Source organism: Citrobacter sp. RHBSTW-00887 (genome assembly GCF_013728095.1).
GTDB classification, from domain to species: domain Bacteria; phylum Pseudomonadota; class Gammaproteobacteria; order Enterobacterales; family Enterobacteriaceae; genus Citrobacter; species Citrobacter braakii.
In genome coordinates this window covers 228,999-280,955 of the sequence record NZ_CP056268.1, presented here as the reverse complement: position 1 = coordinate 280,955, position 51,957 = coordinate 228,999, and the positions used below count along the sequence as shown (strand labels likewise).

81 protein-coding genes (2 of these 81 running past the window's edge) are annotated in these 51,957 nt (G+C 48.2%); 4 read left to right on the top strand and 77 right to left on the bottom strand.

Annotated features, from left to right (window positions below; all coding sequences use genetic code 11):
• The 23 genes from HV314_RS27080 to HV314_RS26970 form a co-directional block, all read right to left on the bottom strand.
• A protein-coding gene (locus tag HV314_RS27080; RefSeq protein WP_007372324.1) for a phosphoadenosine phosphosulfate reductase domain-containing protein crosses the window boundary here: on the bottom strand, positions 1-842 show its 5' end (the start). Its footprint begins 1,594 nt before the window's first position; only the first 842 of its 2,436 coding nucleotides appear in the window; the start codon lies at positions 840-842; its stop codon lies off the left edge, out of view.
• 89 nt (positions 843-931) lie between these two features.
• Complete coding sequence (locus HV314_RS27075; RefSeq protein WP_008786579.1) at positions 932-1,297, bottom strand: hypothetical protein; 366 nt, start codon at positions 1,295-1,297, stop codon at positions 932-934.
• A 126-nt stretch (positions 1,298-1,423) separates the two neighbouring features.
• A complete protein-coding gene (locus HV314_RS27070; protein ID WP_007372322.1) occupies positions 1,424-1,624 on the bottom strand; it encodes a hypothetical protein in 201 nt (66 codons plus the stop codon).
• Positions 1,625-1,746: 122 nt separating this feature from the next.
• Entirely contained in the window at positions 1,747-3,159 is a 1,413-nt protein-coding gene (gene dnaB, locus HV314_RS27065) for a replicative DNA helicase (RefSeq protein ID WP_007372321.1), read from the bottom strand.
• A 14-nt stretch (positions 3,160-3,173) separates the two neighbouring features.
• Positions 3,174-3,542, bottom strand: coding sequence for a hypothetical protein (locus tag HV314_RS27060; RefSeq protein ID WP_007372320.1), 369 nt, complete (start codon positions 3,540-3,542; stop codon positions 3,174-3,176).
• The gene (locus HV314_RS27055) at positions 3,539-4,048 is read right to left on the bottom strand and encodes a hypothetical protein (RefSeq protein ID WP_223307977.1); all 510 of its coding nucleotides are present in this window, start codon (positions 4,046-4,048) and stop codon (positions 3,539-3,541) included. The genes HV314_RS27060 and HV314_RS27055 overlap by 4 nt, the downstream gene beginning before the upstream one ends.
• 185 nt (positions 4,049-4,233) lie before the next feature.
• Positions 4,234-5,409, bottom strand: a complete 1,176-nt coding sequence (locus HV314_RS27050; protein WP_007372318.1) for a ParB/RepB/Spo0J family partition protein — start codon at positions 5,407-5,409, stop codon at positions 4,234-4,236.
• Positions 5,410-5,567: 158 nt separating this feature from the next.
• Positions 5,568-6,254 carry a hypothetical protein gene (locus HV314_RS27045; RefSeq protein WP_016241554.1) on the bottom strand — a complete coding sequence of 229 codons (687 nt, stop codon included), beginning with the start codon at positions 6,252-6,254 and terminating at the stop codon, positions 5,568-5,570.
• A 20-nt stretch (positions 6,255-6,274) separates the two neighbouring features.
• Positions 6,275-7,024 carry a hypothetical protein gene (locus HV314_RS27040; protein WP_045269635.1) on the bottom strand — a complete coding sequence of 250 codons (750 nt, stop codon included), beginning with the start codon at positions 7,022-7,024 and terminating at the stop codon, positions 6,275-6,277.
• A gap of 1 nt (position 7,025) precedes the next feature.
• Positions 7,026-7,343 carry a hypothetical protein gene (locus HV314_RS27035; RefSeq protein WP_007372316.1) on the bottom strand — a complete coding sequence of 106 codons (318 nt, stop codon included), beginning with the start codon at positions 7,341-7,343 and terminating at the stop codon, positions 7,026-7,028.
• 279 nt (positions 7,344-7,622) lie between these two features.
• Positions 7,623-7,847 carry a hypothetical protein gene (locus tag HV314_RS27030; RefSeq protein WP_009653090.1) on the bottom strand — a complete coding sequence of 75 codons (225 nt, stop codon included), beginning with the start codon at positions 7,845-7,847 and terminating at the stop codon, positions 7,623-7,625.
• Positions 7,848-7,984: 137 nt separating this feature from the next.
• Complete coding sequence (locus HV314_RS27025; protein WP_224771500.1) at positions 7,985-9,616, bottom strand: AAA family ATPase; 1,632 nt, start codon at positions 9,614-9,616, stop codon at positions 7,985-7,987.
• 40 nt (positions 9,617-9,656) lie between these two features.
• Positions 9,657-10,142, bottom strand: coding sequence for a hypothetical protein (locus HV314_RS27020; protein WP_172745723.1), 486 nt, complete (start codon positions 10,140-10,142; stop codon positions 9,657-9,659).
• A 39-nt stretch (positions 10,143-10,181) separates the two neighbouring features.
• A complete protein-coding gene (locus HV314_RS27015) occupies positions 10,182-11,186 on the bottom strand; it encodes a ParB family protein (RefSeq protein WP_007372313.1) in 1,005 nt (334 codons plus the stop codon).
• Complete coding sequence (locus HV314_RS27010; RefSeq protein WP_007372312.1) at positions 11,183-12,436, bottom strand: ParA family protein; 1,254 nt, start codon at positions 12,434-12,436, stop codon at positions 11,183-11,185. The genes HV314_RS27015 and HV314_RS27010 overlap by 4 nt, the downstream gene beginning before the upstream one ends.
• Before the next feature lie 663 nt (positions 12,437-13,099).
• Positions 13,100-13,369, bottom strand: coding sequence for a hypothetical protein (locus HV314_RS27005; protein WP_008786584.1), 270 nt, complete (start codon positions 13,367-13,369; stop codon positions 13,100-13,102).
• A 46-nt stretch (positions 13,370-13,415) separates the two neighbouring features.
• Positions 13,416-13,937 (bottom strand): hypothetical protein, encoded by a 522-nt coding sequence (locus tag HV314_RS27000; protein WP_007372310.1) that lies wholly within the window; start codon positions 13,935-13,937, stop codon positions 13,416-13,418.
• Positions 13,938-15,065: 1,128 nt separating this feature from the next.
• Positions 15,066-15,908: an HNH endonuclease signature motif containing protein gene (locus HV314_RS26995; protein ID WP_007372307.1), complete on the bottom strand. Its 843-nt coding sequence runs from the start codon at positions 15,906-15,908 to the stop codon at positions 15,066-15,068.
• A gap of 567 nt (positions 15,909-16,475) precedes the next feature.
• Complete coding sequence (locus HV314_RS26990) at positions 16,476-16,640, bottom strand: hypothetical protein (RefSeq protein ID WP_007372306.1); 165 nt, start codon at positions 16,638-16,640, stop codon at positions 16,476-16,478.
• Between the two features lie 286 nt (positions 16,641-16,926).
• Positions 16,927-17,370 (bottom strand): hypothetical protein, encoded by a 444-nt coding sequence (locus HV314_RS26985; protein ID WP_007372305.1) that lies wholly within the window; start codon positions 17,368-17,370, stop codon positions 16,927-16,929.
• Positions 17,371-17,429: 59 nt separating this feature from the next.
• The gene (locus HV314_RS26980) at positions 17,430-17,708 is read right to left on the bottom strand and encodes a hypothetical protein (protein ID WP_007372304.1); all 279 of its coding nucleotides are present in this window, start codon (positions 17,706-17,708) and stop codon (positions 17,430-17,432) included.
• Positions 17,680-18,522 (bottom strand): hypothetical protein, encoded by an 843-nt coding sequence (locus tag HV314_RS26975; protein ID WP_007372303.1) that lies wholly within the window; start codon positions 18,520-18,522, stop codon positions 17,680-17,682. The genes HV314_RS26980 and HV314_RS26975 overlap by 29 nt, the downstream gene beginning before the upstream one ends.
• Positions 18,523-18,563: 41 nt before the next feature.
• Positions 18,564-18,881 (bottom strand): hypothetical protein, encoded by a 318-nt coding sequence (locus HV314_RS26970; protein ID WP_016241555.1) that lies wholly within the window; start codon positions 18,879-18,881, stop codon positions 18,564-18,566.
• A gap of 154 nt (positions 18,882-19,035) precedes the next feature.
• Here HV314_RS26970 and parS point away from each other — a divergent pair, with 154 nt between their 5' ends.
• Genes parS through HV314_RS26955 form a run of 3 tightly spaced genes read left to right on the top strand, consistent with a single transcriptional unit; the run spans position 19,036 to position 20,205 of the window.
• Complete coding sequence (gene parS / locus HV314_RS26965; RefSeq protein WP_007372301.1) at positions 19,036-19,476, top strand: type II RES/Xre toxin-antitoxin system antitoxin; 441 nt, start codon at positions 19,036-19,038, stop codon at positions 19,474-19,476.
• Complete coding sequence (locus HV314_RS26960; protein WP_008786589.1) at positions 19,473-19,931, top strand: RES family NAD+ phosphorylase; 459 nt, start codon at positions 19,473-19,475, stop codon at positions 19,929-19,931. The genes parS and HV314_RS26960 overlap by 4 nt, the downstream gene beginning before the upstream one ends.
• Before the next feature lie 43 nt (positions 19,932-19,974).
• Positions 19,975-20,205: a hypothetical protein gene (locus HV314_RS26955; RefSeq protein WP_007372299.1), complete on the top strand. Its 231-nt coding sequence runs from the start codon at positions 19,975-19,977 to the stop codon at positions 20,203-20,205.
• A 67-nt stretch (positions 20,206-20,272) separates the two neighbouring features.
• Here HV314_RS26955 and HV314_RS26950 read toward each other — a convergent pair whose 3' ends face one another.
• The 4 genes from HV314_RS26950 to HV314_RS26935 form a co-directional block, all read right to left on the bottom strand.
• A complete protein-coding gene (locus HV314_RS26950) occupies positions 20,273-20,539 on the bottom strand; it encodes a hypothetical protein (RefSeq protein WP_007372298.1) in 267 nt (88 codons plus the stop codon).
• Positions 20,540-20,588: 49 nt separating this feature from the next.
• Entirely contained in the window at positions 20,589-21,143 is a 555-nt protein-coding gene (locus HV314_RS26945) for a hypothetical protein (RefSeq protein WP_007372297.1), read from the bottom strand.
• 158 nt (positions 21,144-21,301) lie between these two features.
• Positions 21,302-21,643 (bottom strand): hypothetical protein, encoded by a 342-nt coding sequence (locus HV314_RS26940; protein ID WP_007372296.1) that lies wholly within the window; start codon positions 21,641-21,643, stop codon positions 21,302-21,304.
• Positions 21,644-21,761: 118 nt separating this feature from the next.
• Positions 21,762-22,205 (bottom strand): hypothetical protein, encoded by a 444-nt coding sequence (locus tag HV314_RS26935; protein ID WP_007372295.1) that lies wholly within the window; start codon positions 22,203-22,205, stop codon positions 21,762-21,764.
• 237 nt (positions 22,206-22,442) lie between these two features.
• On the opposite strand from HV314_RS26935, the gene HV314_RS26930 reads away from it, so the two are divergent.
• Positions 22,443-22,781 carry a hypothetical protein gene (locus HV314_RS26930; protein ID WP_007372294.1) on the top strand — a complete coding sequence of 113 codons (339 nt, stop codon included), beginning with the start codon at positions 22,443-22,445 and terminating at the stop codon, positions 22,779-22,781.
• A gap of 362 nt (positions 22,782-23,143) precedes the next feature.
• Here the strand turns inward: HV314_RS26930 and HV314_RS26925 are convergent, their stop codons facing one another.
• From HV314_RS26925 to HV314_RS26680, 50 genes are all read right to left on the bottom strand, one after another.
• Positions 23,144-23,470 carry a hypothetical protein gene (locus tag HV314_RS26925; RefSeq protein WP_007372293.1) on the bottom strand — a complete coding sequence of 109 codons (327 nt, stop codon included), beginning with the start codon at positions 23,468-23,470 and terminating at the stop codon, positions 23,144-23,146.
• A gap of 83 nt (positions 23,471-23,553) precedes the next feature.
• Entirely contained in the window at positions 23,554-23,952 is a 399-nt protein-coding gene (locus HV314_RS26920; RefSeq protein ID WP_007372292.1) for a hypothetical protein, read from the bottom strand.
• A gap of 10 nt (positions 23,953-23,962) precedes the next feature.
• Entirely contained in the window at positions 23,963-24,250 is a 288-nt protein-coding gene (locus HV314_RS26915) for a glutaredoxin family protein (RefSeq protein WP_016241556.1), read from the bottom strand.
• Between the two features lie 301 nt (positions 24,251-24,551).
• The gene (locus tag HV314_RS26910) at positions 24,552-25,022 is read right to left on the bottom strand and encodes an HAD domain-containing protein (protein ID WP_007372290.1); all 471 of its coding nucleotides are present in this window, start codon (positions 25,020-25,022) and stop codon (positions 24,552-24,554) included.
• Positions 25,023-25,104: 82 nt separating this feature from the next.
• Positions 25,105-25,722: a hypothetical protein gene (locus HV314_RS26905; RefSeq protein ID WP_007372289.1), complete on the bottom strand. Its 618-nt coding sequence runs from the start codon at positions 25,720-25,722 to the stop codon at positions 25,105-25,107.
• Positions 25,723-25,791: 69 nt separating this feature from the next.
• On the bottom strand, positions 25,792-26,346 hold the full coding sequence (locus HV314_RS26900) for a hypothetical protein (RefSeq protein ID WP_007372288.1): 555 nt from the start codon (positions 26,344-26,346) through the stop codon (positions 25,792-25,794).
• 154 nt (positions 26,347-26,500) lie between these two features.
• A complete protein-coding gene (locus HV314_RS26895) occupies positions 26,501-26,659 on the bottom strand; it encodes a hypothetical protein (protein WP_016241558.1) in 159 nt (52 codons plus the stop codon).
• Between the two features lie 20 nt (positions 26,660-26,679).
• The gene (locus HV314_RS26890) at positions 26,680-26,988 is read right to left on the bottom strand and encodes a CcdB family protein (protein WP_007372286.1); all 309 of its coding nucleotides are present in this window, start codon (positions 26,986-26,988) and stop codon (positions 26,680-26,682) included.
• Positions 26,989-26,990: 2 nt separating this feature from the next.
• Positions 26,991-27,230, bottom strand: coding sequence for a type II toxin-antitoxin system CcdA family antitoxin (locus HV314_RS26885; RefSeq protein WP_007372285.1), 240 nt, complete (start codon positions 27,228-27,230; stop codon positions 26,991-26,993).
• Positions 27,231-27,368: 138 nt separating this feature from the next.
• The gene (locus HV314_RS26880) at positions 27,369-27,833 is read right to left on the bottom strand and encodes a hypothetical protein (protein WP_008786596.1); all 465 of its coding nucleotides are present in this window, start codon (positions 27,831-27,833) and stop codon (positions 27,369-27,371) included.
• The gene (locus HV314_RS26875) at positions 27,830-28,504 is read right to left on the bottom strand and encodes a hypothetical protein (protein WP_008786597.1); all 675 of its coding nucleotides are present in this window, start codon (positions 28,502-28,504) and stop codon (positions 27,830-27,832) included. The genes HV314_RS26880 and HV314_RS26875 overlap by 4 nt, the downstream gene beginning before the upstream one ends.
• Positions 28,505-28,961: 457 nt before the next feature.
• Positions 28,962-29,594, bottom strand: coding sequence for a hypothetical protein (locus HV314_RS26870; protein ID WP_007372282.1), 633 nt, complete (start codon positions 29,592-29,594; stop codon positions 28,962-28,964).
• A gap of 15 nt (positions 29,595-29,609) precedes the next feature.
• Entirely contained in the window at positions 29,610-29,750 is a 141-nt protein-coding gene (locus tag HV314_RS26865) for a hypothetical protein (RefSeq protein WP_007372281.1), read from the bottom strand.
• Positions 29,751-29,897: 147 nt separating this feature from the next.
• The gene (locus tag HV314_RS26860; protein ID WP_008786599.1) at positions 29,898-30,356 is read right to left on the bottom strand and encodes a hypothetical protein; all 459 of its coding nucleotides are present in this window, start codon (positions 30,354-30,356) and stop codon (positions 29,898-29,900) included.
• Between the two features lie 52 nt (positions 30,357-30,408).
• Positions 30,409-30,606, bottom strand: coding sequence for a Lar family restriction alleviation protein (locus HV314_RS26855; RefSeq protein ID WP_032155220.1), 198 nt, complete (start codon positions 30,604-30,606; stop codon positions 30,409-30,411).
• Between the two features lie 22 nt (positions 30,607-30,628).
• A complete protein-coding gene (locus tag HV314_RS26850; protein ID WP_007372278.1) occupies positions 30,629-31,324 on the bottom strand; it encodes a hypothetical protein in 696 nt (231 codons plus the stop codon).
• A gap of 130 nt (positions 31,325-31,454) precedes the next feature.
• Positions 31,455-31,646 (bottom strand): hypothetical protein, encoded by a 192-nt coding sequence (locus HV314_RS26845; RefSeq protein WP_016241560.1) that lies wholly within the window; start codon positions 31,644-31,646, stop codon positions 31,455-31,457.
• Between the two features lie 181 nt (positions 31,647-31,827).
• Positions 31,828-32,223, bottom strand: a complete 396-nt coding sequence (locus HV314_RS26840) for a hypothetical protein (protein WP_024196081.1) — start codon at positions 32,221-32,223, stop codon at positions 31,828-31,830.
• A gap of 26 nt (positions 32,224-32,249) precedes the next feature.
• The gene (locus HV314_RS26835; protein ID WP_007372277.1) at positions 32,250-32,414 is read right to left on the bottom strand and encodes a hypothetical protein; all 165 of its coding nucleotides are present in this window, start codon (positions 32,412-32,414) and stop codon (positions 32,250-32,252) included.
• Positions 32,415-32,495: 81 nt separating this feature from the next.
• Positions 32,496-32,918, bottom strand: a complete 423-nt coding sequence (locus tag HV314_RS26830; protein WP_024196082.1) for a hypothetical protein — start codon at positions 32,916-32,918, stop codon at positions 32,496-32,498.
• Positions 32,919-33,005: 87 nt separating this feature from the next.
• Positions 33,006-33,326: a hypothetical protein gene (locus tag HV314_RS26825; protein WP_016241561.1), complete on the bottom strand. Its 321-nt coding sequence runs from the start codon at positions 33,324-33,326 to the stop codon at positions 33,006-33,008.
• A 20-nt stretch (positions 33,327-33,346) separates the two neighbouring features.
• Positions 33,347-35,419, bottom strand: coding sequence for an ATP-dependent DNA helicase DinG (gene dinG, locus HV314_RS26820; protein WP_016241562.1), 2,073 nt, complete (start codon positions 35,417-35,419; stop codon positions 33,347-33,349).
• 94 nt (positions 35,420-35,513) lie between these two features.
• On the bottom strand, positions 35,514-35,807 hold the full coding sequence (locus HV314_RS26815) for a hypothetical protein (RefSeq protein WP_007372274.1): 294 nt from the start codon (positions 35,805-35,807) through the stop codon (positions 35,514-35,516).
• Positions 35,808-35,819: 12 nt separating this feature from the next.
• On the bottom strand, positions 35,820-36,125 hold the full coding sequence (locus tag HV314_RS26810; RefSeq protein ID WP_016241563.1) for a hypothetical protein: 306 nt from the start codon (positions 36,123-36,125) through the stop codon (positions 35,820-35,822).
• A 154-nt stretch (positions 36,126-36,279) separates the two neighbouring features.
• Positions 36,280-36,552, bottom strand: a complete 273-nt coding sequence (locus tag HV314_RS26805) for a hypothetical protein (protein ID WP_007372272.1) — start codon at positions 36,550-36,552, stop codon at positions 36,280-36,282.
• A 114-nt stretch (positions 36,553-36,666) separates the two neighbouring features.
• Entirely contained in the window at positions 36,667-36,942 is a 276-nt protein-coding gene (locus tag HV314_RS26800; RefSeq protein ID WP_007372271.1) for a hypothetical protein, read from the bottom strand.
• A 74-nt stretch (positions 36,943-37,016) separates the two neighbouring features.
• Complete coding sequence (locus tag HV314_RS26795; RefSeq protein ID WP_007372270.1) at positions 37,017-37,493, bottom strand: hypothetical protein; 477 nt, start codon at positions 37,491-37,493, stop codon at positions 37,017-37,019.
• A 35-nt stretch (positions 37,494-37,528) separates the two neighbouring features.
• Positions 37,529-37,987: a hypothetical protein gene (locus HV314_RS26790; RefSeq protein ID WP_007372269.1), complete on the bottom strand. Its 459-nt coding sequence runs from the start codon at positions 37,985-37,987 to the stop codon at positions 37,529-37,531.
• A 108-nt stretch (positions 37,988-38,095) separates the two neighbouring features.
• Entirely contained in the window at positions 38,096-38,362 is a 267-nt protein-coding gene (locus tag HV314_RS26785) for a hypothetical protein (RefSeq protein ID WP_007372268.1), read from the bottom strand.
• Positions 38,363-38,454: 92 nt separating this feature from the next.
• Positions 38,455-39,048, bottom strand: a complete 594-nt coding sequence (locus HV314_RS26780) for a hypothetical protein (protein ID WP_007372267.1) — start codon at positions 39,046-39,048, stop codon at positions 38,455-38,457.
• Positions 39,049-39,195: 147 nt separating this feature from the next.
• Positions 39,196-39,531 carry a hypothetical protein gene (locus HV314_RS26775; RefSeq protein WP_007372266.1) on the bottom strand — a complete coding sequence of 112 codons (336 nt, stop codon included), beginning with the start codon at positions 39,529-39,531 and terminating at the stop codon, positions 39,196-39,198.
• Between the two features lie 792 nt (positions 39,532-40,323).
• Positions 40,324-41,496 carry a hypothetical protein gene (locus HV314_RS26770; protein WP_048213837.1) on the bottom strand — a complete coding sequence of 391 codons (1,173 nt, stop codon included), beginning with the start codon at positions 41,494-41,496 and terminating at the stop codon, positions 40,324-40,326.
• Positions 41,497-41,664: 168 nt separating this feature from the next.
• Positions 41,665-42,369, bottom strand: coding sequence for a hypothetical protein (locus HV314_RS26765; RefSeq protein ID WP_007372263.1), 705 nt, complete (start codon positions 42,367-42,369; stop codon positions 41,665-41,667).
• Positions 42,370-42,431: 62 nt separating this feature from the next.
• A complete protein-coding gene (locus HV314_RS26760; protein ID WP_007372262.1) occupies positions 42,432-42,815 on the bottom strand; it encodes a hypothetical protein in 384 nt (127 codons plus the stop codon).
• A 13-nt stretch (positions 42,816-42,828) separates the two neighbouring features.
• Complete coding sequence (locus HV314_RS26755; protein ID WP_016241565.1) at positions 42,829-43,101, bottom strand: hypothetical protein; 273 nt, start codon at positions 43,099-43,101, stop codon at positions 42,829-42,831.
• A 15-nt stretch (positions 43,102-43,116) separates the two neighbouring features.
• Positions 43,117-43,368, bottom strand: coding sequence for a hypothetical protein (locus HV314_RS26750; RefSeq protein WP_007372261.1), 252 nt, complete (start codon positions 43,366-43,368; stop codon positions 43,117-43,119).
• A 121-nt stretch (positions 43,369-43,489) separates the two neighbouring features.
• Positions 43,490-43,906 (bottom strand): hypothetical protein, encoded by a 417-nt coding sequence (locus tag HV314_RS26745; protein WP_016241566.1) that lies wholly within the window; start codon positions 43,904-43,906, stop codon positions 43,490-43,492.
• 12 nt (positions 43,907-43,918) lie between these two features.
• On the bottom strand, positions 43,919-44,482 hold the full coding sequence (locus HV314_RS26740; protein ID WP_007372259.1) for a hypothetical protein: 564 nt from the start codon (positions 44,480-44,482) through the stop codon (positions 43,919-43,921).
• A 251-nt stretch (positions 44,483-44,733) separates the two neighbouring features.
• Positions 44,734-45,702 carry an IS5-like element IS903B family transposase gene (locus HV314_RS26735; protein WP_000654812.1) on the bottom strand — a complete coding sequence of 323 codons (969 nt, stop codon included), beginning with the start codon at positions 45,700-45,702 and terminating at the stop codon, positions 44,734-44,736.
• A 1-nt stretch (position 45,703) separates the two neighbouring features.
• Positions 45,704-46,696, bottom strand: a complete 993-nt coding sequence (locus HV314_RS26730) for a conjugal transfer protein TraG N-terminal domain-containing protein (RefSeq protein ID WP_326928860.1) — start codon at positions 46,694-46,696, stop codon at positions 45,704-45,706.
• 14 nt (positions 46,697-46,710) lie between these two features.
• On the bottom strand, positions 46,711-48,153 hold the full coding sequence (locus HV314_RS26725; RefSeq protein WP_009653894.1) for a conjugal transfer protein TraH: 1,443 nt from the start codon (positions 48,151-48,153) through the stop codon (positions 46,711-46,713).
• Complete coding sequence (traF, locus tag HV314_RS26720) at positions 48,150-49,250, bottom strand: conjugal transfer protein TraF (protein WP_007372246.1); 1,101 nt, start codon at positions 49,248-49,250, stop codon at positions 48,150-48,152. Before traF ends, HV314_RS26725 begins: the two co-directional genes overlap by 4 nt.
• The gene (locus HV314_RS26715) at positions 49,228-49,566 is read right to left on the bottom strand and encodes a hypothetical protein (RefSeq protein WP_024196083.1); all 339 of its coding nucleotides are present in this window, start codon (positions 49,564-49,566) and stop codon (positions 49,228-49,230) included. The genes traF and HV314_RS26715 overlap by 23 nt, the downstream gene beginning before the upstream one ends.
• A gap of 216 nt (positions 49,567-49,782) precedes the next feature.
• Positions 49,783-50,304, bottom strand: coding sequence for a hypothetical protein (locus HV314_RS26710; protein ID WP_007372245.1), 522 nt, complete (start codon positions 50,302-50,304; stop codon positions 49,783-49,785).
• 21 nt (positions 50,305-50,325) lie between these two features.
• Positions 50,326-50,715, bottom strand: coding sequence for a hypothetical protein (locus HV314_RS26705; protein ID WP_016241575.1), 390 nt, complete (start codon positions 50,713-50,715; stop codon positions 50,326-50,328).
• Between the two features lie 24 nt (positions 50,716-50,739).
• On the bottom strand, positions 50,740-51,000 hold the full coding sequence (locus HV314_RS26700) for a hypothetical protein (RefSeq protein WP_016241576.1): 261 nt from the start codon (positions 50,998-51,000) through the stop codon (positions 50,740-50,742).
• Between the two features lie 27 nt (positions 51,001-51,027).
• The gene (locus HV314_RS26695) at positions 51,028-51,249 is read right to left on the bottom strand and encodes a hypothetical protein (protein ID WP_007372244.1); all 222 of its coding nucleotides are present in this window, start codon (positions 51,247-51,249) and stop codon (positions 51,028-51,030) included.
• Between the two features lie 33 nt (positions 51,250-51,282).
• Positions 51,283-51,510 carry a hypothetical protein gene (locus HV314_RS26690; RefSeq protein ID WP_016241577.1) on the bottom strand — a complete coding sequence of 76 codons (228 nt, stop codon included), beginning with the start codon at positions 51,508-51,510 and terminating at the stop codon, positions 51,283-51,285.
• 10 nt (positions 51,511-51,520) lie between these two features.
• Positions 51,521-51,829: a hypothetical protein gene (locus HV314_RS26685; RefSeq protein WP_016241578.1), complete on the bottom strand. Its 309-nt coding sequence runs from the start codon at positions 51,827-51,829 to the stop codon at positions 51,521-51,523.
• Positions 51,830-51,884: 55 nt separating this feature from the next.
• A protein-coding gene (locus HV314_RS26680; protein WP_016241579.1) for a hypothetical protein crosses the window boundary here: on the bottom strand, positions 51,885-51,957 show its final stretch. The gene runs 428 nt beyond the window's last position; only the last 73 of its 501 coding nucleotides appear in the window; the start codon falls outside the window, past its right edge; the stop codon is at positions 51,885-51,887.

Here is a 51,957-nt window from a genome sequence, read left to right as displayed (position 1 = left end):
GCCTCTTTGTAGAGCTCAGCAGTTTCATTATTGTTAGGCAGGTAACTGGGTAACGCAAAACGAGCCTCATCCCCGGACGATAGCAGGAATTCCCATACGTTCCCCTGATGCCAGTGACGGATCGGATAGAGCTCACCGCCCTCTTTTGTCTGTTTAACGTCTTCAGCGCTCCCGCCTTTTTTTTCGATGTTCATGGCACGGGTTGTGCTCTCTGCATCACGGGAACCCAGCAGCAGACAAACGCGCTGACGAACGGCTTTAGGCAGTCCTCGCATGTACTCGGCACGGGCCCGACGTGCAGGATCGACCTTCAAGTCGATCGAGCACTGTCTGGCGGAACTATTTGAAAATGTTGGCAATCCTCGCCCTGAAAGGATGCGGCCAGTCCACCCAGATGTCAGTCCAGGCTTACCAATTACAATGCTCAGCGGTAACTGGTGCTTTTCAACGAATGCCTCAAGTTCGGCGAGTTTTGTGTCTGCCAGCCAGCGGACGGCTGGATTCTCGATGCCCGTGTCGGTGTGGATCACATAGTGATGCTGGCTGATGTTTGTGCCATTGCGGGTAGCCCTTACCAGCGCCATCAGGAAGAGGTGCAGAACGCACTCAGAGTCCTTTCCTGATGAATACGCCAGGCTCATAGTCCAGCCGTCAGTAAGCGCTTTATAAATGGCGTTTGTGCCGGTGGTGATAAGATTGGCCATGCTCGTGCCAGTGCTGGCATCGACATAATTCAGGTCTTCGTCATTAGCCAGTGTTTGCCAAACCGTATCCCATTTATCCCCGGTAAGGATTGGGGCAAGGGTCGGTTCTGATGTGCCAAAGTCGATTACCTGTTGCATGGTTCACCTGTTTATTTATTCGTTTTGTATATTTATTTAAACACGGGCGTACCAGCTGACGAATAAGGCCAGCGGTATTATTTAATGATTTATTTAGTAATCGGGGATGGAAATAATTGATCAAGACAACTCATTGGTTTGCCAATGGCATTTGTGAGCTTTAGAATTTCTCCCGGCGTAACTGCCTTAAGCATTTCAGAGCGCCCTTCACGGATATATTCATCTACAGACATATTCCGCCATCCTGCTTTTGGTCGATTACTGCAACCTTGCCAGTTTGAATCAGCATTATCCCGACGAAGAACATATACATCGATAGAGCGAGTTAACCCTGCACCGAACGCAGCCTGAGCAGTAATTTTCACTTCAGATCCATCCTTGCGTTTAATGACCTGCGATATACGCGTGATTAACTCTTCAGGTGCGGATGCGTTGTTCTGAGTTTCATTTGTCATAAAACACCTCGTGAATATTGTCCGGTTTGTTTACTTATTAAATCACGAGGCATTCGGGTGACGAAGTGATGTTCAGAAAGATACTTTTCTTTGCTGGAGCAGGCTTAACCGTTGGTTGTCTGGATGCTACCATTCATAAGAAATGACGGTTAGCGTATCACTCACCTGTTCTTTGGTGATCTTTGGTTTTACCGGTTCGGGTAAAATTGTAATCGAAATTTGAATAGTTGCCGTTGCCTGTTGCTTTTTATCACCACTATTTCCCTCATCCTGTGCCAGTGCATTCCATGAAACAACGAATAATAAAGCTGAGAGTATCGTTTTCATTTTACACCTATATAAAAGATTGCTGTCCGTAGAACCATTATCTATCGGGCCAATCAGCTGGCGAAATTAAACAGTCGAAAACCTTTAATTAAATATCAGGATAAGGTCAGTAGCTTTTATGGTCAGTCGTCATCATGATACTCAGGGCCACCATAATTATCAAATCGAGACCATTGACCATTAAATGTGAGACGTACTGTCCCTATAGGCCCGTTGCGCTGTTTACCTATGATAATTTCGGCTATACCTTTCATATCGCTATTTTCGTGATAGACCTCATCACGGTAAATAAACATGATCAGGTCAGCATCCTGCTCAATGGAGCCTGACTCTCGCAAATCTGAGTTTACCGGACGTTTATCGGCACGTTGTTCAAGCGAGCGGTTTAGTTGCGATAAAGCGATTACCGGTACATTCAGCTCTTTTGCCAGTGCTTTCAGAGATCGGGAGATTTCAGCAATTTCCAGAGTTCTGTTGTCAGATAACGACGGTACACGCATCAACTGAAGGTAGTCGATCATAATGAGGCTAAGCCCACCGTGTTCGCGGGACAATCGACGCGCCCGGGAGCGAACGTCCATAGGTGTTAGGCCAGAGCTGTCATCAATGTAAATGTTCTTTTTTTCCAGCAGCAGTCCCATTGTGCCGGATAACCGGGCCCAGTCCTCGTCATCGAGCTGTCCGGTTCGGATGCTGGTCTGGTTGACGCGTGATAGCGATGCCAGTGAGCGCATCATGAGCTGTTCCGTAGGCATTTCCAGGCTGAAAATCATGACGGGCTTATCGTTTGTCAGCGATACATTCTCGCAGATGTTCATTGCAAACGTAGTTTTCCCCATTGAGGGTCTGGCAGCGATAATAATCAAATCCGAGGGCTGTAGACCGGCTGTCTTCTTGTTCACGTCCACGTAGCCGGTATCAACTCCAGTGACCCCGTCATGGGGACGCTGGAACAAGGCTTCAATCTTGGTAACGGTTCTGTCCAGAATGCTGCTGATATTTTCCGGCCCACCGCTTTTATTTCCCCTTTGCTCTGCAATCTGGAAAATCCGGCTTTCTGCAAGATCAAGCAATTCGTCACTTGTCCTACCTTCCGGGTTGTAACCGGCCTCGGTTATTTCGTTGGCAACTTTTATCATTTCCCTGATTACGGCACGTTCCCTGACGATCTGCGCGTAGGCAATTATATTTGCCGCACTGGGCGTATTTTTTGACAGTTCTGCCAGATAGGCGAAACCGCCGAGACTATCCAGCTTACCTTCTCCCTCGTTTTCGATGTGCTCAGCGAGGGTTATCAAATCAATCGGGAATTGATTCGCAACGAGCGATCTCATTGCAGAGAAAATTGAGCGATGCGGTCGAGAACTAAAATCCTGCTCACTAACGATTTCTGCCACATCATCCCATCTCTGGTTTTCAAGCATTAACCCGCCCAGCACGGACTGTTCCGCTTCTATCGATTGCGGAGGGGTTTTTAAGCTGTATTCAGCTGTTTGCTTTGTCTCACCTGTTTCGGTAAACGAGATGTCCGCCATAGTCATAAGTGGCCTCAGAGGTTCTGGAATAGCTTTTGTTTTTGTAATTGTCGTGCGCATTCCGATACCAACTCCGGGTAACTGGATGCTATTGCCTTTAGAATTGCTTCAGAGAGCTCATTCGCTTCATCAGAGCGGCCCACCAGCCTCAGCTCGGCTACTGTACCGGGGTCGCAGTTTGTCAGGTTGGCGCGGGCGTAATTGACTTTCAGCCGCGCCAGAAATTCCACCCCGGGCTTGCGCTTCACCGCGTGGACAGAAAGTGTTTTTCGGCAAAATCGACCAGCTGTACGGCGTTCGTGATGCTCCAGAGCTTTTGCTTCCAGCTCCTGCCCGGCGATAACGGTCACATAGAGGCTACTAATCAACGCCGATACATTCATGCAGCAATCCCCCGCTTATTAGCCAGCGCAACGGTATCCAGAAGTACGAAGTCATCAAGCAGGTTCAGTCCTGCGGGCGTCTTCTGATCACGCCATAGCGCATCCAGTACATCGGTGTCTGGCATTCCCGTTGGGATTAGGCTTAGAAGTTCGGATAACGTATCTACCTGTAGCATGTGGCAGATAGAAGCCAGCATTATTCCCTCTGACGCTTTATCCATAAGACCACCGATCAGAATCTGAATTTCCGGGGTCATAACAAAATGCTCATAATTGGATTTATTGAATCGGCACTGAATGAGTTTATAACCCTTGAACTCAGTAATTAACTCCTGAAGGAATACATGCAGCATATCTGGTTTTGTTTTTCTAATAGCCGCTACCTGCATTGCAATTTTTAAAATGCCATCATCAACTCTTTCGTGCGGGCATCCTGCGGAGGAATAAATACTTTTTGCCTTTTCGAGCCAATTTTGCAGCTCGATATAATTAGTCTGAATATTCAACGCGACCCCCATTGCTATCCAAAAAAGTCTATAACCCTGATATTTTAATGCGCTCCTGTCTATCATCGAAAAATTTAAGGCAGCAAAATGCGGCCATTTATATGTGCAAAAATATGAGCCGGTTTATCCGGCCCATCAGAATGAAAAGGAATTTTATGCAGGTCTGTTAAAGACCTGCTGGGAGGTTAGTACACCGGGTGCAGCTGAGTCTCTTCAGTTTCACCATTCTGCTGGTTAGCGCCATCGGTATCGGCATCAGTCGCATCGTCAGCACCGCCGTTGTTTTCAGCACTATCACCGTCGTTGTCACCATTAGCTTCAGCATCTTCTGCCTGTTTTGCTGATTCCAGTTCAGCCAGGGTAGCCATCAGAGTACGGGCCATTTCAGGAGTCAGGCGTAAGACGACTTCTTCCGGCACGGTTTCCGTAATTTCGATCTGATTTTCATGCTCACCTTCCGGCTGCGGCGGGATCTGGTCGCGCAGCTGGCTCAGGGTTGGCAACAGGCTGTCGAAGGTTTTACGGATAACTTTCGGTTTCAGGCCAGTCTTTTTCTTGGAACTCACGAATTTGGCAGTGACGCGGGTTTTCCCAGCTCCTTCTGCCTTTTTCAGGGATTCCATCAGGACTTCATACGGGTCGCGGTCAGTACCCTGACATTCGTTAATAACGTCAACGGCAACGTCACCAGATACCTTATCTTCTTTCACCAGCATCTTGATGCTGAAGTCAGCGTTTGCCAGCACGATACTGCGGCGAACGGTGACCAGAGAGACACCCAGACGCTGAGCAATCGACTCAATGGTGTGACCCCAGCCAATCAGGCGCTTGAAGCCTTCAGCGCGTTCCACCATCTTCAACTGAAGGGAGTTGGCGCTCTCGATCATGTTGTAGACTTCTTCGTCCTTGCCGCCTTCAAATTCCTCGACGGTGATTTTCTGGAAGCTCGCGCCCTCAGCAATCGCCATCATCAGGCCAGCAAAACGGTGGTGGCCATCAATGATTTTCAGGCGGGTTACGCCTTCCACTACTACTGGTTTAACGCGGATGACAGGCACTGACTGAGGACGTTCCAGATAAGCGTGTTTGAACATTACCGCACGGTCATAATTTACGTCGCGGAGGTTCAGTCCCTCTTCCACAAACAACCAGTACGGGCTCACCGCAAAGACGTTGTTACGCCCGATATCGGCTTCTTCGAACTGTTCCGTATTGCCGCTTTTACGCGCTTTGGTTACGAAATCGCTCAGTGCTCGGAGTGATGATGGCGCTTTGTCTAAGCTGCGCATCAGTACCGCAGCGCCTTCCAGATTTTCCAGGGTACGGCTTTGTTCGAAGATAGCTTTAACGTCGGTGTTCATGGTGTTTCTCCGCTTTAGTTATTGTGTCGCGAGGTTCGTTGCTTGCTGTAAATCCAGTTAAACACACACCAAACAGGTGACGAAGCGTATTTGGGGACAAAATGTCTCTTTTTTTTCGGGTACATAAAAAAGCCCTGTAATCCAGTGATTACAAGGCCTTAGCTCGTAATGATGACATCAAGATGGCGACGTTTTTCGATTTTGACCGCATTTTTCATCAAAATTGTCATCACTTCATTTAGTTTTGAACTCTCCCCTTCCTCATATGAACCCCAAGGTAGGAATGGAGTAGGACTATTGATATTGAATGCAACGCCCGTAGGGCATCGCCATGCAGTTGGCTTCTTTGAGTCAGGTTCCCATTTCACCAGGAGTATTGGCGCGTTACAGTCGATGTCATCGATGGCTGGTATAGCCTCATATAAAAACACTCCCGCATCATCCCCACTGAAGAAAGCTAGATGCTTATACGCGCTGGCAAAAGAGACTACGCCCGCGAAAAGGCCCACAACGATGAGGTTAAGGTTCGATGTTTTGTGACGGATACGTTTTTGCTTCAGGCGAACCATTGTCAGGGCTGACAAGAAGATAGCCACCAGCCCCCCGGCTCCTGCGAACCAAACGGAATTGATTTGCAGGAAGGAAATCAAATCACGATGCTCTCTCTGGTTTTCTTCAAGCATCAACGACACAAAAGTTGTTGTTACTGGCATTGATATCAGGAATATCGTGATCATCACTATTGCAAAAGTCTGTATGGAATAGCGGTCTCTATTTTCCTCTATAACAGAATTAAAGGATAACAGATAAACAAATGTAAATAATAAAATGGAAAGAAGGTACATTGGTTATGCCTTTTTTTGGGTTATCGCTGAATTCTTTTATTTAATTCTGTTCTGAAAAATGCATACAAGAACTGCCACCCATCACCATGAGCCGTTCTGAAATCTTTTTCAGGGAGTACCGGAAAACCAAATTTAAAATTATCTTTTCCAGTGTGGCGCTGGCAAAAGTGCGCAAGCTCATGTGCCACTACGCCTTTGATATGATCCAGTTGATTGATTGAATAAAATGCTCCGATGTCCTTACGCTGCTCTATATGTGCGTACTCATGGTAGCGATAGCGCGGTGTATCACTGTCAGGATAAATGGACGATGGTGAAATAGTGATTGAGCTCCTGCCGCCCCATGAATGTTTGGCACTCCAGTTGACCCGAACTTCAGGCGCAGGGCCGGTGAAACCATATGCCTGTCTATAGAGGTGCAGAAGATACCCTGAATACAGAAAAACAACTTTCTCCGCCGTCATAACGCGAGAAACGCCATAGCGAGCAACTGCCCTATCTCTGGCTGTCAGAACGGGGGTTTTTACCCGTGGGGAGAATAATTTTGTTGGGCTGAATAGCCAGACTTCTGAATCGTCATCAGGCATATCCAGTATCACCTGAATTTCTTCAGGCGACCCAACTCGTTGATGCCACCTTTCAAGATTATCGTCCACTTCATTCAGGCTGATTAAATCATCGGCATTCTCGTAGAATAACCAGATCAGCGTTCCTCGTGGGAGTGCTTTCTCAGCTGTAATATGTGAGAGGATAATTTGACGTGGTGTCATCTTATTCGCCACAGTTCCCGGATGCTTCTATCAGTTTTATTTTTGTTGCTTCTGCCGCCTGCATTTTTTGTTTCATCTTCTCAATGCTAGCGGTCACACGGCGGGCGCACCATTGATACGCTGCCTGACGTGATTCGAAAAACTCATAATCCGCGTGCAGGTAAACTGATGTGCCGTAGGAGACGGACATACGGTAACCCTTCGGCGTTTCATTGATGACTTCCCGTTCTTCTACACAGTTTTCAAACTCAGGGACATAATCCACGAATCGACGACGCAGAATGCAAAACAGCACCTTTATTTGGTTTTCATCAGTCATTTGTTATCCTCGTTATTCTTCTTATTTATCATCAACCTTTCTTAATTGTCGATGCTGAATACGGCGGAGCGGATTTCACGCTTGGCCTGCTGACGGGCGCGGTGTTTGCTTACACGAAGAGATCTATCGTATGCATTGTTTTTACGATAGCCACGCGAGCGGCACAGTGAACAAGTGCAGCCTTCTACTGAATAGAAAATCCCAAACGGTTTCATAAGTATCACCTTTAAGCTTGATAATAATGTTTATCATAGCTGGAGTTATTCAGGTGACGAATAGTTAAGGGGCGCGTTTTGCTTGGGTTTTTACACTATCGTTTATTGAGTCGATGAGGTCGGAAATAGAAAGGAGTTTTCTGCCAAAGAATAGTTTTCGTCTGGCTTCTATTTCGTAGCGGAAGGGTTCAATAATTTCATCTTCATGCATGATTACGAAACGATAGCCGTTATTAAGGAGTTTATGCAGCTTGTTTGTTTTTTTTCTTATGGGACTTAGCTTAAACATTGTTATCAACTTCTCATCATGATCACCTGAATTGTTATAACACAGTTATTTCCGACACGCTGCTGCTTTTGCTGAAGAACTCGGATTGCTTTGGGCTGGGCCAGCAGGTTGTATGCCGGGCGAACCCGGCATCGTTATCACAGGGCTTTTTCTTTTCTCTTTCGTTCTATCCCACGAAACATCGCGCATTTCCGCACAATATCCAGTGTCGGGATGCTACCACTCCCCTGCTCTTTCACGCTCATTCGCAACGTGAGCCGTAGCAACATCTTGATGTCACGTGGTGGAAGTTCTGGGTAAGTGTTTACAAGTGATCTGACCAGTTCATCAGGAATGTTCACGCCAAAGTTCTCACCCATAATCTTCCAGATCTTTTGGGCATCTGATTTCTCCGGCACATCATAGTGAATGATTGCAGCGCATCTTGGTATGATAGCCTCATCGATGTCACTACCCCGGTTGCTTGTCATGAACATCAACCCATCGAAATACTCCAGTGTACGGAGGAACTCCGCAACGATGGCATTTTGAGTCAGTGATGCTCCACGCTGCATGACAAACACATCGGCTTCGTCCAGAAGCAGGACACAGTTCCAGCGTTTAGCCCGGGTCAGAATCGTCCGCAGATTTTTCTCAATGTCATCGGCGTTGGTTCCCAGTGCGCCAGCATGAATTGAGTACAGGGGCCGTTCAATGACCTCTGCATACACTTCAGCAGTTAATGTCTTCCCAAGTCCGGGTGAGCCCACGCACATGATGATGTTACCCGCGCTTTTCCCTTCAACAATATCGCTGGTGAAAGCGCTGATATCCGTGGTCAGTATATCGAGTAAATCACGGTGGTCTTCCGGCAAAACCATCTTTTTTGGCAGTTCTTTATCATACTTGTATGGTTCTACGTTATTGGCATGTATCCAGATAAAGTCTTGCAGCGAGAGATCAAAATAACGCTGCACAGGAATTTCGGGTAAAAGGCCAAACTGGTCATCTTCAAAAAGAGGCGACTCCACTTCTGCACCGTAGGCATCGCACTCACTATCAGGCAAATCGTGTATCAGTTTATGCCCTGCTATTTCCAGATTCCGGTCGCTGTAGCTATACGATTCCATTCTGACAGCCCTGCCGGTTGCTTTAAACTGATTGCCAAATTGCCCGTCGACCACTTCCTTAAACCGCGTTAGTTGTTCCAGGTACTCTTGTTTCAGCTCATGCGTTTCATGGTAGATATCACGGTCGGCCAGTGTCTTAGCGACACTGCGCCGCGCCACCTCATTAGGCTCGAAATTCAGGGCGGTAAGCTGGGTTCCGTAAACCTTTTTGGAGTGCGAATATTCGCCGAACCCATACCAGCTGATTTGTAACAATAGTGATGGGGGACGGTCAGAGTTTTTTTCTGATTTTACTTCTTTTATTGCTGTAACAAGACCGGGGTACAGGTTGCCGTCATGACCGCGTCGGTATATCCAGCCATCAATTCGATTTGACTTCAGATACTGTAGTAACACACGACCGAATGCCGGAAAACTGCTCACAGGCTTATCGAAATCACCTTCCAGTGCAGTGATGATCGATTCAAGAGCTCGTCGATTTTTTGACTCTCCATCACCACGACATGCCTGTAAAAGTTCATTCAGATCATCCCGAGATAAACATAGCGGATCGACGGCAATCTCATCGTCAGAACTACGGTGGCTATAACGATTACGTAAAGCCTCAAATGTTGGGCTTGTGGTAGCTTTTAGTGTTTCTGTTTTTATCGTGAGTGCCATAGCCGTCCTCGTCAGTAATTTACTTTGATATGCCTTAAGTTCACATGGAAGGGGCAACTTCGAACGCATTAGGAACTCTGATCCGCGAGCCTATTTCCAGTTTAATGGTTGCCTTTACGTATTCACCCTCCTTCAGATAGGTGATGTCTTGGTTATGAAATGTTGACTTTTCATGTGTAGCCCACCATTCCATAGAGCTTGGGATTTTTAACGTTAGCCCAAGATGTTCAGTGAGATAGCATACTCCCATGTTTGAGTAGGTCTTAACGGGGTTCGGGTAGAATTGAAAGTTACCCTCTACGAGACAATCAGTACGAGGATCGATGAACGAAAGGAAAACGCTAAAAGTACCCTGACGTTTTAGCTCGGCGTAAGCCTCAAGAATCGTGAAACGCTTTAATGCGTCATTTGAAAACAGGGTTACAATTTTTTCCGAAAGCATAGCCACCTCATGAGCTGTTTTTTTCCTATTATCAACCGGTGTCTCCTCCTGACGAATAGGTTTGCGGCCAAAAAAAAACTGCACCAGGAGGTGCAGTTTCGATAATCAAGCAATGGCGAATTGTTATTTTTCGCTACTCAGTTTATCCGTAATAAATGCTTCAATTTCTGCCATGAGCTCGGTACTCATTCGGTTAAATTCAAAGCGAACTTTACGGCCCGATGCATTTTTGCTGATACGGGCGTATTTGTCCTTATTAGCAAAATTAGCCAGATCACGGGTTTCCCAACTTTTTGCAGGTGGCTTTTGATCGAGTAATTCAACCGCCTTTGTGATCTGCGCCATGACAATTTTCTGCGCTTCCGGGATGTCACTGATGTCCAGATTAGCAATTTCTTCTTTCACCCTATCAACTACATCTGCAAGAATGAAAAGGTTGCTCTCTACGTATTTCTGAAGTTTGGACAACCGGCTGTAGAAGGAGTTTGGTATACCTTCATAATCCGGGAACAGAGCTATCAACGAACCGTCAATACGCGCCGCCTGAATACGTTTAAAGACTGACACATGGCTTATGCCAAGAAAGAGGGCAAGCTCTTCATTTTTGGTGAATCCTTTTTCCTGCATTAGTTCCAGATACTGAAGCCCAACCTCTCGGTATGAGAATCGGCGTGATGTTTGTGCAGCGGTAATAATCGCCTTGATGTCCTCAGCTGATAGATCATCTGGTAGCACCCATAAAGGCAGATCTTTTTGAGCCGCAATACAGCAAAAACGTCTGCGGCTACCTTCAATAAGCAGGTACACGCCATCACGTTTAACGGCAACACCTTCAGTATCAACACCCCTTGACTCAATTTGTTGCAGGATATCTCGTACTGCGTTTGTGGTAAGCGCTTCCTGATTTCGCGGGTTCATTGGGTGAACGGCGGTCTCAGTAGCGACATTTTCAGCTGCTACAGTGACGTGCTCAGCTTCAAGTTTTCGCCCGTTATGAAGGGTAAAGAGTTTCTTAATGCGAGGGGGACTCTTAAGGTTAGCTAACCCGGAACGGTGGCCTACATCGGTTCGCTTTGGCGTATTTAGATAACGCGATTTATCGTTTCCGATATGCTGTTCATCACTCATGCGTTAACTCCTTCCTTCGCTGAAAAACTCTTTATCTCATTAATAAACTGTTGATATACGGACATTACGGATTCTTCGGCAATATCCAGCTGCTTTGGTGAACATAACTCTTCAGATTTCTTAATATCGAGAACCGACCTACCCCGTGACGCAGCTGCTTTGAATGCTTCAGAGTTTTTGATATTGGTTGCCATAAACAGGTCTTGAACGGTTCGAATTAACTTATCGAGGACTATTTTTTCGTATGGGCTTTTATCATCGACGTTAACGGCCAGTACTTTAAACCATTTAATATTTTCACCTTTATTGGGAGACTGACGGAATCGCTCACTGATCGTCAGCATAAAATCAGTTGTGGATGCATAGTCGTATTCTCGCGGAGAAACTGCGACAAGAATACCGTCAGCGGCCTCATCAGCGGCCCAGATAATTGGCGAGTCTTCTGGAGGGGTATCGAAGATAATAAGGTCATACTTAGCTTTCAGGACTGGCATTATCACTTCTTTGAATCGTAGCAACAACTGAGTGCGCTCTTCTTTACTGCACTGCCAGTATTTATCTTTGAATCTCGCATCGGTTGGGAACGCAGTAATTACATCAAGATTTGGCAGATGGGTTGAGAACGGCATATTCTCAATGATTTCAGCCTCAGAGTAACCCATGTCGAGGTATTTTTTATATTCAGAACCTTCTTCATACACGCCCAGGATTGCGTCGATTGCAGTCAGGAATACGTCGTCTTCAGATACGCTTTGAATCATACCGCTACCAATAGAGCCTTGCGGATCCCATTCAATTACTAAAACTCTGGCATTCAACTGGAGATCAAGTGCTGCTGCTACAGCCAGAGCCACTGAGGTCGTGCTTTTTCCTGTCCCACCTTTATGATTCTGAACAATGATTGTTCGGCTCTGGTAGTAATCTCTATAGCGCGGATAACCCAGGGCATCCATAATATTCTGGACATCCCAGCGGGTATAAAGGTGGTTTTTGTTCTGATAAATAGGTTGACCCACCAGCCTTTTTTCTTCGAGATCAGCGAGAATTTTATTGAAGGTAACTCGAGATTTTCCAAAGAAGTCGGAGAGATTTTTTTTATTCAGGCAGTGGTTATAGATAAGGCGATCTACCCCCTCCACACTGTCATCTGATACAGATACCCGGGAAGAAGCCAGTAACGATTCTTTCAATGAAATTTGTTCGGACTTCATGCGTTGCCCGACAAGGGCAATTTTATCTATTAGATTCATTCTCGTCATACCCTCAAACCTGAATTATGAATTTAAACGCATATGCGTATACTTTACGTATAATGCGTAAAATGACGCTCTATGCGTATAATTGTAACGGCAATCAGATTGAGACGCTAACATTCTATTTTGTTTTTTCTTCATTTTGCGATCTCGAAATGCAGTTCAATGACACATCATCTTTCTCTTCTGGCGATTAAGGGGGTTAAGTAATCCACGGGGCGGGCAGAACCCGGAGAGACTGACTGGCGATTAAGGGGGTTAAGTAACCCACGGGTCGGGCAGAACCCGGAGATGCTGGCTGGCGATTAAGGGGGTTAAGTGACCCACGGTACGGGCAGAAACCGGAGAGGCTGGCTGGCGATTAAGGGGGTTAAGTGACCCACTGTACGGGCAGAAACCGGAGAGGCTGGCTGGCGATTAAGGGGGTTAAGTGACCCACGGTACGGGCAGAACCCGGAGAGGCTGACTGGCGATTAAGGGTGTTAAGTAATCCACGGGTCGGGCAGAACCCGGAGATGCTGGCTGGCGATTAAGGGGGTTAAGTGACTTAGCGCTGGAGGATACGCCCTGCAACTATTGGTAAATGAATGACAAGGTTTCCCGTAAGACCCATCAAATAAAAAAGCCTCTGAAGTAGAGGCTCTTGGGTATTCGATATAGTTAGGCTAATTCGTCCGGGTCGTTGATGGCACTAACGAAGAACTCCGTGCGGTAATCATTCCCCCATCCCAACCAGACAGAAGGTGAACCCTCCTTTGCCAACGAACGGTCACCCGTCATGCTGTCCGCTTGGACAGGAACTGTCACGCATTCTTTAATAGTATCGGCCTCGGCAACCAGTCCAGTACTCTGGGTTTCAAATCCGGCAATTACGACAACAGCATCAGGGTCGTGTAGCTGAAGCTGGGCGATAAGCTCTTTAACTTTCATAGTGATCCTCTGCGCTAGAATTATCCAATTCTACCACGCTTGATGGTCAGGCGTATAAGTGCTTACTGTACAGCTCGAAAGCTTCATCATGTTCCAAATCGTCCAGGATAACGATATCAGGGCCATGTTCTTTTTTGATTTGTGCGATGTATGAAGCGTATTGAGCCTGGCTTTTGTAGCCCACTGTCCAAAGTCTACCTTCGCGTAAGACGCAGATTTTCTTGCGGTAAACCTTCTTGAAACTTGATTTAGTTTTCCGGTTACGCTCCTCGTCACTGACAAGCTGGTCGATTACTTCAATCAGGTTTGAGTCTATGAGAAATGGCTTGCCATTGTGTTCGCCAAGGCAGATTGGCAGAAGACCCTTCGCATATGATTCGGCCTGGCGGAACAGCTCTTTTTTTCCTGGTTCGAACAGTACGCGAGTTTCGCCACCATGCCCATCATTATCAGCTGTACCTATGCTCAGCCCGTCGAAGAGGACAGTAGCGTTAAAGCAGACTGTTTCCTGGCTCATGCCAGTATAGATTTTGAGGCCTTTCAATTTGATTCTTGTCTGAGTGTTCATTGTGTGTTCCCCGCTTTCTAATTGTGATTCTATTTTCAATCACCTTGAGCAGGTGACGAAGTGATACGGAGAAATAATTGTTGGGTCGCCTGATAGCCGGGCTGGTGGCAGCCGCAACCCTTAGTCAGTACTTCGGGATCGTAGTTCCGAAAAGCCACAACAGTCTCCACAGCGTTTTGGGGGTGTTAACCCCCATACGCTTTGAGACTTTGCCCTAGCGGGCCGCGAATTCGCCTAATCGCCCCGTGAGGGCTCTATTCGAATTTACATGCCGTGCCTGCTTCGCTTGAGAGCGAAGCTTTTGGACGGCGATTGCCCGCGTGGCGGGCAGACATTTTTACGTGCGCATTGCGCACGATTTTCTTCGGTTACATTACAGGGCTGGCTGGGGATTGGCTTATTGCAATATTCTACAACGAAGCTGGGAACGGCTGGCTGGAACGCGAAGATTTAAATCATACTCTATATCGACTGATATCAACGACGGTATCAGCGGGGTCTGTTGCCAGCTTACAGGTCACTTGACCTTCCTGATCCAGCATCAGTGTCGCGGTTAACGGTTCATTTTGAGCATCGATTACAGTGACATTCACGCGTAACCGTGTTGGAAGCATCATCAGAATTCGCGTAGGGCTCTCTGATAATGACACGTTTCTGGCTTGCAGAACCGCTAAAACACTCTTCATTAACTCTGCTTGGTCGATCATATAGTCACATGCCACTGGATGTATTGGGATGAAATCGTGCCTACCGCAGGGCTACACGAAAGATATAAATCAGTATGACATGCGGGCCGGACTCAAACCATCAATTACTGGAACCAGTCCGAAGATAGCGCTCTGGTTTTTATGCTGTTGAATTTACATAGTTGTTATTTAGTGAATTATTCGTACCTTATCATTCACTGATATCACTTAAATTCAAAGTGAACAGGAGAGGATTGGATTAAAAGTCCATAAAATGTGAATTAAAAGTGCGCTAGGAAATGCGATAAACTGATTGATTTGTTTTGATATGGTTTTTATGTGAATTATCGGTGAGTTACTTGTGTGCTACTTATCTCCATGCTGCTATGCCTTTCCAATAAATAGATTGGATAGGGCAGGGAGATGGAAGAGGGGAGAGGGCTTACTCCGCAGGTGATTTCACTTTAAATTCAAGCCATCTTGCCCCGAGCCTGTTTTTATCCAGATTGTAGAACAACGGTTTTATACAGACCCCTTCATACTCAGGGAACTCTATACCGCTGGCGAAGTGAATCTGTAGTGTATCAGGATCAATACCCATCATGTTTGTGTCAAACAGCCTGTGGAATGTTGGTGATAGCAAAATGCCGTTACTGGCGTTATAGCAGCCTGCTACGGATGTTGGTTCAATATGTGCTGCCTCCAGCACACCGTTGAGGTGTTTGCCCGATACCGCGCACAGGCTTCCGAAATTCTTATCCACCAACTCACGGAACTGAGACTGGACATGCACATCGCGAACGCTAACCTCTCGGCGGAAGCTCGGGGAGCGCATACGGATATCTGCATGGGGGAGGTGACCGCGTGGTAATGGCAATACAGCCGGTTGCTCATCCATTACTGGATTCTGCTCCTCGCAGTAGGTGTCCACGGACTCAATCAAACGGGATGTGTCATTACCAAATCGGCGAGTGAACCAGAGCCTGAAGTGAGCCAACCGTGATGCCGGAATTTTGTTACGTGCGTACTCCTGAGCATTCTCCTTTTCGATTTCAGTATTTAGTAAAGCCAGACGGGCCTGAGAAGCACGAATTTCTTCCTGGACTCTGAGATATCCTGCCAGTAGACAAACTTTGGATTCCTGATGTTCAGGCCGTCGCGGATAACCAGATCCTGTTTCAACCACGCCAAAGGCTTTGTACCGGAACATTCGGGGAAAAAGCGTTAATGCCACCCGGTTGTTACGACGAACGAGGGAACGAATCAGATTGGTTATCTTCCTCATGTTCTGAATAGTGCGGGGAGAAAAGAACGCGGCGTATTACCTCTGCTCTATCTATTCCCGACATTATCCCTCTGCGAATGACACCACGGAGGTGAGCATTATGTCTTGCCCCGCTTACTAGGCCGAACTCACGGGACAAACTGACATACTCTTTCAGGAGGTGATGCTTAGGGTCGGTAAACGCCTCTGGAGGAATCACCTGATATGCAACTGACGAAAGTATACGGAAAGTCAGTTCAGATGCTGTCCAGCCCTCACGCCGAAGCCGAATAATTGTTATAACGAGATCATCGATACCAGGCATATCCGGTTCGATATATAGGGACATCAGAGTGTCGTTCATTCCGGGAGGAAGGCTAGCAGAGTGTGACGGGTTGCTCATAGGGTAAGGTACTGATCGGACGTAGAAGAAGCGCTTATGTTACGGAATTCGCTCTGGTGGGTTTTAGCTCCAGTGGCGAACGCTGGAACTACGGGTAAAAAAATCCCCGGTTTACCGGGGAAGTTAACAACTACCTCCAGAAGGGTTGGAGGCAAAGCCGGTTGGGCGACCGGCCACAGGGAATGCTACGGCTTAATGCCGAGTACTACACCGCCATAGACCAGGTACATCACGATGGCGAACAGCATGAAGAAATGGGTTACCGGGTGCGCCAGCGCGGCTGCTGCCGCATTGCTTGCGCTGAGCTTCAGTGAGCCAAAAGAGTGATTACGAACAGCTTGTGCTTTCATGGGTCGCTCCTGATAACGGGTTACATGTTGTGGCTTCTGTATCCAGTATCTGGTGAGTGACTCAGGTGACGAAGAAAACCAGGGCATAAAAAGCCCTGTATTTTCAGAAAGATAATATCGGTTTCGTTTTGTGTTGTGCTTGCTATTCCGGGCATAAAAAAACCGCCTGGTGAACCAGACGGCTTTGGGATAAACAGGCTTTACACAGACAGGTCAGTGGATCATTTAAGTCACTTAACCCCCTTAATCGCCAGTGTATTGCCACCAGCAGTACGTGGTCTAACGCTTAAATATCGTAGCGACCTTCTTTGATTTGCTGGAGCTGTTCAGCCAGCACCTTCGCCAGTGGTTCGGCTTCTTCTTCATCATCAAGATTGTCGATGAGCGTCAGATTCGACTCACCCGCACGGCGGGCATAAACCCCATACGCTCGCTGGCCGGAGATATCGGTGACCGAAGTCTGAGAGTGATCGCAGATGATATTGCCGTGACGGTCTACCGGCCCGAAGCTGATGGCTTCATAATCCGCATCGTGGCCCAATGGTAAATCGCGCAAAACAAACAGGCGTAATGGGAGAACGTCGTACTCAGCACCACATTTTGCTGCCACATCCAGATCGTTAATTTCACGGAGAAAATCTTTCGCTACCACCGAGTCAGAATGCATCCGGTAAATGGTCGATGCGGCCCAGATTGCACCAGCATAAAATTGTGATTCTTCTTTTGTCATTTAGCACCTGCTCTTATTGTCATGGGTATGCCGGTCGAACGGTATCCCCGTGCAGACCGTCAGTAAACGGTTATTTCCTTTGCGCAGCAGTCGCATTGGTATTCGTTGATACCACCAGTTGCGACCCAGTTTATTGCGCCGCAGCGGCAACTCAACAGCTGGCGCATACCAGGAGCAAGTGCCCGCTCTGAAAACGACTCAACCGGGACTTCGCCCGGGTAGTAGTAACCTTTTATCAGCTTGCTGCGTGAATGCCCGTCAGTGTCGGTGTAATGCAGATACACCTTCCGGGTATAAATCATACCCGAGTCAGTGCCGAACTGCGTTTTCAGAAGCATACATATCCTCCAGACGCTGAATACATTGTTGTGCGGCCTTATCAAGTAGTTCAGCCGTGGGTTCATCATAGATGCCACGTACCAGCAGACCAAATATTTCCGGGTCTACAGACAAATCGTACATGCATACGCGAACGCCAAGCGCTGTACGTAGCGCATAGACATGGCGGTTAGGCTTTCCGCCGATACCGGTGACTGACGCGACATTTTCAAAATTACCAGGGTTAACCAGGTTAATCACGGGGCACGATATACACTCAGGGATCCGCTTCAGAGCCACAGCATCCAGATACAGGCTGTGGCCCACTTTCAGGTTTTTTGGCAACGCTTGCAACGGCATGGCTTCGAGGGCCAGATTTTCTTCAAGATGCAGGTTATCCGGCAAAGTGGTAATACGGGTGTTTGACAGCATCATACTGCCAGCTACTTTCAGCGTATCCGGCAGATAGGCGATATCAGTACACATGATGTCCAGAACGCGGCCCACCGTCAGATTTTCCGGCAGATACTTAAGACGTGAAGAATTCGCCATGAGCGTACCGGTAATGGTCAGGTTGTCAGGGAGAGATTCCAGCTCAGAGTAGCTGATAAACAGATTGCGGGCCACCAGCCCGGCAGGGATGCTATGAATGCCCGACAGAATGGTCAGGGTGTTCGTCACGGTCAGATTCGCGGGAATATAGTCGCAGGGAATTGCCGGATCTTCTGGCTCAAGCGTAAACCCGACACGAAGATCGCCTTCAACGATGATTCGTCCGTCCTGAAGGGTAAAGGCCACACCATTCGCTGCCAGTTTATCAATGAAGTCTGTCATATCGGTTTCCTTTTAATGGCCCGACGAGCCGGGCCGGAGGTTCAGAGTTTGCTGACAAAGTTCTGCTGCGTGAACAGGTACATATCGTCCTGCTCATTGAACATGCACAGATTTTCGAGGATGCGCTTTTCAATCCAGACGACCGGCTTTTCACGCATATCCTTCGCGAGCGAAAAGGTGTTTCGCAGCCGGGTAATGCGGTGCTGATCATTGATTGCCTGGTGAATTGCGGCCTTTGACGCTGCCGCCTGCTTTTTTACGTTGTTGCGGGCACACCATAATTCGCCACTAGCGGCTGATGCCCGCGCTGCTGGCTGACGTGAGGAGTCCAGTTGGTCATAACGTAAGAGATTCGGCATGATGCCCCCTGTCATAGTTTTGTCGTTATTGACCTATTATCTGGCAGGTGGGGCTGGTGACGAAGGGCGCTGAGGTTGTCTGATGGTTAAAAGATTGCCGTTAGTGTTCCATATGGTATAATTGAATTACCAAATGGGAGGGCTAGTTATGACGATGAAAGTTTTTTCTCCAGACGTTACCAAAACGAATCAGCACTGCTTATGGCAGGTTGCTGGGCTGGATAATGACGGTATCGCGCTGATGGATAAAATCAATCACGGTCTCGATGGCACAGTAGCTAAGCACATTTCTGAATGGGCTAACATCACGCCGTCTGAGCTGCGCAAAATGTCGGGTATACCTAATACGACGTTTAATCGTAGCATCAAAGACCGTTTCACTGCCGATCAGAGCGAACGTCTGGTGCGCATTATCCGCGTAATTGAACGCGCTGTAGAGCTGTTTGAAGGTGACAAAGAAGCGGCGCACAAATGGCTGAACGAAGCGAACCGTGGTCTGAGCTGGAAATCACCGGCAGAGCTTGTTTCTTCTGAGACAGGTGCGCTTGAAGTGATGCGCCTGATTACGCGTATTGAGCACGGGGTATACTCGTGATCCTTTACCGACTGACCAAGACCCGTTATCTGATGACTGCGTGGTCTGGTCTGGGTGCGAAAGAAACGGGGGGCCGCTGGAACAGCGTAGGCACTGCAATGGTCTACCTGTCTGAAACGGCCAGCCTTACCATGCTTGAAACGCTGGTACACATTCACGCGCCGCAGTTACTGGACGACTTTACACTGCTGAGTCTTGATGTACCGGATGATCAGATCCAGACCTTCGACATGAGCCGTCTCCCTGATAACTGGGCGAGTGAGGATGCTCCTGCTGAGCTGGCGCTCTACGGTGATAACTGGGCTGAAAGCGGTTCTTCTATCGCGCTGCGTATTCCAAGTGCGTTGTCTCCGGTTGAATTTAACTACTTGCTGAATCCGGCACACCCTGAACTCTTTGACCTGATGGCTACGGTTAAGAAAATTCCGTTCCGGTTTGATTCCCGCCTGAAATAACACACAGGCAACTCCCCGGCATTGACGAACTGAGGTGTCTCTGATGATTCAGAAAGCGAAAGTCGCTAAAGCGTTTATCTCTGTAATTGCCTTGTTCGCCTTTGTCTACTGGGGACTTGATCCCGATTCAATTTGTCAGGCAGTTGGTGACGCATCTCAAACCTGCGGTTACTCCGGCAAGAATGGCGATGCGAGTCTGGTTGGTTCCGTGTTTGCTCTGATGCTGACGGTGTTGGCGGGTGCGATGCTTTGGGCGTGGGTCAGGAAAGGCTAATCAGAACTCTTGCAACTCCCTCCGTGATGCCGGGTGACGCTCCTCACTGAGCGCCACCAGTCAGTCATTACAAACGGGTTGATGATTCAATCGCGGGCGGAAGGCTACTATTCAGCGCGTCGAACCCGCCAAATGCCCGGCCCTCTTTTGTCAGCACCAGATGCATCGGCGTTTCGTTGATATTACGGGCGATGTAATCGTTGATGAATGCCCGCGCCTGATCGGCATTTTTAACCTCTGCTGTTTCCGGCATGGAGTTATGGGAACGATTAAAGACGACAGAGACATAATTCCCTTCAATTCTTACCGGGCGAGTCGATACGGTGAGTTTCATGGTCATTTTCCTGTAGTGAGTGTTGTGTGTATTGGTGTTCTGCCACTATCTACTGCAACGTTGCGGCCACAGGGCGAAGAATTGCTATCGCCTTTGATAACGCCTGCCGCTCACCACCATCAAGGATTCTGACTGCTTCTACGCAAGCCGCTTCTGCTGTATCAGCACGTTCTACCAACGTCCTGACGGTATTTTCATATGATCCGCAATCAGGCTCCTGATTGCTGTCTTCGCTCAGCGTGTTCCATGACTCAGTGAGGTTAACTGCAACAGCGACCAATTGGTCAGTGCTGATATCACCTTTTACGCAACGGCAGGCCACTTCAGCGCCCAGACGTTCAGCAATGTCGTAGTACCAGACTCCCGGTTCTTCAGATGCCTGATACGCAGGTTCGCAGGCTTTACAGATCTGCTCTGCGGCATCCAACATCCAGTGAGCACATTCAATTTCGCCACCAGCCAGCGTTTCACAGATCATTGTCTGTACGCTGTCACAGTTGAAGGTGAGGGGGATAGGATTAGCCACTGATAATGCGGTCAGACGGGAGACTTCATGCTGGAAGCCCTGAAACATGAACATGGCGCAGATAGCTGGATTTAACATGGTAGACCCCTGTAGTTATGTGTGTTGTTCGTTTTGTTTACATAACCAGTTAACCACGCTCCCCGCAGGTGACGAAGGCTTTCGGGGCAGAAAATTCACAAAAAAAACCGACCATTAAGGCCGGTTATGATCTGGAGTATATGGGGCTGAAAACCGCGTTATGCCTTCACTTTCGCCATAAACAGCTGCATGGTTTCTTCAGCAAGCGGAGTGCCAACCTGCTCAAGAACATACTCCGCGACATGCGGGGTGAGAATGAAGTCGATAAACTCCGGCAAGGACATGCTGTTCAGGCTCGGTAGCTGTCTGGACAGTGCATTCTGGTAATTTTCCACTTCACCCAGTTTGCGCTCGGGCCAGCCCACCAGCTCAGGGTGCTTTTCCTTAAGTGCGAGGCCGCGCTCCGGGAAACTGTTACTGATGGGGTGTCTGGCGAGGGTGGGGATCAGGAGATTCGCCAGAAAATCCACTTTCTCGTAATCAAGACAGACAGAATTCATATAGGTTTACCTCTTGCCACTGGCTATGATGTTCGCTTGCTATCTGGAAAACTCTACCAAAGCGGCTGGCGATATCTCATTGAAAACGCCAGCAGAATGCGGTCATTTCCAGCAGGAGTTACCCCATCTGATAACTGTCATAAGATGCCCCGCAGGCTTCCACCAGCGCATCCAGATCACCGGTAAACTCTCTGGCCCGCTTCATCAATGCACGGTGTAATTCCGCTGGTGGAATGTCATCGCTACTCTTCGCCGGGTATTCAACACTGAACGCGATGGTAAACGCATGGCTATACCACGGCCCGGCATTCTGGTTTTCAAAGCGGGCCATCAGCTGGCTTTCGGTTGTATCGGTAGCAAATGTATCGAGGTGGACGACATCGACCGGCACGTTGAGTGCCCCGGCAGTGGTTGATGCCAGCTGCCGGGCTTCGTCTCCTCGCTCTGGTGGTGCGCAGTAGAGACATTTCCCGTTCAGTACCACCAGCGTCTGACCGTAGGTCGTACTGACGATACTCACGGTGTTAGCCGGTTGCGGGTGTGTGGTTGCAGTGTGCTGCATGGTGTTCTCCATTAGGTCACTCACATGGCAACCAGCTTACCCGGCACAATTCAGCTGACGAAATCAGGACGGACTGGTGTATATCGTTCGCAAAATAAAGATATTTTTTATCATCAGCACCGGTAGTTACGGGGCAAATTGCAGGTATCCGGTACAATGGTGATATGAAGGGCATTACATGCAGAATCGTGTGGCCCGGCAGACGGATACCGAATATCAGCAGAAGGAACCAGGACAATGCAGGAACTCGACTTTGACCATATCCAGATAAACCTGAACCCGCGAGCGTGTGCTGTCACACCTATCCCGGAAGACCTGAAAAGGGAGCTGGCTTATCTGGGCGCTATCGCAGAGAGAAAGAAATTCGCGGCAAGCCTGATTGTTAATCTCTACAACCCGGACGTTTGCGGGGCGAATATGTACAAACTCACGGCCTATTGCCGTAACGAGTCATGCGATACCCTTCGCGATGGCATGATGACCCTGATACAGCTTTGTGCATACATGGAGTCACATGAGATCTATGGCGAGACGTTTGTCAAAAAGCTGATTAAACAATGGGAGTTTCGTAAGTAGTCTGCTGCTTCAAAATACCTTTCTGACAGGGCGCTATGTGCGCCCTTTTATTTTAAAAAAACGGGAAGGTCTTGCCCGGGTATTACCTGCTATTTTCAACTACCAAACCACAACGGCAGAAGAAAATTGACCAGTCGAAGCAATTCGACCAGGAGTTCGACATACAGGAAATGGAAGTCTTTCATAACAGTCTCTTCATATAATTGGCTCGACAAAATCGTTGCATCACGACGATCGCAGGTGTGAGGTTTGTTTTCTTCGTGGGGGTTGTCAGCTATCACGACATTGAGGCAGGCAAGCGCAGGTGTCACAGTTTCGGGTATATTTTATGCTGGTGGGGTGACCACCAGCTGCGGGTATAGTTACTTAATGGTTTTCAGGAGGGTGAACTTGGTTTTGCACCGGGTGCATTGCGCTTTCAGAGACCCGGAGCGCACCTGTTTCAGTTTCCCGGCGCACTGGGTACAGGCTACGTCCTTCACACGTTGTGCCATTCGCTCATCCACAGCGAGTGTTTTGGTCGGGTTATGCTTACGCTTGGGAGCCTTCAAAAGCCCCAGCGCCCGCAACGTGGCTTTGTACTCCCGGGTGATCCATTGACCGTCGCGCTCATAGTGCAGGCCATCCCCCATCATATCGCCAAGCTGTATCAGCCGCTGATGCAGCACTTTTTCTTCTTCAGGACTCATATACCGTGCTCTCTTTAAATTATTGAGACGGAACCGAGCCGATTGATACCTCATATGAGGCCACCAGCGTCTTTACTGGCGTTTCAACGAAGCTGACGCTCTGCTGAGTAGAGTCGAATGAGAATCGCGTCCAGCGCCCCACAGAGCGCGATCCTGAAGCTTTCGCTATGACCGTCCCGTTCGCGCATCTCCAGAAGGGCATCCAGCTCGTTATCGTCAATCGGCAGTGGCCCGGAACAGAAGGTTTTCACCATGTCAGAGGTGTCAGGGTTTATACCTGCAATGCGCAGGATATCGGGAACCTCAGACCGGTAGATCACCGGTCGGCCTGATGGCGGTGTCCACGTTATCGGCTCTATCTTCAGTTGCGGTAAGCCAGCACCGGCGAGGGCGTTATTCAGATCGTCTATAAGCACGACATCCGCTCCTGAAGGAGGATGTACGCCGAGGGCCGCAGGGATTTCGACAGAGATATTGTGCATGGCGTTTACCTCAGTGAAGGACGTGATTAACCAGCGACGGGGGGATATCGAGTGACCCGACACTCCAGCCATTGGCAGTTGTCGCAATAAGATCTGGCCGGAACCCACCCCAACCCGTCACACGGCCCGAATCGTTGACCACCACCACCAGCGGCGCACCGGTATTTTGTGTCAGGCGAACGAGATCTGCGTTGTCCACCAGCGGGATCTCATTCACGTCCACCCCAGCCAGAGAAAAGCGGGTAAGCGTCATGCGACATTTCGGACAATCAGGGGCAGTAAACACAGTAATTTTCATTGGGATAGCCTGGTGTATACGGGATATATTCATTATCCCAGCTTTCCGCTTCTGACGAAGCGTTGCGCGGGTAATCAGAGCGTAAGCAGGTAAGATATTGTTGGGGCCATCCTGCAACATCAGTTGCGCCAGTTGCCTGGCTATTCGTCGCTCTCTCCATTAGAGAAAATAAACCAAATAAGCAGAACGCCTCCGACCCACATTCCAACAAAGAGGCAAATACCGATCAGGTCATAGACGTATTGTGGGATTTCATTCATAACGCATCCTCATTAATAATTTGTATTCAGCCTTAAACCGGTCATTTCATTAACCGAATCCGGTCTATCAAAGCGCTACCCTGCGTTGCATTCAGCCCCTCGTGCCGGTGAGTCAGGAACAGGGCAGGGCAGTCAGTTGGAAAGAGTCGAGCGGTATCGTCCACGAAGGTGTAATGCTGTAGGCCGAACCGTTTAACGACCGCCATGCATTCGTGATAACGCACGTGGTTATTCACCAGCCCATCCAGATCGGGATTGAGTCCAGCAATCCGATCGCGTATACCCGCAGGGAAATGACTCAGCACCATCTCCCGGGGTACGCCGGTACGCCAGTTTGTGGAAAGGATAATTCCCGTCTGCGGGCATTGCGTCAGCACGTGATCCAGCACAGGCATAAACTCCAGTGACCCGTTTTCCGCCCGGTGGAGTACACCGTCGATGTCCAGGAAAATCCAGTGACGACGGGCATCTATTTCCAGCCAGAACTCGCCCGCAGAGCGCCGGGTCGACATACAATCTATATCGTCCTGACAGGTAAACCTGACTAACCACTTCTGTAATAATCGGAACATAGAGGCCTCTCGCGGTAGTTGACTATATGCAGAACCGGCAACCATCAAAATCATACGGATTCTGTTGCCATGAAATACGGCCACACCCGGGGCAATTCCAGCGAGTCAGCCCCTTTGACTGTCGGCGATTTTGGCGTTTCAGCCAGGCAGGCATCAGCAGACCGGCCCCCTGCGTCATTTTACGGCGGTCTATCCGCTCAACACTGAAGGTAGGGCGCTTTGCAGCGTCAGGGATGTGATGGGGTAACCAGACGACATCAGGTCTATCTGCCTGTGGTGAGTCAAAAACTCTGGCAAGGGAAAAATCCGTGGTAGTACCCGCATCAGCCAGCCAGAACAGATCGTTTCCGTCCCATTGGCCATTAACGAAGCCGACATATTTGGTGGCGCTTTCGGAGAGAATGGTTTTTCCCGGTACAAACTGATGATCAACATGAAACACGAGATGGCGGTCGACTGCATCGGCATCAACCGGCAGGTCAAACTCCCGTCCCGTATTCCATGCGCGTTGTGCTTCCTCGCGGGTGTAAACCCGGGCATTACGCTGATCGGTGCTGTAACCTCTGCCGTGATGGCTATGAAAAGCGGTATTGCTACCAACGGTGTCACGCAAGCTGACCAGATAAAAACGGTCTTTCATGAAACACTCCAGAGGATGATGGCAGGAAAATAGCCCGGCGCGGCGGATACCGACACCGGGGAGGAGGGGTTAGCTTTCGATTTTGCTGACGTTTACGGTGTCATCGTCGTTACGCTTTACACCCAGCATGGTATCGCCATCGACTTCGATAATGCCGTCAAAGTAGTCGGTCATTTCGTCATAGCTGACTTCATCAAGGTCATCCAGCCGGTAGGAAGAGCCATCCGGCAGAACAAACTGACCATCCAGCGTGGCAAGGTCATACGCCAGCGGGGTAACCGTGAAGTAATACTCATCGGTGAACCAGACCGCGCCAACCACCAGTGGGTGAGAAATGTGGAATTCGACGGTGTTATAGCCCTGCGCTGCGATTGCATCCAGCAAATCAATGAAGCCGGGCATCGTATCGCCATCCCAGCCATCAGCCGATAAGGAAGGCTTGAGGTTATCCCAGTCGCTCAGACTGAAAAACACTGTGCCCTCACCGTCATCGCTGATATGGGATGAAATGTACGTCGCGCTTGCTTTTGAAGCCATTGCAAACAGGAAGTCCTCATCGAGCACGTGTTTGAGGGAGGTTTTAAAAACCTTGTCAGTGCCTGCTGCCGGGATAATCGCTAACATGAAACACCTCAGTGGTTGTGTTGGTCTGTTTTTATTATCGAACGACTGAGTCTGCTGACGAAGGAAAAAAGGGGACAAAAAGAGGCTGTTTTCTCAATAAAATCAGAAAGATTGTGACGGCCCGAATTCAGATGAAACGGGCGCAGACGGGGGGTTATTTGCTGGCGGATTCGGCTTCGTAAATGACTTCGTCGGCCCAGTCTCGATCAAATCCCGGCATCACCGGTAATGCTGCAACGACATCGGTAGGGAGGGCATCAATATAATCGCGCATGGCTTTTGCCACTTCCAGCAGTTCATTTTGCTTCATCATTTTCTCGCTCATTATCTCTGTCAGAAACCATCCAGCAGGAAGTCCACCGCACTTTTGATAGTGTGCCGGAACGGAGATGCGTCCATGACCGCCTGACCGAGCTGCTTCACGCGGACTGAAGCCATTTCATGCGTCATCAGGATAACGTCATTCCCTTCCACCTGTATGACCGGAGTTAATCGCGCAACCGGGGCCGAGGCTCCTTTTTTAAGCCGATGAAGGGGGATCACCAGGCGGGTATTTAACTCGCCAATGATGTCGCTCTGTATATCCAGCAGGTAAGGGTATGCCTGGCTGTTGCCGGGATTGCGGTAAACGGTATATTGCATTATCAGAACGTCCTGTATTCGTCAGACAGTAACCCATGCTCTTCAGTGATGCGGTTCAACTCCTGAATACCAGCACGATTCTGTCGTTTCCATTCTTCCGCTGCACTGGCCTTCAGTTTGCTCTGAAGCGCTTCTGCCAGCGTGGCGGACAAGTTAATCCCAGCGTCTTTTGCCTGCTGTACGAGCATTGGCTCAAGGGTGACACTGACGGTTTTTTTCTGGCGAGCAGCTGTAGCCTGCATGTGTCCTCCAATAAAAAAGCACGTGTCGATTACACGTGCTTTAAGTATGCGCCCATTTTATCCCACCAGCAAATTTGTTTGCCTCCGAGAGAGTCTACTGCGTCAGTTCAGCAGGTCAGATGGCCTAGACCGCAGAGGCTACGTTTTTCCAATCATGATAAGCAACACACGCCTGTTTGGCAGGTTGGCTGCAACTTTAGCTGCTTTATCAATGCTTTGTGCTGTATACACTACCCCTCTTTCTTTCAGGTTCTCCGCGTTCTGACGCAGCGTTTCCTCTGAAAAGCTGGACGACTCATCAATGCCAACTGGGCCGGGCTTTGCACCGCGCAAACTGAATGGCACAGGGCCATGCCAATCATTCTTTACCAGTAACAGTCGGGCATCAATGATCCGTCCTGGTAGCGTTCTTTCGATGAGGTAACTTTTTCCGGTTCCAGTGCTGCCAATCAGGCAAACGGTGTAACCGAAACGCAATGCCCATCGAATGATTAGAGCCCAATACCGCGCCCGGAACGCGGAAATGACAGGCATTTCACCTGGTCTAAATACCGCTGCGAAAAGACATGAATAGCTATATTTCTCAGCGTTACAATCTTTCATAAAACTTTATCCAGTGATGTGTTTTTGGGGAATTTTCTGCCCGCCCAGCAGGTAGCTGGTGTATCTGAAGTACATAACATCTTGTAGTTGCCTCTGACTATCTCTCTGGATATAGACTTATCAAATTCATTTCTATCCATATCAAATAGCCAGTAGAACCCATCAGCATAGATAATTGTGGTTCGATTGGGATCCGAAGCTACGACGCGAGCATCCGTAATCAAATTCTCCTCATAGCGCAAAGGCGAAGCGGAGAAAAAGAATATTATTAATACGAACCAACTCCCTATGAAACACGGTAAAACATGTTTTTTGCAATCCTTTAAACCATCTTTGTTGCCTTTCATTTTGTAGTCATAAAGACCAAGCAAAAAAAGTAAGAAAGAAAAAGCAAACCCCAGAAAAACGTGAGTATAAAACTGATGGATGCCGTCACTCCATGTAATACTGATACTTCCAGCATTTGTTCTTTTTGTTGTTATTTCTAATACGGAAATGAAAATGGCTGTTAACTGACTAAAACAAAATATTTTTATGCTTAATTCAGACTTAAACGCTTTGTTATATACTAATACAATCACAAAAAGTATTACGATTACAAAAGCTGTAATCATAAACTCACTCATCATCATGAGCACACTGTTATTAATACTGTAATTTATGTTCATCATCACTCCTTAATTTCACAACTTTTCATCATTTTATTTGAGAATTGACAGGCTTATCGAGTAGGGGGTTTAGCGTCCTTGAATATGTTCGCTCGTGTGGCGCTCACTAGACACCAGATAACAGAAGAAAGCAGAGCAAGCATTGCGTAAACCATTCGGAAGTTTGAATCCCACTTCGCGGTTACTATTGATTCATCGACCGCCTCGCGAACGCAGGGAGATTCGATAAGTGTCGGGGGAGTCGTGGATTGTGGCTCTTCGGTACATACCATTAGTTTGCCGACCGGAGCACCATCAATGACAGCCCTGGCTGCACTAACCAGATGCGCTGAAGGTGAACCTGAATAGTTCATGCAGATGAACGTGATAAATAAAGCAATCGCCGGGCCGGAGACCAGAGTGAAGAATGCGAAGCTGCGGCAGGCCGTAGTATGGCGATGCAAATTAGCGAGAAATGTCATCATGATTTGTCACTCTGGGTTTTAGTCGTATCCGACTCGGTGTCACATCGCTGGAAAGCTACTTGAGGAGGAATTTGATCAACCCCGGTAAAGCAATATTTCAGGGATAGTTGCTTTTTTCCCTCATCCAGTCCAACAAAAAAGATATCGACCGGATCTTCATGAAGTAGCTCTTTTGAGAGCCGGTTGTAGGCCATCCAGCTCCCAACCATATCGACCATTGGCTTAAATTTATCAGTTGCGTTATCTGTAGGTTTAAATGGAATTACACGGAAAACATTCCATCGTGAGCAACGAACCAGCAATTGAGCATCACTCTGAAAGACGTCCAGATCAGTGTTATTTGTCAGGACTTTACACAGCGACTTGAGATCGTTACCCCTGACCTCCAGTTGGCTGAAGCTTCTATAATACTTTTCACATCCAGTTAAGTGCTGAGCGTAGCACTGCTTCAACAGTGTTGTGTCGTTACTGGCCTGCAATTGAGTATCTTTCGCCACATAGGCATCACTGATAAGAAAATCGGGATAGAGGTGTCCCTCCCATAGCAGTTTCTCGGCGATAGCGCCCCCCAGCACCACCACCAATAAGATAAAAAAAATTGGGAACGTCTTACCCAGAGGTATTTTCATAAATCTCACCAGTCGTTAATTTGAGGTAAATTTGCTTTCCAGATTCAGAATGCATTTTTCATGTGCATACATGACGGCGGAATCATGGCCGTAATAGAGTTCGCCATTTTCACGCTGCCACTCACGCGCTTTTCGGGTACGGAATGCTTCTGACATATGTTTTCCACACAACTCACATGGCCCGAAAAAGTCGCTGCTGCGGCCTGTTGATTTTGTGAGTCTGACGATATTGCCTGTAGGTCTACCCATACTGCCCCCTGTGCTGCTGGCATTGACCGGCTGTCTGCCGTGCTAAATGAGTGGTTATTTATCCGCGTCATCATCGGATTCTTTCGGCACGAGTTTTGTATAGCTAAATGTCATATCAGAGGGACGGATCCCATAGCGCCACGGCTTTCTGCGGTAGTTAACTGCCTCGCTTACCATCCAGCAGATAAGAGCGATACCCGCCACTATCAGGTAGCCTTTGAGCAACAGCGAGTCCCATTGTTTAATGGCATCATCGGCATTCACCACGTGTCGCTGGCATTCTGAGGAGCGGAACGCGGCAAACACTGCTTTCTCTTCAGGGCAAACCATGACCGAGGTGCTGGTGGCATTTCCAACCAGACTACGGGCCTGATCGAGGAAGACCTTGGATGGTGAACTGGTAAGAACTGTGCAGAACAGAATGAGCAGTAACGCAACTGCCGGAGCAGTGACAAACGAGAAAATGAATGCCTGCCCGGATTTCCATAAAACGTCGCTGATGTAAAATTTCATGTCGGTGTTTCCTCTTATCGGTATTCAGGCCCAGAGCAGCCCGGGGCTTAATTTATGCTGACTGGAGTCCGCCAGATTGTTTCTCTTCAGCGCGGGTATTCCAGCGCGTCACAGCGGCTTGTTCGGAGTCCTGAAACGCCACCGTGGCCTCACAGGAATTGCAGCAGGCGCGAAAATTATTCGAAATCTCCCGAACCCGGATAGATGAACAACCGCAGAAAGGGCAGGGCTTGACGTTATCGTGTCTCATCGTATTTCCTCGCTGGTGGGCTTTATCCACCGAAGCTATTGAGCCGAATTTCAGGTTCATCACCGAGCTCGTACATGTGTCCCATTTCGTTCATGATGGTGCTACTGCCATTGAACCAGGTAACCATGCATCGCCAGTGCTGACTGCCGTTTTCACCCCAGCGGCTCACGCCCGCAGCATCCATTTCGTCTTCAGTGATAAAGAAATCCGCGCCCGGCAGTTTCTCGGCATCAAGGCAGATCTCAGGCTCAACGACGAAGCAGATACCGTTGCTGTTCATGACGTACATACGCCGCTCAAGGGTTTCAGTACTGACAATGACCTGCTTATCAGAAGTAAGGTGTGATTTAGTGACTTCCATGCGAATCAGGTTCTTTGCATTAGCCTGTCCACTCGCAAAAACCATTGACGCATTGCGAACCATTAACTCAGCAGCTTCTTCACCGAAGCTACGAAGGCCCATCAGTGCAAGCAACTCACTACATTCGGCTTTACCGAGGTTGCCAGTAGTCAGATTAACCACGCCTTGTAGAGTGCTCAGTTCAACCGGTTGTGACCGGAGGATGTCGCGAAGCAGTGTATTACCCGCCGTGCCCGGGTCGCTCCAACTGGAGGATTCGGGACGCTGATTTTCAAGAAATAGGGCGCTTTGCAGTAAAGCCGCTGGTGGCTTTCCGGCAAAACTCAGTTTTACTCTGACCGAATCGAATGGGTGCATGACGGCGGTTTCTCCATAATATCGTGAAGCTAAAAACTGTTTTAATCCTATTATCCCACCGGTCGACAATTGACGAAGTAATCGGGTATGAAATGGACACCCCTTCGATAATTCACATATAGCGAAGCCTTTACGCCTTTGTCTTATCCGCAGGCTGGGGAATGCAATAACTTAAGATGGTGATAGTTTCCCCACGCTTTGCTTTAGGCGCGGCACTCTGGCATTCATCATAGGTTTTGTAGTCAGGTATTTTCTGAGAGGTGACACCACTTGGATTAAGACCACTTGAATAAAGCCCAATCACGAGAACTAAAGTAAACATGTTATTACTCCAGAATGTATTGATGGAAAGTAAGTGAGAATGCCATTATCCATTTCTCCTAAAATCCCGAAAAAACTTTTCAAGAAAGGTACTTTTCGGTTACTTCAGCGTAAGCATACTTAGATCGCAAAATGAGTGAATAAATAACTTTGCTCTGCAATTGTTTTTGCTGAACTTCAAATTAATCAGTCATCGATTTCATCAGGCAAGTGAAAAGCTGAGACGTAAAGCTTGCCATCATGAAAATCCAAACCATCTTGGCAGTGATAATCGGAAATTCGAGAGTGCCAATATAATAAATAATAATTATCAATCCCCCCAAGGCCAGACATCCAAGGAGACCTGCTGCTGCCTTTAGGAAATCACTGCCTTCAGGATTCTGGAATGTGAATCCAGTTATAATCAGCGAGGAAAAACAAGCGAACAAACAAGTTCTATACAAAGGCCAGTCCCCGGATATAACATTTTCTCGAATAAGCACTGCCCATATCAAAAATTCAATGCTGAAAATAATCAGCGGAACTGCGAGCACACGAAATGAAAGTTTTTCATATAAAGTGGTAATAATTGATGTCATAGCAAACCCCGCTTGCAATATTCAAATTAATTTTCGTGGTTTTTACCTGCTTTTAACAAACGCGTTATTTCATCAGTAAGGCAGAAACTTTTCCCAGATGATGGTTTCCCGATAACCACAACGTGACCAGTACTTGGAGTTCCCTCTACTTTAAAAAATGCAAGTTTTGCATCGATAATTTTATTTTTCATTGCATCGGTAACCTTGTATGACGTGGGGGTAAATTTTGTGCGTTAATGTTCAATGATAATATTAATCGCGAAATACTGTATCTATAGGGTCTGTTGATTAAGACTATCCCTCTTGAAGTAAAATACAATCATCATTCCTATCTGTATGGAATAGGAAGCCAATTCAGCATATGTTACATAATTGCTTGTGATGAAGGAAAAACCTCGCGCGATTACAAGTAGGAGTATTGATGCAATAAACACTAAAACCCAAACGGTAAGCATTCCCAGCACTGAAAGAAAGTACTCATATTCATTTGGGTCGTAAAATACAAATGCTGTTGAGAATATTGCAATAATACATAACGGAAGTGATGTAGCGAGTTCCGACCATTGAAGGTCAATTTTTCCAACCACCAGCAATGTAGAAATGACAGCGTACTGTATAGCCGATAGAACTGTTACCGGAATCGCAGCTCGAATGAACTTAAAAACAGAATGTTGTGTTTTAGCCTGGTTTTTCATGTGTTACCACCTGTCATTTGTTTCGAAACCAATCATAACCAGAGTGATAGATTTCAGAGTGAATAAACCACTACAAAACGCCCCCATTTATTGCTGGACATCATCCGCAGGAGTGGCATAAAACTCACGACCTGACGCGCCGAGTTTTTTCTGAAGCTTCTTTGTTGCTTCAGCCTGACTTCGGGCCTTGAAATAGAACGTCCTGATAAAATCCCCATTGTTGTAGTTAACGTCCTCTGGATTTGCCCATTTCTGCATAGCAACAAACCGGATAGAAGGCTTCGGGATGGTTTTCACCTCGACATACCCCCGGCCCTTGCAGCGAAAACACACACCGCCTTGAACGTGCCGGAACGCTCGGATCTCACCCTTACCACCCAGACAGCGTGGGCATTCAATTTTATGCATAGCAACCTCTCGACTGTTGATTAACGAATTTCGCGCCTGAAAGGGGGCAGGGATGCGAGGATGTCTTTCCCGTAGGCTTTTGTCTTCAGGCGTTTATCCAGGATAGTCACCGCGCCGGTATCGCTCTCTGTGCGGATAAGCCGACCAACGGACTGGGTCAGTTTGAGGCAGGCCTCCGGTATCGAGATTTCCCGGAAAGCATCACGCCCGTTTTTCTCCAGCCACTCCGTCAGGGTCTGGCCCACCGGGTCGGTCGGAACGCTAAAAGGCAGCTTGGCAATGATGACGTTGTTGCAGTACACGCCAGGCAGATCCACCCCTTCACTGAAAGAAGCCATACCAAAGATAATGCTCGGCTCACCACGGTCGATTCTGAGCTTATGGCGCAGCAGTATTTCCCGTTTTGGAAGTGCCCCCTGTATCAGCAGAAGCGGTGAAATGTGTTGAGGCATCGCCTTGCTGACTTCTTCCATCTGCCTGCGGGAGGCGAACAGCACGAGGCAACCCTGAAGCCGAAGCACCAGTTTGGGAAGGAGTTCGATGATCTCCGCCGTATGTTCTTCATGATTGGTCGGAACCGAGCGCATACGGGGGATGAACAACACGCCGTTGTTCTGGTAATCAAACGGGCTGCGGGCCAGCAGGGTAGGTGTATCGACTGGAAGACCGGCCTGCTCCAGGAATGCGTCAAACTTGCTAAGGGAGCGGATTGTTGCCGAGGTCACAATGGTGGCATAAGCCTTCGACCAGAGCTCGGATTTCAGGTGTTCGCCCGCATAGACCGGACTGCAATTAATCACCACTTCGGTGCTGCGTTTAGTACGACGGACGTTAATCCACCGGGCCATAGGCATACCAGAGACGGTTTTATTCCCGCAGTATGAGGCCAGAGCCTGATGCATACCCGCCAGGCGATTTGCCAGCTCGCCGACAGCCATCTTTTGAAGGGCCAGTTCTTCCTCGCTGATATCCCGCCCGGCCTCATCTACAATCGCCGTCATTTTCACAACGATATTCTGCATCTCGTTTACTGTCTTTAACCCAGGCTTAAACAGGGCCGCAATATCTTCAGGAACGAAACCTTCCGGGAAGCGATAGATGTCCGATTCCGTGCCATTTGGCATTTCGTGATCGTTTCGCCAGTTCAGGGAGCGTAAAAGTGTCCCCCGCAGCTCACCGAGCTCATCACCGGCATGGCCCGCAAGCTCCACCAGCTGCTGCACGTGCTTTTCCATAGTCCCGCCGTAGGACTCTGGCATGGTCATTACCATGTCGAAGATTTCGCTCATGAAATGCCTGCTGGCATCGAGAGAGGCGGAGGTCGCAAAGTGGTTAATTGCTTTCTGCGGAACGTGGTGACCTTCGTCGAACACATAAATGGACTCTTCCTGCGGGGGAAGGATAATACCGCCTCCCAGTGACAGGTCAGACAATACGATGTCATGGTTGGCGATAACCACATCCACCGACTCCAGCAGGGCGCGGGCGAGGAAGAACGGACAACGGTGATAATGTGGGCAACGCTTTTTAGGGCACTGACTGCCAATAGCATTGACCCGACCCCATACCGCCTCATTGATCTCATCAGGATAGGAATCACGCTCTCCTGTCCAGTGACCACCAGCAAAGGCCTTGCTGATATCCTCCACATCATCGCGGATGTAGCCATAGGCATTCATCTCGCTTTCCATATGAACGTCACAGCGCATCTGGCAGAAGTAACGGCTACGGCCCTTCGCCATCGCATAGGAGAAGCTCAGGCCCGCTCTCGCCTGTATTTCTGGCAGATCCTTGGAGATGATTTGTTCCTGAAGCGCAACGGTTGCCGTGGAGATGATCAGCGTCTTATGCTTTTCCATCGCCAGGGGGATCAGCGGCAGACAATACCCGAGTGTTTTCCCTGTCCCCGTACCGGCCTCAATAACCCCGACGCGATACTGCTCCTCAGCGGGGGTAGCGTTAACGACTGCGCTGCAAAACGCCATCATGTCTACCTGCCCGGCACGAGGGGACAGACCCTTTGCGTCCAGGAAGAAGTGATAGGCTCGCTCAGTCATTTCAGCGGCAGTCATCCGGGGTTTATTGTCTGGCATATCCGTACCTTGTCCTCTGCTGCTCAGGAGGCACAGCCCGGCAGCGGCTATCGAAGTCAGGTACATCCTCATGCTGGTGGATGTACCGGGTTCATCAGTCTTCCAGTGAATGGCCTTTAAAGCGTCTCACATAGCGTTTAATTTCAGTTTCGGCCTGTTCCAGTACAGCTCGGTTGCAGTGCTCAAGAACACAGTAAGGCCCATGTGCTGGCCCGCCATCGCTGGTTTCGCAGGCATCAAGCTTGAGCCGAACGGAGGCATCGAAGATAAATTGGGTGATTTTCGCAATGGAGATCTGGTCTTTGTCTTCCTGCTCTTTGGTGTCGATGACATCGCCGTTATACACGTCGAAATCGAGCCGCAGGCGGTAAACTGTGTCGATTGCCATAATCGGATCCCTTCAGAGGATGTCGTAGATGACTGGGACGCGGCCACGTTCTACCTGTTGATTCAGGGTGCGGAAACCACCGTGATCAACGATGTAGAATTCACCCGCCACGGCGGAGCGATGGAAGTCGGCGAGCTCTTCAGTGCCAAAGACGAAAACCGGGGTTCCAGAGGGGACGGTCATGCAGGCAGTTTTTCCGCCATAGCCGCGAACCGTAAAGGTGATTACCCCATCCGCGCTGGTGGGCAGGAAATCGGCGAAAATCGAATGAAAGGCTTTATTCGCCTTATCGCTGAATACGTCGGTCAGTGTCTGCATGATGCGCCCCGTGATCTCGTTTTATGTTGTACTGATACCAGTACAACACGGGCCCGGCAGGTGACGAAGGCGATACGTCGGGTATTATCAGAATGAATATGTCGGTCTGAAATGGTTTATCAGTGAGCCATCAGCTCCGGCCCCGGGACGCGAATCAACGGTCGTTATGCTGTAGCACCTCCACGAACTGTCCGCAGCTGTCGCAGCAGTACTCATTGGCGAACCTGCCATCGTCTTTCCAGTTGTTTGCCCCGCAGCGGCAGAGCAGTACACGTACCTGAGAAGGGCGGATGCGAGCTTGACCGAATTTGGTTGTCCACTGAGGCTCGCCATCAAAGCGAAAAGAGTCAATGCGAAACCTGCTTTCGCGTTCGTAGGTGTTGAGGTATTTGAAGTACAGCTCTTCAGAGAGAATGGCATCGGTCATCGTGTATTCCCTGTCTGGCCCCGTGGAGGGTGATTTGCGGCAGAGTGTTGCGTTGCGAAAACTGCCAGGTTGTCGGAGCCATTACACCACGGGTCATACAGGTCACGAAGGGGGTTACTTACCAGCCAGCGCTTTCTCTTCCCTGGTAGCCAGGCGCATTTGCCCGAAACCTTCACGGATCAGCAACGGCTTTTCTTTCTTCCAGCCCTTAACGACGGACTCACCGAAACGACGCGGGGCGTTACCATTCCAGGTGGCTATGACGTGGTTATCATGGACTTCGACAATCACGACCGGGTGGACGACAACTGTTTTAAGTGTGGTGTTGCCCATATTTACCCGGCTAACCGACCAGACACTCATCCCGACTTCCAGCTGGCTTATTTTCATCTTCATTTCCTTCTAAACGAACGTAGTGCGCCACGGCGTAATGTCGTGACGCACATTACCATGCCCGGGGCTTATCAGAACATAAGCCAGGTGGCGTTACCGGCAGTATTTCTGGACTGGTAGGCTTTTGCCTGCGCGTGAAGCAGCTTCCACAGCTGACGAAGTGTAGCAGCATGATTTTCACCACCAGCATTAACCCGCAGTTCGCCGATCTCGCGGGTAACAGTGAAACAATTCCGGCTCTCATCCCAGCCTGAATGTTCACGCGCTTCCACCACCAGATCATTAGACGTATCAGGGCCGGTCTTTGCTGCATTCAGCACGAACTCCGTTTTAACAGTAATACGGCTGGCGTTATCCGGCGCATCCAGAAAGACGGTGAACCCCTCAGTTCGGCGGTCAGTTATACGACGGCTCCCCCAGGAGGTGATCCCCCTCTGGACACGCATCATTGAAAGAGCGTGGGACTCGGTTGCCTGCACTGTGCGATACAGGTCGGTCAGGGAAGAAAGGCTGAAGCTTTCAGGGGCAGTCTGGATAGCGTCGGTCATGGTAGATCCTCGGTTATATGGTGTGTTTTCTGGCTTCAGTAGCTGTCGTTTGCCACGTAATAGGACGTGCCTGGATAGAAGTAGCGGTAATCCGGCTGCATGTCATTGGTGATGACGGATGCTTCTTCCCAGACCCCGCTGGTGGACATAAACTCATCTGTCGTTTCATTCTCCAGCCGCATATAGCGTTCAGGAGCGCATTCCGCCCAGGCGCGTTTCACCGTATCCCAGTTAGCGTACTGGCTGATTTCAATATTCAGGGGCGCATTCTTCTCAGGCTGGTTACGGCGGGAACTCAGCACGAAATTCAGCTTCAGGACGATACGACTGTCGTTGTCAGGAGTATCCATCCAGATCTGGTATTCAGCCGTAGGCCGGGATGACTGGTTTTTGCGGCCCCACGAGGTGACACCGGTTTTAACCTGGACTATCGAGACTTTATGCGCATCAGTCTTGCCAACGCTGGTCATCAATTCAGACAGACTTTTAAACATGGTGCATCCCCAGTGATTATTGGTATGTTCGTTTTGTTTACTTATTAAATCACTGGTTACCCGGGTGACGAAGTCAGAGCCGGGTAAAAAAAGGACAAAATTTGCGGATTAGTGGCTGGTGGTGGTATTGGCCTGCGGGACAGGGCCATCGAACAATTTGTCAAAAAATTCCACGCCACGCTGGTACACATCGCGCAGCTCCATATCTTCACGCTCGGTCAGGCCCATCTTATTGAGCACGGCAAGGCCGGTACGAAGGCGAGGAATCAATACGGTTTCCAGATAGATCCTGCGGCCCGCAATAATTTCCGGGGATGCTTCATTGATGTAAAAATCAACGGTTTTCGTGATGCTGAAGTGCTTTACTTCGCTCATCGTCTGGTACTCCTCAGAATGATGTCATGATACTCGGTTTGATTCAGGGGAGGGGAGCAACCCGGGCAAACAAGCCCGGGCGCAGGCAGCAGTTATTCGAGACCCAGTGCAACGTGATCGCCATCATCAGAAAGGCGAATGAATAGCATCTGCGTACCGCCGCTCAAGCCGAACTGGAGATCCCAGCCTGGGACAGAAGATGTCTCGCATTCACGCACATCGATGACCTGGTCACGGTAGAGCAAGAAGCGTGTATCAGACTTGTCATCTTCAGCGACGTGGGCCATCTGATCAGCAAATTTGTCTTCGAGGTCGAACCAGCTTTCCAGCCAGACCTTATCAGAGACCAGGCTGATACCGCAGGCGGATTCCGCCGTGCCGGTCACAGCCTCAGCGACTGGTTCTACAGAAGTCATATTAAATACCGCATCAACTACCAGTGCCTGCTCTGAGGTCGCCGGGTAGATACCTTGCAGATAAACGCTATTGCCGTTCACTTCGAAGCCGTCTTCAAGACTGATGTCGTCATGATCAACGTCATAAACATCCGCGAGGTTGCGAAGACAGATCAGGTTGGCTTCATCTTCGTTCTCCGCTTCAATGCGCATCAGTGGCAGTTCGCCACCACTGGAGTCGGATTCATAGTAGTGAACGTAGAATACATTTTTCTCTTTGCTGGTGGTCATGGCGTTGCCCCGTGTTGTTCGTTTTGTTTACTTATAGTCTCACGGGGTATTCAGGTGACGAAGGAAATCGGGCATAAAAAAGCGGGGATTTAACCCCGCCAGTTTTGATATTTATAATTATGCCAACATGTAGTTCCAGCGCAGTTATTACTTAGGCCTTGGGCCTTTTCGTGTATTACTTTTTTCTGGCTCTTCCACCGACTCTTCTGCTGGTTTTTCCACCGACTCTTGTGTTGGCGTTGTAGTGGCTGCGGCTGCTGCTGCGGCAGTAGCGGTTGAATCGTCATAATCAGTGGTAGCAGTAACATCACCCGATTCAGTCATATGGAGAGTGACAGTGACAGGTTTGCCATCAACAGCAAAATTGAGACTAACTGAACCTTTCATCTTCAGTAAGAGTGCGGCCCGGGTATATCCATCGGAAAGTTTTAAACCAACAGAAGCTAAAGCATCAGCAATTTTGTTATGAATATCGTTGCTCATTTTCATTCCTTAATGTGTGTGTATTAGCGGAATATCAAATCATAAGACTTCAACTGAAAAAGGGTCAGAAGTGAAAAGTTATTTTCTATACGTATGATGGCACAGGAAGGTGGGGTGACGAAGAAGAATAAGCAAAAAAAAAGCGGGGTATTATCCCCGCAAAACTACACACAGCAATTCAATAAAACAACTTCCAGGGGGGCGATGCACACATCACAACTTCGGTCTGTCAGACGGGAACCGGCCTTGGGCGCTTGTATCCCATTTGACGAAAATTTGGTTTTAAAACCGGTAAATCGTTACTCTTTCTTCCTGCTACCCCGGTCTATCACCGGGGTAGCGGAGTCCGCCATTCTCGGCAGCGCCAGCTGATCAGATTACATAGACTCAGATTTAAAGTTACGCGTTCGCATATAACCTCCTTAGTGTGGGCCGGTTCACTGGATTGTGAATTGTCAGTAACGCTAAATTTGTAGACTTCAGGTCTACAGCCTGGCTTATATAGGCAGGCGCGGCAGTTTTTTAAGAGTTTGAACGTAACGAGAGCATTTACATAAATCCTCCTTTCTGTAGCTGACCAGATTTAACGTCTTTGTCTATTCAGTGAACCATACCCTATTCATGTGACGAAGGTTTCTGAGTGTAAAAATACGTAATAAGCAACGCTATTATCGCTAATTCTAAAAATAGGGCGAATTAAAATACCGGCAAAACGCGGACGTTTATACCGGTATTATTTCTGAGCTGCTGGTGCAATATCGCGAGGTAAGCTGTAGTCAGCGCGGCAGGTACTTAACGGCTAGGCTTGCTGGTGGTTAAGGCCTCATCCTGCGCCAGCAACGTGATCACATCCCCGGCAATCTCCGGGCGGATACCAGGCGATTTATGCGCGGCATGGGCCGCGACAGCCAGCGGTCTCCAGTTGAGTGATGCTGCAATACGTCTGATCTCTTCAATAACCCGGAATGTATCGCTCTCCAGCGCCAGACCCGCACGGGCGGTATCGAAAGATACGCGCTGCGCCGAAGTGAGCGGCGAGTGCTTCTTCAGTTCTGCGGTGATGATACGCTGCGCTTCAGCACCGATTGACGCGCCACCTTCGACGACCCCGGTTAAACCGACGAGCTTACCTCCATCACTGCGGCTATTATCGTCTTTAACCCTGGGTGGCGGGGCCAGGGCGGTCAGATCCACGTCCTGCTGTAAGAGCTCCAGCAGGTCAGCCAGCATATCGGGTTTAATCACACCTTTTAAACCCGCTGCGCGTTTCGCTAGGCTGACAGGAGAACGGCCCAGGCGGGCGGACATCGCAATAAGGCAATTAGCCAGAACAAAGAGGTCATCAACCCCAATCAGTGGCGCACACTCTTGCCTGAACGTCTGATCATCCCGGAATGCAGGAGCTGGTGGGGCCGGTTTAGGCGTTTTGGCCTTTGCCTGCGGCTTGTCATAACCACGTAGGGCTTTTTCTGCACTGTCTGAAACCTTACGGATGCTTTGCGTCAGATCATCACCACCTGCCAGGCCTGCGGTCAACTGAAGCATATAATCGAGCCTGCCGAGCATGTCAGGGGAAGCAAGCCCGGTCGCTATCTTCTGGCTGATGTCGTTAAGGTTGCTGAGTATACCACCGGCGATTTTAGACGGAGGAGTAACAACCGCCTGGACATTATGGCTGGTATGAATTTCCCGCGACACCAGGGTGAGGACTTTGCGCCAGTCAGGTTGTACACCAGCATCAAGCGTCTCAAGGTGGCTTATTGCATTTCTCAGGCTATCCCATCTGGATAGCTGTAGAGGGTCACCGTTCTGCTTTCCTGATTTCAGCCACTGAACGAGGTAGACGAAGTCAGATGTAGCTGAGGCCACCAGCCCGGCAATAACGCGCTCTCTTGCTTGAGGCGTTGTAGGGTTAGATCTTCGCACCGGCAGACGGTCATTTTTATGTGCCGTTGGTCTTTTCATTTCGAATATCTCAACTTGGTTCCATCAACGATAACTCCGCGCCCGGGAGCCAGACAGCATGAAACAATGTATTTACCATGTTTGATAAAAGCGCAACCGGCAGCGCCGTCAAAAAAATGCTATATGACAGCGCTGGTTAGAGCAGAAAGATTCAGGGAGGTTTTACATCTACTCTCGATCATCTGTGAGGAAGAGATGCAGTTGAGTCACAAAGGCATCGAGATAAGGGGTATTTCTGGCATTGTCTGCAAAGTTCATTTTGGCATTGGTGTCGTCGTATACATGCATCCAGCCGCTGTTTCTGGCAATACGACGTACATCAGTATTTGCCGGGTAGAGTTTCCCAATAGCTTCACGCAGACCTTCAATTTCTGAGATCAACTGCCGGGCATTCGCAGCAGGCTCAGGAGCCGATGGGACGAGAACCCGGAATTCAGCGGTTTCCGGCTGCATCTTAATCACTTCAATGACTTTGTCCCGGGCAACGGAATTCCATTCAGTAGTCATGCCGTTGTACTGGTTTCGGATGCGGAACTGGTAAACCGGCTGCTGTTCGTTAACAAGCAACCAGGCATCGGCAAGTGCAAGATAGAACGAGACAGGCCGGTTTATCATCTGGTGTTCCTGAAGGGCTTTTTTATAGCTATGGACATCTTCAGGAAGGACATCAGTGATACTGGAGGTGAATTTTAGCGGATCCAGTGGACAGACCGGGCCGATAACCCTAAGCACAGCAACAGGATTATTACCATCATCAGTAAACCAGAAGTCATTTTCTGGGCCGATATTGAGCCTTACATCTGCGGTCTGATTCTCTGCGAGAACGGCCTGCACCCGACGACCGTTCTGCCACCAGCGTGGTGTACCTTGCATACATACCTCGTACAGGAAATTAGCCCGAAGCCCACCTGCTGGTGGGCGGTCGGAACACAAGTCTACTGAAGGTACTGCTCTGCCTGAGCAATACGAGAAAGAGTACCGGCATTCGGTTCAATCATCTGGATACGTCGGCTGTCCTCCAGTAAACCGGCAATAAGGTGCTTGTCGGTATATGGGGCATCGTCATCCCCGAGCATACGGCGGATAGCAGATAAATCGCCGGATGGAACCGGGTATACCGACTCAATAAAGAGCTGGTCACCGTGAGGATTCTCCCACTCATATGGGGTTTGGGCGGAAGCAGCAAAACCCGAATCATTCAGACGTGCGAAATCTTCAAGCGCCTGGAGGCGGGCCGCAGATTCATCGGTAGCGTAGATTAGGATCATTCGCGCCGTCTCAGGCGATGAGCAGAACAGCAAAATGAGAAATGGCAGCATGTTATAGACTCCTTCAGTTTGCGACTTGTTGAGCTGGCGGTGTGGCTACGCTAGTGAGTTGCTTAAGGCGAATGTTCAGCTCATGAATTACATCATCGCGTTTGCGCCAGCTGGTGGATGGTAGAGCCAGGAGCGCTTCAGCTTCGGACACGGAGAGACCGGCCAGGTGAGCTTTCGATGAAATCTCTGCGTTATATAATTGCTTCAGCACAATCAATGAGTGCTGGGAGGATGCAGCCATCATCATGAAATGGCGAAGCACCGCACAATAGATTTGAGTAGACATATTAAGCCGCCTCGTTCAATGCGTGAGGTAATGATTAATGGCATGTTCAACATAGCCAACAGATTTACCCACCAGGTGTGCAAGCTGCTGCACATGATGATGGTGAACTTCACGGCACGGGCCAAATGAAGTGGTGTAGCGATACCAGAGGCTGCGGCCTACAGAAAAAAGTTCTTTCTCTGTCTGCGGGCGAACTGGATAACAAACAGGACGTGCAGATGTAGTGCGACGAACGTTATTTCGTACTTGATGAATTGCAGTATTCATAAATCACCCCGCGTATGTTTTTCGTTTTGTTTACTAACTTCAGTTAAACACACGCTGGGTGGCTGACGAATAGAAAATCCATAAATAAATGAGCTAAAGATTTAAGCTCTTTATGAAAGAATTATTCTGGGGTTGGAAACCAGATAATGTCCGAAATAGGCTTATTGCCCGTCAGTAAAGCGAGGCTGGAATGCAGTTCTTTAACGACCTGCTTATTATCCTGCGTTTGCTCAAGTGCGGTTATAGCCTTTAGCAGGGTATTTGCCACAGATGCTTTAGCATATGCCTGCGGTGAGCCGATTAGCACCTGACGCATTAGCTCCGCATTGTTAGAAGCCAAATAGCCTTGCTCCTCGGAAATTCTTTCTGCATCGGGTGCTGAAATAACCAATGCGGCAAGTTCGTGATCGTTTGCATAGTTGATAACATCAGATAGCATTTCGAGAGCTGTGGTATCTGTCATGATAAAGCCGTCAGCTACCCACTGAGGAGCAACATCGAAGCGAACTACCCAGGAATAAGGTTTAACGTTTGACATACAGAGACCTCATTAAAGAGAGATATAAGCGTCGGGATTTTCTTCAACAGAAAGAAACTCAATATCTTCGAGATGCATTCCTGCATTACGAATGCCTACCTCGGATAACCACGACAGTATTGTTTCATGATCCGGTTCACCAGAAAAATCAACAAAGGCTGGAAGAGCCCAGTCGGGTGTATAGCCAGCGCTATACATTACAGTGGCAGTAAAGCGCCCAATGTGGGGAATTTTGAAAAGGATGGATGCCTGCTCAGGGGTATTAATTACCATGCCGTGATGATAGACGACATCCCAGTTTACCCCATGCTCCCCTGTATTTCCTCGATAGAGATGGTGGCGGTCAACGGCCCAAAGGACACCTTCGCTATCCAACCAGCAGAAATAATTATTATCTGGGGATAACGTGATCCCAAGGTTCATTAACTCCGCCACCAGCAAGCAAGGGTTAATATCAGTTACAGTTTTAATAATCGTCAGCCCCATCTCGGTTCCGGTAGTAACTGTCAGTACCTTGGAGGCACTGATCCAGAATTGATAACCTGCTTCTTTAGCCTTCGCGATTAAATTAAACATTGTTGCTTCCCATTGAATGGCAGTTAGGTCAATAACAACATGAGGCTGGTGGGTGACAAACAGGGAATCTGACGATATTTCAAGAAAGAATTTAGCGATGAGAAATGCAGGGGGAACAATATGGTCTGTACTTGCCAGCGCTTCGCTCGGCCAACCCCTCGACAGCCCGAAAACAAGTTTCGGTCTGCCTCACGGGGCTTTGTTGAATAAATCAGATTTCGGGTAAGTCTCCCCCGTAGCGGGTTGTGTTTTCAGGCAATACGCACGCTTTCAGGCATACCTGCTTTCGTCATTTTGTTCAGCGCTCGTACCAGGGCCATAGCCTCTGCAACCTGACCATCGTAGTCACGCAGTGTCAGTGAACCCCCGAACAGCTGTTTTACCCGGTACATCGCCGTTTCCGCTATCGAGCGACGGTTGTAATCTGTTGTCCATTTCCACCGCGCATTACTCCCGGTCATTCGCTGATTAGCCACTGCACGGTTACGGTCTGCATATTCACCGGGCCAGTAACCCGCACCTTTTCGGGGAGGGATAAGCGCGCTGATTTTCTTACGCCGCAGTTCATCGTGACATAGCCGGGTATCGTAAGCGCCATCGGCGGCGGCTGACCTGATTTTCCGGTGGGTTTGCCGGATTAACCCGGGGAAGGCCTCTGAGTCCGTAACGTTGTTCAGCGACAGGTCAGCGCAGATGATTTCATGTGTTTTACTGTCAACGGCGAGATGCAGCTTACGCCAGATACGGCGGCGTTCCTGGCCATGCTTTTTGACTTTCCACTCGCCTTCACCGAAGACCTTCAGCCCGGTGGAATCAATTACCAGGTGTGCGATTTCACCCCGGGTGGGCGTTTTGAAACTGACATTAACCGACTTTGCCCGCCTGCTGACACAGCTGTAATCCGGGCAGCGTAGCGGAACGTTCATCAGAGAAAAAATGGAATCAATAAAGCCCTGCGCAGCGCGCAGGGTCAGCCTGAATACGCGTTTAATGACCAGCACAGTCGTGATGGCAAGGTCAGAATAGCGCTGAGGTCTGCCTCGTGAAGAAGGTGTTGCTGACTCATACCAGGCCTGAATAGCTTCATCATCCAGCCAGAAAGTTATGGAGCCACGGTTGATGAGGGCTTTATTGTAGGTGGGCCAGTTGGTGATTTTGAACTTTTGCTTTGCCACGGAACGGTCTGCGTTGTCGGGAAGATACGTGATCTGATCCTTCAACTCAGCAAAAGTTCGATTTATTCAACAAAGCCGCAGCAGTACCACGAAATGAGCTTTCGAGTCCGTACATTGGCAGTTCCCTGAAATGAGGGTACATGACCAACATCAATTGGAAATCACGAATATCAGTGCCACTTATGTTGAAGAAATTCAGTACTTCCTGGGCTTTTCCTGAACCTGAGCATGGCGCACCACCGCAAGTGCGCCCGGATGCGGTATAAGAGCTGGCAAAAGCTGAGTCCAGGCTAGAAGCGTTCTGGGTAGCGAGTCCTTTAAGTTTCGTGTACGCGTCAGAACAGGTATAAAGTGAGCCCCCATTTGAAGATTCTTCAGTACTGGTAGACCAGCCGCTACGTACATTGTCGTAAATAACAACCCGCTGGAAGGAATCGTTCGAGGCTAGCCCTGATACACCTTGATTAGAGCGATACATTGAAGCAAAGGTTTTAGCCCCACGAATAATATCGTTGCCTACGCAGTTCTTCACATAGTTTGAAACGCTTGCGTCCAGATCACCGTAAGCACCAGTTTGACCCGTCCAGCGCATTGGCGTTTTCAATGTGTCGTATAAAGTGGCCAGAGTGAAAAGGGGATCCAGAGACCCATACTCAGTCATGCTTGGGACAGAAAATGCCTGCTCCATCTTCTCGGTAGTTGCATACCCAACAGTAGACAGTACAGATGCGGCAACGGCTAATCCCGCTGGTACATTATCAACAGCACGAAACTTACCCGTTGTAACATCTTCAATGTTGGTGCGCATCGATACACTGAAAAACAGGTAATACATCACGACGGCCACACACATATGAGAAAGGGATAATGATTTCCCGGCTGATATAGCAGCAGCAAGCACGACACAAATTACACCAATGAGTGCTGAAATCCTAAACAAGGATCCGTAAGTGCCATCATTCAATAACATGGCAACGGAATTGAATATATTATAAATAAATTCAATGTTGCCAACAGTATATACGTTCCATTCACTCATATTAAGTTACCTTGTTAGAGCGAGCCATCAAGAGAACCTTCAGATTCATAATGAACCTGCGGAAGCGTTGTCATATAGTTGCTGAATGATTCAGGTATACGGGCCTCGCCACCATAACGGGATATCATGGCGTTATAGGAGACATACAGATTTTGCCTTGCCTTTTCGATTAGCTCTCCAGCATCCTTATAATAAACTGACGCCGATTTATCATTTTCCTGCTGGAGCCGTGCGCCGGTCGCAGCAGCCGTAAGCATTTCGCTGAGGTAGTTATAAGCAGCTGAATAGGCTATGACAGGAGATAGTTCACGTATATAGGAATAAGATGCGGCTAAATCATGACGTGCAATTTGAGTCGCTTTACTGGTAGCACCAGCTACGTTGTAGTAGTTTGCTTGCCGTAATTTAGCATCCCCAGGGTTTGAACCAGTTCTGGCCGAGCTCAAATATCCGTTATCGATAAAGAAGAGTGTGATATTGGCAGCGAGACCTTTAATTATTTTGGTCTGTTTTTTGGGATTCTCACAAGTACTAGTCTGACCTGAACAAGACCAGAAATCGAAACTATCATCACCATTTATAAAAGAATCCAGGACATTTGAAGTTGCGAGTGGAGCAATCCTAACCACACTCTTTTTAGCTGACCCATCTTTATCTGTACCCAACTGGCTACCGACGATGATGGTGCCGGTCATAGACATAATAAGTTCTTTTTGCTCATCTTCGGAGCCGATGAATTGATTACTAAAGCTACCATTCTGGAGCAAACACCACACAATGTTACCGTAATCGTCACATGCCTTTCTTTTCCCTGCCTCTTGTTTTTGTACGTCGGGTGCTTTACCACCACCCATATTGCCCCACATGGCTTTAAATTGGTCTGAGAGGCCATCAGAGGACAGCTGAGAAGATACAGCAGCCTTTGCACTGTCACCAAATGCAGAGGCAGTGTCGACTAACAACCCCTTCGCTAACTGACACGAATTTGCGGTCAGATCGTTCATCTGCTGGATGATTGCCTGCATTTTCGAAATAGCATTATCCAGAACGGCATCCATAGCGTTCAGGGCCAACTGGAAAGCTAGACCGGCAGCATTAGAAGCAATATTACGTAGCATCTGGACGAACTGATCAGCGTTGATGAACGAGAATGACCCGCCGAAAAGGTCTATCCCTCCACATCCTCCCGACGCAGAAGGGAGACTAATACTAATAGGTGTCAATGTACGGAGCTTATTACGTAGAACAAATCCGCCACCGGTATATCCATCACGTGTAACGCTCTGATAATCACCGGGAGCTGTAACATTCGACATAGAGCCGAACATACTGTCTAGCTGAGTACTAATGCTGGTGGCCTCGCATTGAAAAGCTGTCAACCCGGAGAGGCAGATAGAAATTGCAAGAATGTTTCTACGGAATACATTCTTTATATTATAGTTGCGCGAAATCTTCATTTTTCCCCCGGGTTATTAGCATTTGGGTTAGGTGTCGAACCGTAGCCAGCTTTAGCTTGTATATATTTGATAAACTCATCAGGTTGTTGAGTTAGGTCTTTAGGCATGTCATTCAGAATGTTTGAGTCGATATAGCCGGTATCGTTATATGGCAAGGTGCTCTTATATTGCTGGTCAGAAATGATCCCTGCATCGTGGGCAATAAGGACTGTTCTTGAAATTAACTGGTCTGCACTGATAGGCCCAAATGAGACAATGCGTGTTGTAGATGGCGGGATTGCCAGAGCTATCGCAGGTGCGTTTGATATTTGGAGCTTTGATGCCTGGCCAGAATCAGGCCTCCAGTCCGGGTAAATATTCCCTGGAAGAGGTTTACCATCAAGTGAAATTGGGATGACCTTCATGTCTGTCATGAAACTAAACGTATTCATAACAGAAGCTTGCTTTACGCATATGGAGCAGTTTTCCCCACGGAAGAAGAAAAACAATCCTGCTTTTGTCGCTACGTCTTTTATGACCGTTCTCGAATTGTTTTCAGCTTCATTCGATTGATCCATTGCCCCAAATGTTGAGGTTGAGCGGCGGCTATTCTCATCTATGAGGGGGTCGGTAGAAGTAACCAACCTAGCCATATCAGTAAAGCGGCTGGCTTTATCCAGCATAATGCGTTGGGCCAGAAAATATGCCCTAACGTTTTCTTGGGTAGGATTGTCGATGGCCTGGTTGCGTAGTTTCTGAATGTTTTCATTAAACCAGGCTACGGTGAACGGAGCCGGGCCGGGCTTTTCAGTTGCGGCAGGTTCTGGAGTCGACTCCATAGGTGTTTGAGCAACCTGTTTAGGCGTTTCTTGAGGCGGTAAAGTCGGCGGAGGAGGTAACTTCACTGGCTTTTTCTTCACTGGCTCAGGTGGCGATTTACGCCAGAACCAACCTTCCTCTTTTCCATTCAGAAATGCCTGACCACCAGCGAGGTCGTCACTGGTGGTCTGAGGGGATTGAGACGTTGGGGTGTTACCCTCATCCGCAAGAACTGAGGTAGAAAAAGCAAATCCCACTAGCAGGGGAATAATGATTTTAGTTAAAAATTGATATTTCATCGGAATTACCCTCGGAAATTATTCTTGCGATAGACTCCGTCCAGAAAAAGCTATTTTTTCCACTAAAGACCCTTGCACTTTCAAGTTGGCGAGTTAATGCATAATGCCTATATCTGACCTGTCCTATACGTTTGGCTACACTATCCGACTTAACACCAATTTCGGAGCAAGCCTCATCGAGAGTCATGCGTGTTCCATATTTACGCAACAGCTCATCAGTAACTATGTTCTTAGGGTCGTCGTTAACTAATACCGCAGGGATTTTGTGTGCTGGCATAAGCATTGCCCTGTTATGAGAACATTTAAGTGTCTTCATAAAACTCCCTTATCAGAAATACGGACGGCATTACGATTAGTTTGCCATATGGGTTAAAATAACAAGTTCAAAAATGGCAACGTTTTGACTGTAAAAATCAAAAGTAATTTTCATGTGCATCCGTTTTGTTTACATGATTTGAAATCAGCAAATACAAAAAAACCCAGTCCGAAGACTGGGTTTTTCTGTGTTAGCTAATTAAAAGAATTAGATGCTTTAAAGACCAAAGTTATCTTTAAAATGGCCTTGGTTCTTCCAGGATGAATTCTCCATCACACAGCATTCAAATACTGTATTCAGGCCGTCATCTGGAAATTTAAGGGCATCGTTGCCTATACGAATGATGTTACCGATGAGTTCACGGGCTAACTGAGAATTACGCAAGAAACGCGTAAAGAACTCATTGCTGATATGTTTGCCCAGGTTATAAGCAAATTCAAGCAACGTTGCATCGTTAGCAGTCAGCACCGCACCAGATTCAGATGCGTAATAAAAAACATTCTCTTGGCAACCGAGGTTTTTCATTGCGCGGAGAAACAACATTTCTCCTTCCATATCCATAAGGCGAAAAATTATATCAATATCAGATTCATCGTTTACGACAGCACCGACAGCATCATAAAGTACGGCAGCGGGAGCTTGTTCAAACTCATCACGTTCGTAATTCATCAACATACGGTTTTGTGCGTTATTAAAGCTATCAATATGATCTGATTTAGCAGTAGTTGAAGTATACATGAGTGACTCCTTAGAAATTTTCTACCAGACAGTTTGTTCTTTCATGAAGTCAGCCTCATTCGCTATAAAGCGTTTTGCTTCATTCATCGCCGCATCGAAATGTTTATTACCCAACTTACGTCCTAGATCAGTTATCTGTTCAACAAGAAGAGCACATTCAGGGTGAGTAAATCGTCCACCACCTTGGCAGTAAGTTAAACGAGTAACCAGCATTAATGCCTTCGACTCATTTTGTGTTACATGAAAGATGGTTTTCTGAGTTCCTATCCCTCGTTCGTTCAGAATATTAATGGTATCCATATCGGCGAGTAGTAACCTTAAGTCCTGCAAATCTCTATCGATTGAATGAGGTCGCAATGACATATCGCCAGACACAAAACCATAGATATCCTCGGTTTCAGAATGAAACATATATACCTCGATAAATTAAATGAATTAGAAGATACCCGGCTTACACCGCAATAGAGCATTAAATATCTGCTCACGAGCCTCAGAAGGATTTACTTGTTTTGCAATTCCTTCAATCCACTCATCAACCGGCAATCGGGTAAAATGATGGTCTGTATTGCGAATCCTGATTGCAATGACAGCCCAGTGAGCGAGAGCATACTGAATATAATGCTTATCGCCTTGTGCAACTTCACCGCGTATTCTGGCGGTGCGGTTGTTATACTCTATCAACGCGCAGCCACTCATACAGACTCCAGTTATTAATCTATATAGTTAAAAGACAATTCCATCATCAATCGCCGTCAGGCTTTCGATCTTTGAAATGTCGATGAAGTTAAATCGTCGTACATTGTTTGCAGTAATAATCCGACCGTCATTAAGCTGAATGATCTCACTTTCTTTATCAGAACGTGATGGCCATGAAGCGATAACAGAGTCTTCAGTAATTACATAATGCCGACTATTTGATATAAACAAAATGCATGGGATATCCATTAAATGAGACTCCAGACATTCAGTCTTTAAAGATTAAAATTCTGTAGTACCAATCCATACATCATTAATATATGCATCGGCCCCAAACTCAACACCACAAGGCTGTACTTTATCCAGGGTTTCGAACGTCCATCCTTCTTCAGGAGGCCATTGGAAAAGCAATGGCGCTCCATCCAAATATTTTATGGCGAGAACCCCATGACGAAGAGGTGCGAGGATATCTGTTTCACCGGGTCTCACTTTAACCCAATAATGAATCATGATGTCACCTTTATTGATTTACCCGAGGAATGAATTGGGTTTGGGTGGTTATATCAGACATGAGTTCATAAATCTTGTATGGCCACCAATTTGAATCCATATCACGGAAGAAATGAACCTCAGTGATATCGGGACACATCGGATGCCATAGGTTAAAAACCATAAGTTCAGATGCCTCAACCTCAATGAACTGATTGATTGAGGTTTTCCTGAACTCATTCGTGGAAATAAACCCTATTAGATCCTCCAATTGATTAAGCAATAAACCCGCTTGTAGCAGTTCAGAGGAACTATCGAAGTCATGTTTTAAAATATTCATGTTAGTCTCCAGCGTGGCACGAAAAAAACGCTGACCGAAGTCAGCGTTTGTATTATTACAGAGGTTTATTCTTAAGCGGCTTCGCAGCCTCTTTAGGATAAGTGTGATAAAACGCTTTTCTGTATTTT

Excerpts from the sequence above, each read along its gene's own strand:
- HV314_RS27075 (WP_008786579.1), bottom strand. The coding sequence starts at position 1,297 with ATGACAAATGAAACTCAGAACAACGCATCCGCACCTGAAGAGTTAATC.
- HV314_RS27070 (WP_007372322.1), bottom strand. The coding sequence starts at position 1,624 with ATGAAAACGATACTCTCAGCTTTATTATTCGTTGTTTCATGGAATGCA.
- dnaB (WP_007372321.1), bottom strand. The coding sequence starts at position 3,159 with ATGGCGGACATCTCGTTTACCGAAACAGGTGAGACAAAGCAAACAGCT.
- HV314_RS27060 (WP_007372320.1), bottom strand. The coding sequence starts at position 3,542 with ATGAATGTATCGGCGTTGATTAGTAGCCTCTATGTGACCGTTATCGCC.
- HV314_RS27050 (WP_007372318.1), bottom strand. The coding sequence starts at position 5,409 with ATGAACACCGACGTTAAAGCTATCTTCGAACAAAGCCGTACCCTGGAA.
- HV314_RS27045 (WP_016241554.1), bottom strand. The coding sequence starts at position 6,254 with ATGTACCTTCTTTCCATTTTATTATTTACATTTGTTTATCTGTTATCC.
- HV314_RS27040 (WP_045269635.1), bottom strand. The coding sequence starts at position 7,024 with ATGACACCACGTCAAATTATCCTCTCACATATTACAGCTGAGAAAGCA.
- HV314_RS27035 (WP_007372316.1), bottom strand. The coding sequence starts at position 7,343 with ATGACTGATGAAAACCAAATAAAGGTGCTGTTTTGCATTCTGCGTCGT.
- HV314_RS27030 (WP_009653090.1), bottom strand. The coding sequence starts at position 7,847 with ATGTTTAAGCTAAGTCCCATAAGAAAAAAAACAAACAAGCTGCATAAA.
- HV314_RS27025 (WP_224771500.1), bottom strand. The coding sequence starts at position 9,616 with ATGGCACTCACGATAAAAACAGAAACACTAAAAGCTACCACAAGCCCA.
- HV314_RS27015 (WP_007372313.1), bottom strand. The coding sequence starts at position 11,186 with ATGAGTGATGAACAGCATATCGGAAACGATAAATCGCGTTATCTAAAT.
- HV314_RS27010 (WP_007372312.1), bottom strand. The coding sequence starts at position 12,436 with ATGAATCTAATAGATAAAATTGCCCTTGTCGGGCAACGCATGAAGTCC.
- HV314_RS27005 (WP_008786584.1), bottom strand. The coding sequence starts at position 13,369 with ATGAAAGTTAAAGAGCTTATCGCCCAGCTTCAGCTACACGACCCTGAT.
- HV314_RS27000 (WP_007372310.1), bottom strand. The coding sequence starts at position 13,937 with ATGAACACTCAGACAAGAATCAAATTGAAAGGCCTCAAAATCTATACT.
- HV314_RS26995 (WP_007372307.1), bottom strand. The coding sequence starts at position 15,908 with ATGAGGAAGATAACCAATCTGATTCGTTCCCTCGTTCGTCGTAACAAC.
- HV314_RS26990 (WP_007372306.1), bottom strand. The coding sequence starts at position 16,640 with ATGAAAGCACAAGCTGTTCGTAATCACTCTTTTGGCTCACTGAAGCTC.
- HV314_RS26985 (WP_007372305.1), bottom strand. The coding sequence starts at position 17,370 with ATGACAAAAGAAGAATCACAATTTTATGCTGGTGCAATCTGGGCCGCA.
- HV314_RS26980 (WP_007372304.1), bottom strand. The coding sequence starts at position 17,708 with ATGCTTCTGAAAACGCAGTTCGGCACTGACTCGGGTATGATTTATACC.
- HV314_RS26975 (WP_007372303.1), bottom strand. The coding sequence starts at position 18,522 with ATGACAGACTTCATTGATAAACTGGCAGCGAATGGTGTGGCCTTTACC.
- HV314_RS26970 (WP_016241555.1), bottom strand. The coding sequence starts at position 18,881 with ATGCCGAATCTCTTACGTTATGACCAACTGGACTCCTCACGTCAGCCA.
- parS (WP_007372301.1), top strand. The coding sequence starts at position 19,036 with ATGAAAGTTTTTTCTCCAGACGTTACCAAAACGAATCAGCACTGCTTA.
- HV314_RS26955 (WP_007372299.1), top strand. The coding sequence starts at position 19,975 with ATGATTCAGAAAGCGAAAGTCGCTAAAGCGTTTATCTCTGTAATTGCC.
- HV314_RS26950 (WP_007372298.1), bottom strand. The coding sequence starts at position 20,539 with ATGAAACTCACCGTATCGACTCGCCCGGTAAGAATTGAAGGGAATTAT.
- HV314_RS26945 (WP_007372297.1), bottom strand. The coding sequence starts at position 21,143 with ATGTTAAATCCAGCTATCTGCGCCATGTTCATGTTTCAGGGCTTCCAG.
- HV314_RS26940 (WP_007372296.1), bottom strand. The coding sequence starts at position 21,643 with ATGAATTCTGTCTGTCTTGATTACGAGAAAGTGGATTTTCTGGCGAAT.
- HV314_RS26935 (WP_007372295.1), bottom strand. The coding sequence starts at position 22,205 with ATGCAGCACACTGCAACCACACACCCGCAACCGGCTAACACCGTGAGT.
- HV314_RS26930 (WP_007372294.1), top strand. The coding sequence starts at position 22,443 with ATGCAGGAACTCGACTTTGACCATATCCAGATAAACCTGAACCCGCGA.
- HV314_RS26925 (WP_007372293.1), bottom strand. The coding sequence starts at position 23,470 with ATGAGTCCTGAAGAAGAAAAAGTGCTGCATCAGCGGCTGATACAGCTT.
- HV314_RS26920 (WP_007372292.1), bottom strand. The coding sequence starts at position 23,952 with ATGCACAATATCTCTGTCGAAATCCCTGCGGCCCTCGGCGTACATCCT.
- HV314_RS26915 (WP_016241556.1), bottom strand. The coding sequence starts at position 24,250 with ATGAAAATTACTGTGTTTACTGCCCCTGATTGTCCGAAATGTCGCATG.
- HV314_RS26910 (WP_007372290.1), bottom strand. The coding sequence starts at position 25,022 with ATGTCGACCCGGCGCTCTGCGGGCGAGTTCTGGCTGGAAATAGATGCC.
- HV314_RS26905 (WP_007372289.1), bottom strand. The coding sequence starts at position 25,722 with ATGAAAGACCGTTTTTATCTGGTCAGCTTGCGTGACACCGTTGGTAGC.
- HV314_RS26900 (WP_007372288.1), bottom strand. The coding sequence starts at position 26,346 with ATGTTAGCGATTATCCCGGCAGCAGGCACTGACAAGGTTTTTAAAACC.
- HV314_RS26895 (WP_016241558.1), bottom strand. The coding sequence starts at position 26,659 with ATGATGAAGCAAAATGAACTGCTGGAAGTGGCAAAAGCCATGCGCGAT.
- HV314_RS26890 (WP_007372286.1), bottom strand. The coding sequence starts at position 26,988 with ATGCAATATACCGTTTACCGCAATCCCGGCAACAGCCAGGCATACCCT.
- HV314_RS26885 (WP_007372285.1), bottom strand. The coding sequence starts at position 27,230 with ATGCAGGCTACAGCTGCTCGCCAGAAAAAAACCGTCAGTGTCACCCTT.
- HV314_RS26880 (WP_008786596.1), bottom strand. The coding sequence starts at position 27,833 with ATGAAAGATTGTAACGCTGAGAAATATAGCTATTCATGTCTTTTCGCA.
- HV314_RS26875 (WP_008786597.1), bottom strand. The coding sequence starts at position 28,504 with ATGATGAACATAAATTACAGTATTAATAACAGTGTGCTCATGATGATG.
- HV314_RS26870 (WP_007372282.1), bottom strand. The coding sequence starts at position 29,594 with ATGAAAATACCTCTGGGTAAGACGTTCCCAATTTTTTTTATCTTATTG.
- HV314_RS26865 (WP_007372281.1), bottom strand. The coding sequence starts at position 29,750 with ATGTCAGAAGCATTCCGTACCCGAAAAGCGCGTGAGTGGCAGCGTGAA.
- HV314_RS26860 (WP_008786599.1), bottom strand. The coding sequence starts at position 30,356 with ATGAAATTTTACATCAGCGACGTTTTATGGAAATCCGGGCAGGCATTC.
- HV314_RS26855 (WP_032155220.1), bottom strand. The coding sequence starts at position 30,606 with ATGAGACACGATAACGTCAAGCCCTGCCCTTTCTGCGGTTGTTCATCT.
- HV314_RS26850 (WP_007372278.1), bottom strand. The coding sequence starts at position 31,324 with ATGCACCCATTCGATTCGGTCAGAGTAAAACTGAGTTTTGCCGGAAAG.
- HV314_RS26845 (WP_016241560.1), bottom strand. The coding sequence starts at position 31,646 with ATGTTTACTTTAGTTCTCGTGATTGGGCTTTATTCAAGTGGTCTTAAT.
- HV314_RS26840 (WP_024196081.1), bottom strand. The coding sequence starts at position 32,223 with ATGACATCAATTATTACCACTTTATATGAAAAACTTTCATTTCGTGTG.
- HV314_RS26835 (WP_007372277.1), bottom strand. The coding sequence starts at position 32,414 with ATGAAAAATAAAATTATCGATGCAAAACTTGCATTTTTTAAAGTAGAG.
- HV314_RS26830 (WP_024196082.1), bottom strand. The coding sequence starts at position 32,918 with ATGAAAAACCAGGCTAAAACACAACATTCTGTTTTTAAGTTCATTCGA.
- HV314_RS26825 (WP_016241561.1), bottom strand. The coding sequence starts at position 33,326 with ATGCATAAAATTGAATGCCCACGCTGTCTGGGTGGTAAGGGTGAGATC.
- dinG (WP_016241562.1), bottom strand. The coding sequence starts at position 35,419 with ATGCCAGACAATAAACCCCGGATGACTGCCGCTGAAATGACTGAGCGA.
- HV314_RS26815 (WP_007372274.1), bottom strand. The coding sequence starts at position 35,807 with ATGGCAATCGACACAGTTTACCGCCTGCGGCTCGATTTCGACGTGTAT.
- HV314_RS26810 (WP_016241563.1), bottom strand. The coding sequence starts at position 36,125 with ATGCAGACACTGACCGACGTATTCAGCGATAAGGCGAATAAAGCCTTT.
- HV314_RS26805 (WP_007372272.1), bottom strand. The coding sequence starts at position 36,552 with ATGACCGATGCCATTCTCTCTGAAGAGCTGTACTTCAAATACCTCAAC.
- HV314_RS26800 (WP_007372271.1), bottom strand. The coding sequence starts at position 36,942 with ATGAAAATAAGCCAGCTGGAAGTCGGGATGAGTGTCTGGTCGGTTAGC.
- HV314_RS26795 (WP_007372270.1), bottom strand. The coding sequence starts at position 37,493 with ATGACCGACGCTATCCAGACTGCCCCTGAAAGCTTCAGCCTTTCTTCC.
- HV314_RS26790 (WP_007372269.1), bottom strand. The coding sequence starts at position 37,987 with ATGTTTAAAAGTCTGTCTGAATTGATGACCAGCGTTGGCAAGACTGAT.
- HV314_RS26785 (WP_007372268.1), bottom strand. The coding sequence starts at position 38,362 with ATGAGCGAAGTAAAGCACTTCAGCATCACGAAAACCGTTGATTTTTAC.
- HV314_RS26780 (WP_007372267.1), bottom strand. The coding sequence starts at position 39,048 with ATGACCACCAGCAAAGAGAAAAATGTATTCTACGTTCACTACTATGAA.
- HV314_RS26775 (WP_007372266.1), bottom strand. The coding sequence starts at position 39,531 with ATGAGCAACGATATTCATAACAAAATTGCTGATGCTTTAGCTTCTGTT.
- HV314_RS26770 (WP_048213837.1), bottom strand. The coding sequence starts at position 41,496 with ATGAAAAGACCAACGGCACATAAAAATGACCGTCTGCCGGTGCGAAGA.
- HV314_RS26765 (WP_007372263.1), bottom strand. The coding sequence starts at position 42,369 with ATGCAAGGTACACCACGCTGGTGGCAGAACGGTCGTCGGGTGCAGGCC.
- HV314_RS26760 (WP_007372262.1), bottom strand. The coding sequence starts at position 42,815 with ATGCTGCCATTTCTCATTTTGCTGTTCTGCTCATCGCCTGAGACGGCG.
- HV314_RS26755 (WP_016241565.1), bottom strand. The coding sequence starts at position 43,101 with ATGTCTACTCAAATCTATTGTGCGGTGCTTCGCCATTTCATGATGATG.
- HV314_RS26750 (WP_007372261.1), bottom strand. The coding sequence starts at position 43,368 with ATGAATACTGCAATTCATCAAGTACGAAATAACGTTCGTCGCACTACA.
- HV314_RS26745 (WP_016241566.1), bottom strand. The coding sequence starts at position 43,906 with ATGTCAAACGTTAAACCTTATTCCTGGGTAGTTCGCTTCGATGTTGCT.
- HV314_RS26740 (WP_007372259.1), bottom strand. The coding sequence starts at position 44,482 with ATGTTTAATTTAATCGCGAAGGCTAAAGAAGCAGGTTATCAATTCTGG.
- HV314_RS26730 (WP_326928860.1), bottom strand. The coding sequence starts at position 46,696 with ATGAGTGAATGGAACGTATATACTGTTGGCAACATTGAATTTATTTAT.
- HV314_RS26725 (WP_009653894.1), bottom strand. The coding sequence starts at position 48,153 with ATGAAGATTTCGCGCAACTATAATATAAAGAATGTATTCCGTAGAAAC.
- traF (WP_007372246.1), bottom strand. The coding sequence starts at position 49,250 with ATGAAATATCAATTTTTAACTAAAATCATTATTCCCCTGCTAGTGGGA.
- HV314_RS26715 (WP_024196083.1), bottom strand. The coding sequence starts at position 49,566 with ATGAAGACACTTAAATGTTCTCATAACAGGGCAATGCTTATGCCAGCA.
- HV314_RS26710 (WP_007372245.1), bottom strand. The coding sequence starts at position 50,304 with ATGTATACTTCAACTACTGCTAAATCAGATCATATTGATAGCTTTAAT.
- HV314_RS26705 (WP_016241575.1), bottom strand. The coding sequence starts at position 50,715 with ATGTTTCATTCTGAAACCGAGGATATCTATGGTTTTGTGTCTGGCGAT.
- HV314_RS26700 (WP_016241576.1), bottom strand. The coding sequence starts at position 51,000 with ATGAGTGGCTGCGCGTTGATAGAGTATAACAACCGCACCGCCAGAATA.
- HV314_RS26695 (WP_007372244.1), bottom strand. The coding sequence starts at position 51,249 with ATGGATATCCCATGCATTTTGTTTATATCAAATAGTCGGCATTATGTA.
- HV314_RS26690 (WP_016241577.1), bottom strand. The coding sequence starts at position 51,510 with ATGATTCATTATTGGGTTAAAGTGAGACCCGGTGAAACAGATATCCTC.
- HV314_RS26685 (WP_016241578.1), bottom strand. The coding sequence starts at position 51,829 with ATGAATATTTTAAAACATGACTTCGATAGTTCCTCTGAACTGCTACAA.